This is a genomic window from Candidatus Zixiibacteriota bacterium (assembly GCA_036480375.1).
In the GTDB taxonomy this organism is placed as follows: Bacteria; Zixibacteria; MSB-5A5; order GN15; family JAAZOE01; genus JAZGGI01.
Genome location: JAZGGI010000027.1, coordinates 1 through 57,671, shown reverse-complemented (window position 1 = coordinate 57,671; position 57,671 = coordinate 1). Strand labels below are relative to the sequence as shown.

Annotated in this window: 50 protein-coding genes (1 of these 50 running past the window's edge); 26 read left to right on the top strand and 24 right to left on the bottom strand. The window is 44.1% G+C overall.

The genetic code is table 11. The features are described from left to right. Both V3V99_08285 and V3V99_08280 read right to left on the bottom strand, forming a co-directional pair. Positions 1 to 377 carry the 5' end (the start) of a YCF48-related protein gene (locus V3V99_08285; GenBank protein ID MEE9442653.1) on the bottom strand. The gene continues 868 nt to the left of window position 1, outside the view, so 377 of the gene's 1,245 nt are visible here — the first part of the coding sequence; its start codon is at positions 375 to 377; its stop codon lies beyond the left edge, outside the window. Positions 378 to 780: 403 nt separating this feature from the next. Beyond that, on the bottom strand, positions 781 to 1,803 hold the full coding sequence (locus V3V99_08280; protein ID MEE9442652.1) for a phospholipase D-like domain-containing protein: 1,023 nt from the start codon (positions 1,801 to 1,803) through the stop codon (positions 781 to 783). Between the two features lie 226 nt (positions 1,804 to 2,029). On the opposite strand from V3V99_08280, the gene V3V99_08275 reads away from it, so the two are divergent. From V3V99_08275 to V3V99_08225, 11 genes are all read left to right on the top strand, one after another. Next, positions 2,030 to 4,147, top strand: coding sequence for an ankyrin repeat domain-containing protein (locus tag V3V99_08275; protein MEE9442651.1), 2,118 nt, complete (start codon positions 2,030 to 2,032; stop codon positions 4,145 to 4,147). Positions 4,148 to 4,202: 55 nt separating this feature from the next. Beyond that, positions 4,203 to 5,147 (top strand): DMT family transporter, encoded by a 945-nt coding sequence (locus V3V99_08270; protein ID MEE9442650.1) that lies wholly within the window; start codon positions 4,203 to 4,205, stop codon positions 5,145 to 5,147. 561 nt (positions 5,148 to 5,708) lie between these two features. Further along, positions 5,709 to 6,584 (top strand): hypothetical protein, encoded by an 876-nt coding sequence (locus V3V99_08265; GenBank protein ID MEE9442649.1) that lies wholly within the window; start codon positions 5,709 to 5,711, stop codon positions 6,582 to 6,584. Between the two features lie 50 nt (positions 6,585 to 6,634). After that, complete coding sequence (kdsA, locus tag V3V99_08260; GenBank protein ID MEE9442648.1) at positions 6,635 to 7,432, top strand: 3-deoxy-8-phosphooctulonate synthase; 798 nt, start codon at positions 6,635 to 6,637, stop codon at positions 7,430 to 7,432. After that, entirely contained in the window at positions 7,433 to 7,984 is a 552-nt protein-coding gene (locus V3V99_08255) for an HAD hydrolase family protein (protein ID MEE9442647.1), read from the top strand. It begins immediately after the preceding gene. Then, positions 7,981 to 8,940, top strand: coding sequence for a KpsF/GutQ family sugar-phosphate isomerase (locus V3V99_08250; GenBank protein MEE9442646.1), 960 nt, complete (start codon positions 7,981 to 7,983; stop codon positions 8,938 to 8,940). The genes V3V99_08255 and V3V99_08250 overlap by 4 nt, the downstream gene beginning before the upstream one ends. Positions 8,941 to 8,957: 17 nt before the next feature. Then, complete coding sequence (locus V3V99_08245; GenBank protein ID MEE9442645.1) at positions 8,958 to 9,887, top strand: lysophospholipid acyltransferase family protein; 930 nt, start codon at positions 8,958 to 8,960, stop codon at positions 9,885 to 9,887. A gap of 16 nt (positions 9,888 to 9,903) precedes the next feature. Continuing rightward, entirely contained in the window at positions 9,904 to 10,638 is a 735-nt protein-coding gene (locus V3V99_08240; protein ID MEE9442644.1) for a prephenate dehydrogenase/arogenate dehydrogenase family protein, read from the top strand. A 311-nt stretch (positions 10,639 to 10,949) separates the two neighbouring features. After that, a complete protein-coding gene (locus V3V99_08235; GenBank protein ID MEE9442643.1) occupies positions 10,950 to 11,957 on the top strand; it encodes a hypothetical protein in 1,008 nt (335 codons plus the stop codon). Positions 11,958 to 11,963: 6 nt separating this feature from the next. Then, the gene (locus tag V3V99_08230; protein MEE9442642.1) at positions 11,964 to 13,106 is read left to right on the top strand and encodes a hypothetical protein; all 1,143 of its coding nucleotides are present in this window, start codon (positions 11,964 to 11,966) and stop codon (positions 13,104 to 13,106) included. A 144-nt stretch (positions 13,107 to 13,250) separates the two neighbouring features. Continuing rightward, positions 13,251 to 14,006, top strand: a complete 756-nt coding sequence (locus V3V99_08225; protein MEE9442641.1) for a hypothetical protein — start codon at positions 13,251 to 13,253, stop codon at positions 14,004 to 14,006. A 56-nt stretch (positions 14,007 to 14,062) separates the two neighbouring features. Here V3V99_08225 and V3V99_08220 read toward each other — a convergent pair whose 3' ends face one another. After that, on the bottom strand, positions 14,063 to 14,449 hold the full coding sequence (locus V3V99_08220; GenBank protein ID MEE9442640.1) for a hypothetical protein: 387 nt from the start codon (positions 14,447 to 14,449) through the stop codon (positions 14,063 to 14,065). Between the two features lie 331 nt (positions 14,450 to 14,780). Between V3V99_08220 and V3V99_08215 the strand changes: the two genes are divergently transcribed. The 5 genes from V3V99_08215 (at position 14,781) to V3V99_08195 (ending at position 18,988) form a co-directional block, all read left to right on the top strand. Beyond that, entirely contained in the window at positions 14,781 to 15,278 is a 498-nt protein-coding gene (locus V3V99_08215; protein ID MEE9442639.1) for a chemotaxis protein CheW, read from the top strand. A 137-nt stretch (positions 15,279 to 15,415) separates the two neighbouring features. Further along, entirely contained in the window at positions 15,416 to 16,408 is a 993-nt protein-coding gene (locus V3V99_08210; GenBank protein ID MEE9442638.1) for an SDR family NAD(P)-dependent oxidoreductase, read from the top strand. Beyond that, positions 16,408 to 17,142, top strand: a complete 735-nt coding sequence (locus V3V99_08205) for a nucleotidyltransferase family protein (protein MEE9442637.1) — start codon at positions 16,408 to 16,410, stop codon at positions 17,140 to 17,142. The genes V3V99_08210 and V3V99_08205 overlap by 1 nt, the downstream gene beginning before the upstream one ends. Before the next feature lie 41 nt (positions 17,143 to 17,183). Further along, a complete protein-coding gene (locus V3V99_08200; GenBank protein ID MEE9442636.1) occupies positions 17,184 to 18,152 on the top strand; it encodes an SDR family oxidoreductase in 969 nt (322 codons plus the stop codon). A 65-nt stretch (positions 18,153 to 18,217) separates the two neighbouring features. After that, a complete protein-coding gene (locus tag V3V99_08195; GenBank protein ID MEE9442635.1) occupies positions 18,218 to 18,988 on the top strand; it encodes a class I SAM-dependent methyltransferase in 771 nt (256 codons plus the stop codon). Here the strand turns inward: V3V99_08195 and V3V99_08190 are convergent, their stop codons facing one another. Beyond that, positions 18,989 to 21,841 carry a dockerin type I repeat-containing protein gene (locus tag V3V99_08190; GenBank protein MEE9442634.1) on the bottom strand — a complete coding sequence of 951 codons (2,853 nt, stop codon included), beginning with the start codon at positions 21,839 to 21,841 and terminating at the stop codon, positions 18,989 to 18,991. Between the two features lie 328 nt (positions 21,842 to 22,169). Further along, positions 22,170 to 22,538: a DUF6249 domain-containing protein gene (locus tag V3V99_08185; GenBank protein ID MEE9442633.1), complete on the bottom strand. Its 369-nt coding sequence runs from the start codon at positions 22,536 to 22,538 to the stop codon at positions 22,170 to 22,172. 131 nt (positions 22,539 to 22,669) lie between these two features. On the opposite strand from V3V99_08185, the gene V3V99_08180 reads away from it, so the two are divergent. Together V3V99_08180 and V3V99_08175 are read left to right on the top strand one after the other, a co-directional pair. Further along, positions 22,670 to 23,236: a sigma-70 family RNA polymerase sigma factor gene (locus V3V99_08180; protein ID MEE9442632.1), complete on the top strand. Its 567-nt coding sequence runs from the start codon at positions 22,670 to 22,672 to the stop codon at positions 23,234 to 23,236. Further along, on the top strand, positions 23,233 to 23,772 hold the full coding sequence (locus V3V99_08175) for a hypothetical protein (GenBank protein MEE9442631.1): 540 nt from the start codon (positions 23,233 to 23,235) through the stop codon (positions 23,770 to 23,772). Before V3V99_08180 ends, V3V99_08175 begins: the two co-directional genes overlap by 4 nt. Before the next feature lie 62 nt (positions 23,773 to 23,834). On the opposite strand, the gene V3V99_08170 is transcribed toward V3V99_08175, so the two are convergent. From V3V99_08170 to V3V99_08155, 4 genes are read right to left on the bottom strand one after another with little or no spacing between them, the layout of a single operon-like run. Then, on the bottom strand, positions 23,835 to 26,972 hold the full coding sequence (locus V3V99_08170) for an efflux RND transporter permease subunit (GenBank protein ID MEE9442630.1): 3,138 nt from the start codon (positions 26,970 to 26,972) through the stop codon (positions 23,835 to 23,837). Beyond that, positions 26,969 to 28,009: an efflux RND transporter periplasmic adaptor subunit gene (locus tag V3V99_08165; GenBank protein ID MEE9442629.1), complete on the bottom strand. Its 1,041-nt coding sequence runs from the start codon at positions 28,007 to 28,009 to the stop codon at positions 26,969 to 26,971. The genes V3V99_08170 and V3V99_08165 overlap by 4 nt, the downstream gene beginning before the upstream one ends. Beyond that, the gene (locus tag V3V99_08160) at positions 28,003 to 29,352 is read right to left on the bottom strand and encodes a TolC family protein (GenBank protein MEE9442628.1); all 1,350 of its coding nucleotides are present in this window, start codon (positions 29,350 to 29,352) and stop codon (positions 28,003 to 28,005) included. The genes V3V99_08165 and V3V99_08160 overlap by 7 nt, the downstream gene beginning before the upstream one ends. Beyond that, a complete protein-coding gene (locus V3V99_08155; GenBank protein ID MEE9442627.1) occupies positions 29,349 to 29,978 on the bottom strand; it encodes a TetR/AcrR family transcriptional regulator in 630 nt (209 codons plus the stop codon). Before V3V99_08155 ends, V3V99_08160 begins: the two co-directional genes overlap by 4 nt. A gap of 226 nt (positions 29,979 to 30,204) precedes the next feature. Between V3V99_08155 and V3V99_08150 the strand changes: the two genes are divergently transcribed. From V3V99_08150 to V3V99_08140, 3 genes are all read left to right on the top strand, one after another. Next, entirely contained in the window at positions 30,205 to 31,542 is a 1,338-nt protein-coding gene (locus V3V99_08150) for a replication-associated recombination protein A (GenBank protein ID MEE9442626.1), read from the top strand. A 4-nt stretch (positions 31,543 to 31,546) separates the two neighbouring features. Then, positions 31,547 to 32,767 (top strand): ATP-binding protein, encoded by a 1,221-nt coding sequence (locus V3V99_08145; GenBank protein ID MEE9442625.1) that lies wholly within the window; start codon positions 31,547 to 31,549, stop codon positions 32,765 to 32,767. A 613-nt stretch (positions 32,768 to 33,380) separates the two neighbouring features. Next, the gene (locus V3V99_08140; protein MEE9442624.1) at positions 33,381 to 33,620 is read left to right on the top strand and encodes a hypothetical protein; all 240 of its coding nucleotides are present in this window, start codon (positions 33,381 to 33,383) and stop codon (positions 33,618 to 33,620) included. Between the two features lie 62 nt (positions 33,621 to 33,682). On the opposite strand, the gene V3V99_08135 is transcribed toward V3V99_08140, so the two are convergent. Genes V3V99_08135 through gatC form a run of 3 tightly spaced genes read right to left on the bottom strand, consistent with a single transcriptional unit; the run spans position 33,683 to position 36,393 of the window. Continuing rightward, the gene (locus tag V3V99_08135) at positions 33,683 to 35,344 is read right to left on the bottom strand and encodes a CTP synthase (protein MEE9442623.1); all 1,662 of its coding nucleotides are present in this window, start codon (positions 35,342 to 35,344) and stop codon (positions 33,683 to 33,685) included. Between the two features lie 13 nt (positions 35,345 to 35,357). After that, positions 35,358 to 36,107: a 3-deoxy-manno-octulosonate cytidylyltransferase gene (gene kdsB / locus V3V99_08130; protein MEE9442622.1), complete on the bottom strand. Its 750-nt coding sequence runs from the start codon at positions 36,105 to 36,107 to the stop codon at positions 35,358 to 35,360. Between the two features lies 1 nt (position 36,108). Continuing rightward, positions 36,109 to 36,393, bottom strand: a complete 285-nt coding sequence (gatC, locus tag V3V99_08125) for an Asp-tRNA(Asn)/Glu-tRNA(Gln) amidotransferase subunit GatC (protein ID MEE9442621.1) — start codon at positions 36,391 to 36,393, stop codon at positions 36,109 to 36,111. A gap of 394 nt (positions 36,394 to 36,787) precedes the next feature. Between gatC and V3V99_08120 the strand changes: the two genes are divergently transcribed. Genes V3V99_08120 through V3V99_08110 form a run of 3 tightly spaced genes read left to right on the top strand, consistent with a single transcriptional unit; the run spans position 36,788 to position 39,466 of the window. Beyond that, a complete protein-coding gene (locus V3V99_08120) occupies positions 36,788 to 37,522 on the top strand; it encodes an ATP-binding protein (GenBank protein ID MEE9442620.1) in 735 nt (244 codons plus the stop codon). A gap of 2 nt (positions 37,523 to 37,524) precedes the next feature. Further along, a complete protein-coding gene (locus V3V99_08115) occupies positions 37,525 to 38,883 on the top strand; it encodes a sigma-54 dependent transcriptional regulator (protein ID MEE9442619.1) in 1,359 nt (452 codons plus the stop codon). 25 nt (positions 38,884 to 38,908) lie between these two features. Next, on the top strand, positions 38,909 to 39,466 hold the full coding sequence (locus V3V99_08110) for a hypothetical protein (GenBank protein MEE9442618.1): 558 nt from the start codon (positions 38,909 to 38,911) through the stop codon (positions 39,464 to 39,466). Positions 39,467 to 39,475: 9 nt separating this feature from the next. On the opposite strand, the gene mltG is transcribed toward V3V99_08110, so the two are convergent. The 10 genes from mltG to V3V99_08060 form a co-directional block, all read right to left on the bottom strand. After that, the gene (gene mltG / locus V3V99_08105; GenBank protein MEE9442617.1) at positions 39,476 to 40,486 is read right to left on the bottom strand and encodes an endolytic transglycosylase MltG; all 1,011 of its coding nucleotides are present in this window, start codon (positions 40,484 to 40,486) and stop codon (positions 39,476 to 39,478) included. A 137-nt stretch (positions 40,487 to 40,623) separates the two neighbouring features. Then, positions 40,624 to 41,046, bottom strand: coding sequence for a Holliday junction resolvase RuvX (gene ruvX, locus V3V99_08100; GenBank protein ID MEE9442616.1), 423 nt, complete (start codon positions 41,044 to 41,046; stop codon positions 40,624 to 40,626). Positions 41,047 to 41,177: 131 nt separating this feature from the next. Continuing rightward, positions 41,178 to 43,811, bottom strand: coding sequence for a FlgD immunoglobulin-like domain containing protein (locus tag V3V99_08095; GenBank protein ID MEE9442615.1), 2,634 nt, complete (start codon positions 43,809 to 43,811; stop codon positions 41,178 to 41,180). A 399-nt stretch (positions 43,812 to 44,210) separates the two neighbouring features. After that, the gene (locus tag V3V99_08090) at positions 44,211 to 45,557 is read right to left on the bottom strand and encodes a hypothetical protein (protein MEE9442614.1); all 1,347 of its coding nucleotides are present in this window, start codon (positions 45,555 to 45,557) and stop codon (positions 44,211 to 44,213) included. A 3-nt stretch (positions 45,558 to 45,560) separates the two neighbouring features. Further along, positions 45,561 to 46,607 carry a hypothetical protein gene (locus V3V99_08085; GenBank protein ID MEE9442613.1) on the bottom strand — a complete coding sequence of 349 codons (1,047 nt, stop codon included), beginning with the start codon at positions 46,605 to 46,607 and terminating at the stop codon, positions 45,561 to 45,563. A gap of 174 nt (positions 46,608 to 46,781) precedes the next feature. Next, a complete protein-coding gene (locus V3V99_08080; protein MEE9442612.1) occupies positions 46,782 to 48,110 on the bottom strand; it encodes a sigma-54 dependent transcriptional regulator in 1,329 nt (442 codons plus the stop codon). Beyond that, entirely contained in the window at positions 48,111 to 49,382 is a 1,272-nt protein-coding gene (locus V3V99_08075) for a HAMP domain-containing sensor histidine kinase (GenBank protein MEE9442611.1), read from the bottom strand. It lies immediately after the preceding gene. A gap of 89 nt (positions 49,383 to 49,471) precedes the next feature. After that, complete coding sequence (locus tag V3V99_08070) at positions 49,472 to 49,981, bottom strand: DUF6599 family protein (protein MEE9442610.1); 510 nt, start codon at positions 49,979 to 49,981, stop codon at positions 49,472 to 49,474. A 5-nt stretch (positions 49,982 to 49,986) separates the two neighbouring features. Next, positions 49,987 to 50,937, bottom strand: a complete 951-nt coding sequence (locus tag V3V99_08065) for a DUF362 domain-containing protein (GenBank protein MEE9442609.1) — start codon at positions 50,935 to 50,937, stop codon at positions 49,987 to 49,989. A gap of 107 nt (positions 50,938 to 51,044) precedes the next feature. Next, on the bottom strand, positions 51,045 to 51,296 hold the full coding sequence (locus tag V3V99_08060) for a hypothetical protein (GenBank protein MEE9442608.1): 252 nt from the start codon (positions 51,294 to 51,296) through the stop codon (positions 51,045 to 51,047). 572 nt (positions 51,297 to 51,868) lie between these two features. Here V3V99_08060 and V3V99_08055 point away from each other — a divergent pair. Continuing rightward, on the top strand, positions 51,869 to 52,045 hold the full coding sequence (locus tag V3V99_08055; GenBank protein MEE9442607.1) for a hypothetical protein: 177 nt from the start codon (positions 51,869 to 51,871) through the stop codon (positions 52,043 to 52,045). Between the two features lie 5 nt (positions 52,046 to 52,050). Continuing rightward, positions 52,051 to 53,607 carry a hypothetical protein gene (locus V3V99_08050; GenBank protein ID MEE9442606.1) on the top strand — a complete coding sequence of 519 codons (1,557 nt, stop codon included), beginning with the start codon at positions 52,051 to 52,053 and terminating at the stop codon, positions 53,605 to 53,607. A 458-nt stretch (positions 53,608 to 54,065) separates the two neighbouring features. On the opposite strand, the gene V3V99_08045 is transcribed toward V3V99_08050, so the two are convergent. Next, positions 54,066 to 56,615, bottom strand: coding sequence for a hypothetical protein (locus V3V99_08045; protein ID MEE9442605.1), 2,550 nt, complete (start codon positions 56,613 to 56,615; stop codon positions 54,066 to 54,068). 24 nt (positions 56,616 to 56,639) lie between these two features. After that, a partial coding sequence (locus tag V3V99_08040; GenBank protein ID MEE9442604.1) for a dockerin type I repeat-containing protein occupies positions 56,640 to 57,671 on the bottom strand: 1,032 nt, incomplete at its 5' end.

Genomic DNA, 57,671 nt, shown 5'->3' with positions numbered 1-57,671 from the left:
TTTGTGCCGCCATCGGTTGTCCGTAATATAATGCCATCCCATCCAACTGCAAAGCCGTTGTTGGTATCGGTGAAACTTACGCCATGCAAAGATTTTGTCGTGCCGCTTGTCTGTTCCGTCCAGGTAGCGCCGCCGTCAATTGTTCGTAATATAGTGCCAGAATACCCAACCGCAGTGCCGTTGTTGGCATCGGTGAAACTGATGTCATTAAGATTATTCCCTTGTGGAAGGGGATTTTGCCAAAACCACCCCGTTTGCCCTTCTCCGGGATTGACCGGACCAGTCGGGCCGGAATCTGAACAGCCGAATTGTAATGATAGAAATAATAATGAAAGAATGAACAACAACGATTGATGAAGTTTTGAACGCTCAAGCATTTTCTTATCCCCGAGAGAATTGTTGATATAAGCCAATATAAATAAATATAACACCAAAACTGCCAAACGTCAATAAGATGCAAGTGCTTAATCGAATAGTAATTCCCGATCGGGCGTGCACTTGTGATTAGATTACTTTTCGTTTCATTAGCCGAATTGGCGTCTTTGATTAATCCGGACAATGCTGAACAACAAAACATAGATCATTTTGTGATTTTTACAACAATTTTCAATACAAAAAAACGCCTATCTTAATGCAAGATAAGCGCTTATAAAAACTGGCGGGGATCTTTATACGAATATCGCAACTTTCTACAATTTGAGAAGACCAATGTTGTTATTCAAAATGAGGCTTTTTTTTATTCTAAGGGCCGGGCAACATGAAATTCAGACAGATGGTTATTCAATTTAATAATTTCGCGATGGCGTTCAATATTTGCATTTCCCAGCGGCGCATGCGGCCGGATAGGTTATTTACCTTTCCCTCATAGGGGAGGCTATTGGAATTATCAACTTCAATGACTTTTTCTTTAAATTCCTGAATAACATCTACATCGGTTATAACCGCGATAATTTCCTGCTCAAAATAATAACTGAAACAATCAAAGTTGCATGAACCAACGATTAAATATTCATCATCAATCAGCATCGCCTTCATGTGCGTCATGCGGTTTTGATACATCCGCAAATCAAATCCCGACCGGGCCGATTCCCACTCGATATACTTGCGCAGCATTTTCTTATTGTTTTGAGCGGGAGAAACAATCGTTACGTCAACACCCCGACGGGAGGCATCGGCCAGCTTATCGGAAAACGGAAAACATAAATAGGGGCTCTGAACATAAATTGAATTATGAGCATTATCAATCATTTCCATAATCGGCTCAAATGATGTTTTATTGCCAACGCCGTCAAAGCTGAAAATTTCCATATTGTCAAATTGCGCCCGTCCACCATAATGCATACTGCCCCAGGACATTAAAAAATCATTTTTCAAAAAATCAACAATGTCTCTATTCTCAACTCTCAGCATCAAATCATGCCACGCGAAATTATGCTCACTGAAATTCATCCCCCCGATGTATGCGATCTCTTCATCGATAATTATTATTTTCTTGTGGTTGCGTGCGGGGATATGTATCATCAGCGGCCCGAACGGATTTACAAACCTGACTCCGGTACCTCGTTCTCGCAATTCATTTATCATCCTTGCCGTTTCTTTTTTTTCCTTTCGTAACTCGGCATCAAATATATTTTTTGGTGAATATAGAAATTTATCGCTGAGAATATATCGGGTATAATAATCGACGATGACTCGTTTATCGGCCGCCTGGGAACTGTTGAGCGCCTTGGCTAATTGCCACCCGACAGAATCACCCTCAAAAGAGAGAGTCTGAACATAAACCGCGTTCCGGGCTGATGCGATTTCTTCGCGAAATCTGCCCCAGAAGTTTTCTGAATCTATGAGTAGTTCCAGCTTGACCCCGCATATAAGTTGCTCTTTGGCAGCAAACTAATAAATTCGATTGTGGCAGGCAACCATTCAGACCAAAAAATTATCTAAACAAATTAAGGACAGGTACGTCTATAAGAATATCAATTTCAGGGCTACCAAGTATTGTAGGATTAAGAATAAATTTCAAAAAGGAGGTATGATGCAAAAAGTACAGGTACTTATTGTCATTATATTTGTAATCACCGCGACTCCGACACTCGGAAATGACCTCACAACCGCTATTGATTCCGGCTATGTCGATCAAGTTACAGAAATATTAAGACAAGCCCCGGAAAGATTAAATCAGAAAAACGAATCCGGATTGACCCCACTTAATCAGGCGTCTTATGAGGGGCATATCGAAATCGTAAAACTTCTACTCGATCTGGGGGCCGATGTCGCCATCGGTGACAACGAAAATAGCCAGCCGATTCACAATGCGGCCGTGGCCGGTCATACGGATGTAATAGAACTTCTGTCTTCTCGGGGCGCGGATATAAACGCTCAGGACGATAATGGCAATACTCCATTATTATTCGCGTTGATGTTTCGCCATCAGGAAACAGCCCAATATTTAATAGGGGCTGGGGCTGATATCAATATATCAAATAATGACAATGTTAGCCCCTTACACTATTCTGCCCTTCGAGAACAGCTTGAGTTATTAAAAATTATCATATCTCGGGGCGCGAATTTGAATCAAAAGTCACGGAGCGGTAGAACTGCTTTGAGTTTTGCGGCCGGTTCCAATTACCTGGAAATTGTTGAGTACCTCTTGAAATTGGGAGCCGATACCGAAATACCCGAGGATTACGGCCGCACTCCATTATTGTGGGTAGCTCGCGAAACGGGTAACGCCGATATGGCTGCGCTACTCATAAGGTACGGAGCCAATGTAAATGCTCGCGACAGGGGCGATGATACACCCCTGGTGTTGGCGGCATGGCGGGGATTCAGCGGAATTGTTAATTTGCTTTTAGATAATGGCGCCATAGTTGAAACATCCGGTAATAACAGCCAAGAATTGCTCAATTATTCTATCGAGAAAGGTCTGGACAGATTATTCACACAATTAGCCAAAAGTGATGTTGATTTACATATCAAAAGTAGAATAGGAGGGTCCTTGTTGCATTCTGCCGCTCAGGGCGGATCGGTCAATATTATAAATACATTCCTTGAGCAGGGATTTGATATTACAGATTCCGATATTTATGGCTGGACTCCTCTGCATTATGCCGCCTGGAAAGGCCGTACTCAGGGCGCCCAACTATTAATTGAAAATGGCGCCGATATGAATGCCCGTACCTTAAGCGGTCTTTCACCGTATAACCTGGCAGATAGCAAAAACCGCGAAGGAGTAAAGAGTCTATTGATTTTAAGAGGAGCCGATCAAAATCCTCAGAAATTTCCGAAATTAACCGATCCGTATTTTGGTCAAACCCCACCGGGAATTAAACCAGAATTATTCGCGCCAGATATTGTTTCTACTAATCGTCACGGGCATAGCGCCGTGGCCTTTTCCCCCGACGGAACGAAAGCCTACTGGAGTTCTTATTTTTTTCCGGTTGATTCAGGTTATGCCGAAGGCGCAATTGTATATTCCAGAATAGAGAACGGCCAGTGGACGATTCCCGAATTTCCGGAGTTTACACAAGGACTCGAAACCAACGACGATGTCCCTGTCTTTTCTCAAGACGGATCCAGGTTATACTTTTTATCTCGTCGGCCTCTGACGCCGGATGGACAGCGCACCAAGAAAAATGTCTGGATTGTTGATAAGAATGAATCCGGATGGGGCGAACCGTACCTTGCTCCGGGAGAATTGAACAATCTTAACATTCACTGGCAATTTACTTTTTCGAATTCAGGGACTATTTATATCCAGGGCGAGCGGGACGATAGTCACGGCCTGACTGATATATACAAATCAGAATTTGTCAACGGTGAATTTCAAACTCCCACAAATGTTGGTTCCATAATAAATACCCCTTCCACCGAAACATGCCCCTATATCGCTTCCGATGAAAGCTTTTTATTGTTTGCCTCCGGCGGGCACGATAACGACGATGATAACAATCAGATCTATATATACATTAGTTTCAAGACCGATGAAGATCAATGGAGCCAACCGATTTCCACCGGTCTGGAAGGCCTATGTCCTCTAATCTCTCCTGATGAAAAATATCTCTTCTATAATGGTCGAGTGAATGGCATCGGGGGTATATACTGGGTTGAGGCGTCAATATTAGAGGAATTGAAACCAGATGATCTGTGATGTGATTTTAATATAGCAATCTCAAAAACCGGAAAACTATTTTCCGGTTTTTTTATTGGATGCCAAAAAGCTTGCCATTGTATTTCGCCGTCATTCGATATATCTTCGCGGGATGGCCGATTACCGAAAAATATCTTTGCCGATTTTTACCTCGCTGACCTTTGCGGGAAGTTTTATCGCCGGTAAATATGCCATTTACGAATTGCCGCCCCTGACAATCACATTGATTCGATACATAATTGCCTTTTTGTTTCTCTCTCTCTTCATTTTCAAATATAAAACCACATCTCTAAAAGTATCCGCACGAGACCATATCCTGATGGCCATTCTGGGGCTGACCGGCGTCATCGGGTATCATTTCTTTTTCTATATTGCCCTGCGTTATACGGCAATTGCCAACACCGCCATCATTAACGCCTTCGGTCCGGTAGTTATCGGCATCGCCGCCGCCGTATTTCTCAAAGAGAGACTGCGTTTATCCAATTACATCGGCATATTGATTTCGCTTGCGGGCGTGATGTTGCTTATAACAAAAGGACATCTTTCAATCCTGACCGGGATGGATTTCAATAGAGGCGATCTATTGATGTTTTGCGCTGTTCTAAGTTGGACAGTTTATGCTCTCATCACCAAAAAATTGATTCAAAGATACTCCGGATTCGCGATAACTTTTTATTCGGCGATGTGGGGTGTGATTATTCTTTTGCCTCTTTCTTTATTCGAAAACGCCTATCAACAGGTATTGACATTATCGGCGACAGCAATCTATTCGATTTTGTATATGGGTATTGTCGCCTCGGCTATTGGGTACCTTTTATATAATCTCAGCATCGAGCAAATCGGCCCTACCCGCACCTCGTCGTTTGTCTATAGTTTGGTTCCGATTTTTGTCTCGTTTCTGGCTTTGGTATTCTTCGACGAACCGATTACCCTTGTAACCATCTCCAGCACTGTTTTAATCATCCTCGGCCTGCGGTTCATGTTGAAGGAGAAAACATAGACGAACCGAAAAATGGGTTTGTTTCCTCAGATTAACGTTTTGGGTCATATCAAATCGGTGGTGATTACGACAGGCGAAGGCCTGTTTTCGGCTGTCGCGTAATTTATCTGAACTTTTGCCGAGAAGTTAATCATTTATTTTATTCTACCTTAGTGTTTTTATTGTCATACCCGCGCAGGCGGGTATCCAGATGGTTTGAACTTTCTCTGGATTCCCGACTCGTTTCGCCCTTCAAGGGGCTTCACTCTCGGGAATGACAGGCGAAGGCCTGTTCTCGGTTGTCGCGTAGATGATCGGAGTTTTTTGGCATAAATCCTCTTTTGATAAAATCTGTTAATTACTTTCATCTTTGAGGAGAATTTCAGATTTAATGGCAAACAGACAAGATAATTGCTGACGCTCCCAGCGGGAACCCACCCGAACCAGGCAAAGACCGGTTCGGGCGGGCAACCGGTCGATTGGGCCACCGGATGTATAAAAATGTGATTGACAAATGTCATCCGATCTATTTTACATTAATCTATGATTATTATTTCAATTGATACAAATGCTCTATCTTCAATGACTAAGAATGATAGTGAATATCAAATTATATTGGGTAAAATCAGAAAACTTCATGATGAAAAAATATTATGCTTACATTTTATACCTGTTGTCTTTTTTGAAACAATAAAAGGAATAAATTCCGTTAAAGCTTTTGAGAAAATGCAAATTAATGTCAGGCGAGCATCTGAATTATGCAATAAGCATATATTTCCTGATACGGCAATACATTTGAGAAATACAGCACACTTATCATCAATTAATGAAACACAGGAAAAAGGGAAAAATTGGCTACAAATATTTAGGAGACTAAGTATTTGCACAAATTATGCGAACTTCAAAAAACAATTTGAGGCTTTACAAAATGAAATAGCTTTCAAATTAAAGGAGAACCACCGCTTTTCAATAAATTACATCGAGAATCGACTTAAGAATATTGATCATTTGGCAAAGAAAGAACAACATTCAATTATCAAATCACGAATATTTATGAATTGTATGAGAAAAACCTTTTTACTTGAGGGGATTAAGCACTTTGGTTTAGAGTCTTTGAAAGATAATTATTCTATAGATCAAATTGAAACCAAATTGCGGGGTCTTACTTATTTTAAGTATTCCTGCGCCAATCTATTCAAGAAGTATCTGAGACCGGATAGGCGAAAAAGGCCAAGAGAAAGTGATTATTGCGATATCGTGCAAACGGTTTATCTAGATCTATGTGATTATATCGTCACTTCGGACAAGAGCTTTGCCGACACGGTCAACAATTCTGGGTGCGAATATTTAGAAGATAGAGTTATTCTATATGAGGATTTTAAGAATGAATTAGATAATTTTAGTCTGCAAAAGAAAGCACTATCTTCAAGCAATATCGAAATTCCACCATTTGAATAAGGGGCTTTCCCGCTTGCCCATCGGAGACAATACTTATATATTTCCCATCTATGGATGAAATGATTAATAAAATTGGAATCGGGGAAATTTTTTTTCTCATTGCCGGGAATTGTGTCGTCGAAGACGAAAAGACGACATTCGAGACGGCCGAATATCTCAAAAATCTATGCGAAAAGCTCAAGCTTCCGTTAATATATAAATCATCATACCGCAAAGCCAACCGCACATCGGGTAAGTCGTTTGCCTCAATCGGTGACGACGAAGCGATAGCCATTCTCGAAAAAGTCCGGACGAAGTTCGACCTCCCTGTTTTGACCGATATTCATGAAACGAACGAGATTGAACTGGCCAAAAACATCGATGTCCTTCAGATTCCGGCCTTTTTGTGCCGTCAGACTGAACTTATCCGGGCGGCGGCCGCGACCGGCAAATGGGTCAATATAAAAAAGGGGCAGTTTCTCTCGCCGGAAAATATGAAAGAAGCCGCCGAAAAGGGAGTTGGGGAAAACGGTAAAAAAATCATGCTGACCGAACGTGGAACGACTTTCGGTTACAACAACCTCGTCGTCGATTTTCGGTCGATTGAAATTATGAGAAGTTTCGGGTATCCGGTCGTTTATGACGCCACTCACTCGGTGCAGCGTCCCGGCGGGATGGGAACTTATTCGGGAGGCGACAAGCAGTTTATTGTCACCCTTGCCCGGGCCGCCGCCGCAGTTGGAATCGATGGTCTGTTTGTCGAAACTCACCCCGAACCGTCGCGGGCCAAATCGGACGCGGCCACGCAATTGCCCCTCGACCAGATGCCCCGATTATTGAAACAGATTCTGGAGATTATTGGAAAATAGATGCCGACCAAAAAGAAATACCTGGCCAAACGGCAATTGATGGAGCGTTTCAAGAAGGTCAAGGCCCTCATTCTCGACGTTGACGGCGTTTTGACCGACGATCATATTTATATGGGTCCCGACGGCTTTGAACTCAAGAAATTCCATATCGGCGATGGGCTGTCGATGGTTCTGGCGATGCGCTCGGGACTCGAGATAATGATTATGTCCAACCGCCCCTCTCCGGCTACGACTTCGCGCATGAAAGATTTAAAAATCAAACACGTCATTCAGGCTCATGGTGACAAAGCTCGCATCGTCGGAGAATATTTGAAAAAGAAAAAGCTTGGTTTTGATCTCAAACAAACAGTATTTATCGGTAACGATATTATGGACGTGACCCTGGCCCAGGCCGCCGGAATTGGAATTGCGGTAGCGTCGGCTCATGACAACCTTATTGCCGTCGCCGACTACATTACCAAAAACAACGGCGGGCAGGGAGCCGTGAGGGAAATTATCGAACTGTATTTCAAGGCGATCGGTAAAAAACCGGTTGATTATTTTACGAAATGATTCTCAAAACCGCCAAAGATGTTATTACCAAGGAATCTCAAGCCATCGCCGGCCTAGTTGAGCGGTTGGATGAAAATTTCGAACGGGCAGTCAAAGCCATTCTCGAAACATCCGGACGGGTGATCGTGACCGGCATGGGCAAATCGGGAATAATCGGTAAGAAAATCGCGGCGACGTTTTCATCGACCGGTACTCCGGCTATATTTCTCCATCCGGCCGAGGCCATCCACGGCGACTTGGGGATCGTTACCAAACAGGATATCGTTATCGCCATATCCAAATCGGGCGGTACGGAAGAGTTGCATCATATTATCCCGGCCTTCAAAAGGCTGGGTATTAAAATTATCGTCCTGACCGGCGAGACCGATTCGCCTCTGGCTCAGAGGGCCGATATTGTTATCGATTGCTCGGTACCCAACGAAGCCTGTTCCAACAATCTTGTTCCGACCTCATCGGCCACCGCGGCGGGAGTCATGGGGGATGCCTTGGCGGTCGTACTTCTCGAACAGCGAGGATTCACTCAGGATGATTTTGCGCAGCTTCATCCCGGGGGATCGCTGGGACGGAGGCTTCTGCTCCGGGTTTCCGATTTGATGCATACCGGCGACAAAATCCCAATGGTCAAAAAATCGGCAACCGTGCAGGAAACGCTCATTGCGATGTCGCAGGGGATGCTCGGCACAGCCGTGATTGTCGATGACGACGGTAAGCTGGCGGGTATCTTCACCGACGGCGATCTGCGTCGCATATCGGAAAAAGGCAATGGCTTTATGGAAATGGCGATTTCACAAATGATGTCCGAAAATCCCAAAACGATTTCGGCTGACGCCCTTCTCGATACGGTCCTGGCGATGTGCGAAAAATACAAAATCACGGCCCTGGTTGCGGTCGATGACGATAACCGGCCGGTTGGAATAATACATCTGCATGATATCCTGCAATCGAAACTGGTGTGAGGTTTCGGTGATTTCCCGTGGCGAATAAACTCAAAAACAATATTGTTTTTTTCAGCGCCCGTATTCTTTTTTGGCTGATAAATTTTCTCCCGCGATTTATAACTCTTTTCCTCGGCGAACTGCTGGGGATGATCGCGTATTGTCTCATCAAAAAAGAACGGCATAAAACACTTCTCAATCTGGATCGAGCATACGGGAATAGCTTAAGCTATCACCGAAAAAAAGAAATCGCCCGGTTATGTTTTCAGACGTTCGGGCGGGCCGCTCTTGAAGATATGCGCATGCGCCGGTATTATCAAACCCAGATGCGGCCCAATATCGAAATCGTCGGGGAAGAGAATCTCAAGAAAGCATATCAGAAAGGAAAAGGCATCGTCGCATTTACCGGGCATATCGGCAATTTCGAGCTTCTTGCCGCCTGGGTGGCGCAGTCAGGTTATAAAGCGGCTGTCATCGGGAGGGAATTATACGATAAACGTCTCGATGAGATGTTGATCGCCAACCGCACGGCCATGGATATCGTAAATATCCGCACTGACGACTCGCCTCGCGATATTTTAAGGTTTCTCAAAGACAATTACGCCATCGGCTTTCTTATTGACACCGATTCGTTTCGCGTCGGCGGGGAGCTGACTCCGTTTTTTGGACGTCTGGCCAAAACTCCCATCGGCCCGACTCAACTGGGCCTTGTATCGGGAGCCGCCTTTTTGCCGATATTCTGTTTGTCGTTCCCGAGAGGCAAATACAAAATCGTCATCGGCGAAGAATTAACAATCGAATCGCGCGAACGGACCCGGGAAAATATTTATAAAATTACCGGCCGCATGACAAAAGAGATCGAGAAAATTATCCGCCGCCACCCTGACCAATGGATCTGGATGCACAACCGCTGGCACACCCGCCCAGAAGTGAATGATCTTGAGTTTTTGAGGTCGCTGAAAGGCTAGCAATAAAGGATTGAACATGAAGAGTAAGTTAATCATTATTGGATTCGGAAAGATGGGGAAGCATTACGCGAAGTTGTTTAGTAATGCTTTTGAAGTTGGTGTTATATCTACATGTAATATTAGAGAAGAAGTTGAACAAACCGGCGCCAGGCTAATCGACAATTTTGAAACTGCCATTAGTTCCGCTGACTATCTATTGCTTTCTGTGCCGATTAACGCCCTTGGCAATGTAATTACAAAAATCAATAAATACGTTCGACCGGATACTATCGCAATTGATGTTTGTTCGGCGCGGGTCGCGGCTGAAAAAGAACTTTCCCGCCTCAAGTGTAAACATTTTGGTCTTCATGGAGATATTGTAATAGGTACTCCCGATGAGAAAATTATTGATTTTTTATCACGTGGCAATAATGAATTTATCTATATGTCTCCTGAAGAGCATGACAAGCACAATTCAATTTACGGTCTCGTGCATTTTATTGGGCTGGCTTTAGATGATTTCTTAACTGAAGAAAATAAATCAGCGTTGGCTAAATCTCCGGCTGGTATGTTTATCCTTAACCTTGTCGCGCATATCAAAGATAATTCCCCCGCAACTTATTGGGAAACGCAAATGCTTAATATGATCACCGGAGAAAAAAGAAAAGAATTTATAAAGGCACTTCAGAATTATGATAAGTTACTCGGAGAAGGAAAATCGCCATTTGAATTCTTCGTCAATGACTGCGTAACTACAAATGATAATGAATAATGGTTATTGAGTTTCTGGAGCCGCTGAAAAATCCGCTGTATGGCAGGTCGGATTCCGATTATGCGTCATTCGTAGGGCTGGAGCCCGACGGGTTCCAGCCAAAAGGTATTTTTGTTTTGGAAAAATTAGCGGACAAACCTAAAATTCATTCTCCAAATTATATTGAATATTGCCCGTCCCAATGAGTATATCTTATAGCATAAAGAAGGCTTGAAAAACCTGATTACTATATGCTATATTAATCTCAGCGGGGCTCATGCGCGTTTATGATTTTTATTGACAGCTAAACCTTAAACAGGTAGTTACATATTATGGATTACGGAAAAATAATAGCGACCGGATTCAAGCAGGCCTGGAAATACAAATCTCTCTGGATCTTCGGTTTGTTTGTTTCCGGAGGCGGCAGCGGATATTTCAATTTGTCCGACAAATTTGAACGCGGTGATATCGGCAATTGGGGACGCTGGGACCGTTTCGGCGATTTTGATTTAAGGAATTTCGATTTTGATAATCCTCTCTTTATTCTGGCTCTCGCCGGAATTGTTCTTCTTCTCGTACTCGTTTTCTGGGTATTGGGAACGATATCAATCGGAGGATTAATCGGAGCCGCCCGTGATATCAAAAGTAATATGGAATACCGGTTTTCGAACGCCCTCTCAACCGGACTTAAAAAATTCTTCCCTCTCTTCGGCTTATCGCTTCTGGCTCTGATAATCGGAGGCGCTTTTGTATTTATACTTATAATGATTGGGGTCGGCACGTTTATAATTCATGTCGGATTGGGACTTTTATCTCTCGCTATATTAATCCCCCTGCTCATCGTCGGTATTTTTATAATCGGAGTCACGGCGGCCCTCACCGAACGGATGATTGTCATCGAAAACAAACAGGTCTTCGACTCAATCGGCGACAGCTTCGCCCTCTGGAAATCCCATCTGGGACCATCGATTCTCTACGCCCTCATCTATCTGGGAATATCCATCGCTATCGGCATAACCGCCATGATTATTGTAATTTTCATGGTTCTTCCATTTATTGCCGTCGGATTTGTCAACTGGCTTTTGGCAGTCCTGATAGGCGTCCCGACGGTGCTTATAATACTCCTCGTAATAAGCGGCTTTACCGGGTCGGCCACGCATCTTATGACTACCGAATGGTATTATCAACTCAAAGGATTATCCCAGGCGGTCGCGGCTATTCAGGTAAACGCGCCTGCTCCGCCACAGACTTCATCGACTCCGCCACCACCTTCCACGGACGATAATCCGCCTCCGCCACCCCCACCGCCGGAAACGACGCCACCACCTGAGAATGGATAATTAACCATGCGGGATAATTCCTTCGTTAAGATTATTTTATTAATATTGGCCGTCTGTCTTGCGCCGTCAACTCTATCGGTATTGGCGCAGACAACCGACCTCCCCGACGTGGAAATGGTCATCGATAATTTTGATTACATGATTTCTCTTTTCCCCGATGATTATGACAGCCGCAGGCACGCCGTTCGGGCTTGCTCAACGATTACTCCCGTAGCCGAATCATTAAAAGTATTCTGGGAGGAACAGGGCGATATTGTTCTATATTATCTTTCTTATTATGCCGGAATCAACTGGGTTGAGCCGGAGTTCAAAATATATCTCGTCAAATATTATCCCGATTACGCTAACCATAACCCAATGACGATACCGTTAGCTGGTAAAAAAGACGGCGATCGTATAATCGCTCTGCCCCGGGGCTTGTCTCATTACTTGACTCTGTTCCGGCAACTGGCTAAAAGACTGTTAGACCAGGCGTCTTTGCCGGGAAGCGGCAATTATTATATTGCCGGCCATCCGTTATTGCGTAAAACGCCTCGAAGATTTGACAATATGGCCAATCTTTTGGCCCTGAGAACTCTTTCCGATTTTACCAACGTCGATACTTTGATGGCTGTTTTCAAATCGGCTCATTGGAAAAAACGAGAACCGGGGCAGGAAGTGTTTTTCAATTATTTCTGGGATAACTGGCATCTTTCAGAGGATTCAACCTTAGCCAGTTATATAGCCAATGAACCTTACGGTTCCCGCCTTGTCGCCCTGACCCGTCCGCCCGTTACCCGGCCCCGGGAATCCGGATGGGGCGACCATCAGCTTCAGGCTCCTCCCGGCGGGCAATTGGGCTTTTCGGTTGCCCGGGACCGTTCCGGGTTTTTCAGAGTCGTCGAAATTGATAGCTTTAAGCTGGCGTTTGTATCCGGTCTGAGAACCGATGATTTAATCAGAAATATCGACGGAACCGCGCCCCGTAATATCAAAGCGCTATTCACCTTGATTTTAAACAAGCTTCCCGACGGAGCTCATGTCAATATCGTCAGAAACGATGAGCCGGAATCGGTAATCATCCACCTATGGTCTGATTTGCCCGATGACCTGGAACTGTACTATGAAAGGCAACAGTCGGAAATTTACGATTCCACCGATCAGGAATAACCAATAATTCTCAATTTCGATTAATCGTGCATAGAGTCCCTCCATCATAAATTTTCCCTCGATGAATTTGTTTTAATCCCTCCATGATTATAAAAAAAACCCGCTTTTGTCCGATAATCTTTATAGCTAACAGCAGGAGATAGAATGAATCAGGAAAAGGTTTCAATAGCGTTAGTCGAGCGGAAAAAATTCGACGATCAAAAAGCCCACACCGTCGCGCCCAATATCTGGTGGGTTGGCCATTTTGATAAGGCAACCAACCGCTCGCATAATCCTTATCTATTAATGGACGGTCGGGAGGGAGTGCTGATTAATCCCGGCTCGCGCGCGGAACAAAGTCACAGGATAATCAAAAGTAAAGTTACTTCGGTGATAAACCCCGAATTAATTCAGCATATCGTGTTGCTCCATAATGATCCGAGCCGGTGCGCCGCGACTCCTTTATTCGAGGGGATATGCGATTCCAACGTTCGAATCTACGCGCCTTCCCGAACGGTAGATTCCATTCGTCATTACGGATGCAGGCATCCCGTTATCGGCCTTGATGGCGGAGACAGCATCATCTTGAAATCGGGAAGAAACCTGACCTACTATGAAACGCCGAACCTGGAATGCGCCGGTTCAGGATTTCTGCATGACGCTGAAAGTGGCACAATATTTTCCGGCAACCTGTTTTATATCCCCGGTGACGAATGGAATCTTTATGCCGGTTCTGAAAGCCGGGAAGGAATAACACCCGCGCCCACTCAGGGAATCTGTTCAAAAAAAGCGTTTCATCAGGCTCTTAATAAAATTGAAAGATTATCCCCGGAACGGATCTGCCCTCATCAGGGACCTATTCTTGAAGAGGATATTGACAAGTATATCGCCTTCGCCCGAGAGATTGAATTCAATAATTGATATAAAGTGATTTTGCCAAAACCCCGCCTCGGGCGAGTTTTTTTCTGTTTTCCAAATTAAGACCCGCCGAACAAAGACAATCTAACCCCGACCTGATTGACCGGAGGTTTATAGAATGTTCCATATATTCGCTGATAGTTCAATGAGATTGATTTATAAACCGGCTTAACAATGGAAAGCTCAATATAATAGTCCCTGTCATTTGTAAAATCGAGTTCCCAGTTAAAATCACCGGTAAATTCAAATATGAAATTCGTCCCGAGATTAAATTCATTTATCGAAATAATCTGCAGCGTCGTCCCGCGATTTTTGCCGTTATCGTCAAAATTCCTGAAATAAGATATTTCATTCGTGTAAGGAATTATATTTTCCGATACCGCCAAAGATGTTAAAGCAAATGAGAAAATAAGCGCCCCGATTAGAATACATTTTGTAAATTTCATCTCCGAAAGCCATCCTTTCTTAAAAAAAAACCATACGAATAATTGAATTGCCAAGATAGCCCATAACTTTGAAAAATCAAGAGGTTGACTCTAATTAGATGGTTCAAGTCTCTGACTATCAGAGGTCTTTATAATACCCTGTCTTATGGGAAGTTATGCATCCTGCCCGGGGATTTTCCCCGGTTGAAAATCTTATAATGATGAATATACTGGATAAAAAAACCCATGTGCAAATATTGTACATTCGATTCATGGAAAGTAAAAATCTACCGATTAATTATATATCGAAGGGCCAAATAAGGACAATAAAATAGAGGGTTTGGAGAGGATTATGACAGAAACCAAGATTAACAATGTTGCGACCGAAGAACTGTTGCAACTCGTCAGTTTTAAAATTGGATCTGAAGAATATGGTATCGATATTCTCAAGGTCCAGGAAATCAACCGTATGCCTGATATAACCAAGGTTCCTCAGGCGCCGCACTATGTTGACGGGGTAATAAATCTCCGCGGCAAAGTGATTCCGATTATCAATACTCGCCGGAAATTCAATCTGGAGGAGAAGGAGGAGGATAAGGACACCCGTATCGTTGTCGTTGATATTAACGGTGAGGTTATTGGACTCGTCGTTGACTCGGTCAATGAAGTCTTGCGCATACCGGGTTCAATTGTCGAGCCGCCGCCGAATGTAACAATTGATTCCGGAGCCAACTATATCACCGGCGTGGCGCGTCTCGATGACCGCCTGCTCATCCTTCTCGATCTTGGCAAATTGGTCGGAGATACTACTGCTATGATGAATGAAATGCCGGAAGAAGCAATGGCATAAGCAGGAAAACATTCAAAATTGAAAAGCTCGATTTTAATCGGGCTTTTTTTATTGTCATTTTTGGATAAGACCCTTTTCTTAAAAACAATTAGGCATATTGGCTTTTGGCCGATAAAATAACAAACAGGGATGTTTGTATGCAAAATACCAGGGACAAAAAAATTCTGGTTACCGGCGCGGGCGGATTTATCGGGTCTCATGTCACTGAACTTCTTCTCAACGCGGGTGCCAAAGTAACCGCCTTTGTTCGCTATACATCAACCGGACAGGCCGGATTTCTCGACGAAATCAATATACCCGAGAAACGACGCCTTAATATTGTCCCGGGCGATATTCGCAGTTATGAAGACGTAAAGCGGGCGGTTGGCAAAAATGACATCATTATCCACCTCGCCGCCCAGATTGCCATACCTTATTCTTATATTTCTCCCGGTGATTTTCTCAATGTCAATACCGTCGGAACCATAAACATCCTCAACGCTGCCAGGGAAAAGAATATCAAAAGAATAGTTCAGCTTTCGACGTCAGAAGTTTATGGATCGGCCCAGTATCTGCCGATTGATGAAAATCATCCCCAGGTTGCTCAATCCCCTTATGCCGCCTCCAAAATCGCCTCCGATAAATTGGCCGAATCCTTTCATCGCTCATACAATCTCCCGGTCGTCATCGCCCGGCCGTTTAATACTTATGGCCCCCGGCAATCGGCCCGAGCCGTTATCCCGACTATCATCATTCAGGCTCTGCGCGGAAAAACCATATCCCTGGGAAATATACATACTCGCCGGGATCTTAATTTTGTCGGCGATACCGCGGCGGCTCTAATAAAAATAGCCCTCTCTTCCAAAAGCAACGGTGAACAATTCAATATTTGCTCTGGCAAGGATTATTCGATTGAAGAAATTGTCAAACAAGTTGGAAATTTACTGGGGAATAAACTGATTATTAAAACCGATAAACGCCGCGTCAGACCCAAAAAATCCGACATTGACCGGCTTCTTGGCGACAGAAAACGGGCAGTAGAAACTTTTGGGCTCGCGAAAATAATCGATATATCAAAAGGGCTCGAAAAAACCATTGAGTATTTCAATGCCCGTATCGACAAAACTAAAAAAGAGGATTATCAACTCTAATGAAAGCGGTCATTCTCGCAGGCGGCAAAGGCTCACGCCTGGAACCTTTCACCTACGTCTTTCCCAAACCATTGATGCCGATCGGCAGCTACCCGATTCTGGAAATTGTGCTTTCGCAATTATCCCAGGCCGGAATCGACGAGGCTATTTTGACCGTCGGTCACGAAGCATCCAAGCTTATCAAAATGGTTACCGCCGCGGGTGATTTCGATCTGCGCATCAGGTATTCGGAAGAAAAAAAACCTCTCGGTACAGCCGGACCGCTAAAACTTATCAAAAATCTCGGCAAAGATTTTCTGGTTTTGAACGGCGATATATTGACTGATATCGATTTCAAAAGATTTATCGACTATCACAAAAATAATAAGGCCATCGCGACCGTCGCGTCATACCAAAGAAAATTGCCGATTGATTTCGGGGTCATCGAAACCGCCGGCGATAAAATCACAGCTTACCGGGAAAAACCGAATGTCGAGTATCTTGTTTCTATGGGGATCTATGCCTTTAAGAGAGAAATACTCAAATATATCCCAACCAATCAAAAATTTGATTTCCCGCAACTGGTCAATAAACTGCTAAAATTGAAAATTAATCCCGCCGTTTACCATCATAAGGGCGAGTGGCTTGATATTGGGCGGCCGGATGATTATACCAAGGCAATCAAGCTATTCTTCAAAAATAGCAAACGTTTCACCGGAAAAAACGTTAAAACCTTTAATCGCCGTAACCGATAAACTAAACAAACGATAACAGGACGCTTATTACAGGGTAGGATATGAACTATTTAATCACCGGCGGAGCCGGATTCATCGGCAGCAATCTCGCTTTTGAACTTGTCAAACGAGGCGATTCCGTCCGCGTACTGGACAATTTTTCGTCAGGCAACCTCGACAACATTGAACCGTTGCTCGATAAAATCAAAGTTATCGAAGGTGATATTCGGGATTTCTGGACGGTCGAAGAGGCGATGAATGATATCGATTACGTTTTGCACCACGCCGCCCTGCCCTCGGTCGCCCGTTCCGTTCAAAATCCTTTGACCGCCAACGCCGTCAATATTGGCGGGACTTTAAATATCCTGGAATCGGCCCGGCAGGCCAATGTCAAAAGAGTTATCTTTGCCTGTTCATCGGCTATCTACGGCGATTCGGAAGAGCTTCCCAAAATTGAAACGATGAAACCCGATCCCTTGTCTCCGTATGCCGTCAATAAATTAACCGGCGAGGAATATTGCAAAATTTATTATCAGCTCTATGGACTGGAGACGGTTTCGCTGCGTTATTTCAACGTTTTCGGACCGCGTCAGGATCCGGCCAGCCAATATTCGGCGGCTATTCCTATTTTCATCAAAGCGATTTTACACGGCAAACCGCCGGTGATATTCGGCGATGGTGAACAGTCCCGTGATTTTGTTTATATCGAGAATGTCGTCAACGCCAACCTGAAAGCCTGTACCGCCCCCAATGCTCCGGGCCAATGTTTCAATATCGCCAGCGGCCAACGTATTACACTAAATAACCTTTTGAAATTAATCTCCGGTGTTTTAAATATCGATATCAATCCCAAATACGTCGATCCCCGCCCCGGAGATATTCTTCACAGCGGAGCCGATATCCAGGCGGCCATAAGCGGGTTGGGATACTCCGTCGATTTTGATTTAAGGATCGGTTTGAAGGAAACCATTAAATGGTTCTCCGATATCTTTTCGGAAACTACCCCGGTCGGCGGCATAAGCATTGACTAATTGTTAGCTGCGCCGATTAATCCGTCATAGCCTCAATTTCTTATTTCTTCTATTATCATTTTCTCATGAATCAATTCATAAATTATCACGTATATAACAACTGGAGCGGCGCCGAGGAGCCAAAAATGAAGGAAATTGATTATCCCTTTTCCCAAATCGCCGGCGGGAAGATTCTGGATGTCGCCACCGGCGAGGGCGGGTTTATAGAATTACTAACCGACAGATTACCGGCCTTTGATGAAATAATCGGCATCGATATTGTTGAATCTAAATTCAATAAGACCAGGGAAAAATACGAAGGCAAAAATATCTCATTTGCCCAAATGGATGGGGCCAAACTGACCTTTGATGATGATAGTTTTGACACGGTTGCCATTTGCAATTCCCTCCATCATCTGGGCAACATCAATGAAACGCTGAATGAAATGATGCGAATCCTCCGGCCGGGGGGAACCTTTATAGTTGCCGAAATGATTCGCGACAATCAAAGCCAGCTCCAGTTAAACCATGTTGATTTGCATCATTGGTGGGCCAAAATAAATCGGCTGGAGGGCATCACTCATAACCAAACCATGACAAAAAATGAGATTATCAGTTATGTCGAAATCCTGAGTCTTTCTTCGCTTGATTTCTACGATTACGTCGATCCCGATACCGACCCCCAGGACAAAGATACGATCCAATATATCAATAATGTCATTGACGAATATTTGGAAAAGTTAAACGGTCAGTCGGATCATAAAACCCTCATAGATGAGGGTAATACTCTCCGCAATCGCATAAATAAAATCGGTATTGCCTGGGCCACTCAGCTTGTCATAATAGGTAGAAAATAATCAATTCTGGCAGCACTTCAAAAGAGCACCGTCACGGAATATGAAATTTATTATCATAATTGCATCGGCTAATACTATTTCTCCATCGCAATCAACATCAGCATGCGCTTCATCAGAAGGCGGCGATCCGCCTCGAAACAGATAATGCAATAGCGTGACGGCATCGGCTACGTCAGTCCGGTTGTCGCCATTGGCATCGCCGCAAAGAACATCAATCCCCATATCCATAAGAGCCCGGTGCAAAACCGCCACGGCCGTCTCACCATCCATCAAAGTCAGAGGAAAATTCAACAGGACAAACTGATAATCATCGCCCAAATAGCGAATACCATTAACTGCGCCATGATGAACCGTATCGGCGTCGGATGATATGTATGAATATATCGGCTCGGCTTCTTCGGTAGGAATCAAATACCCGGTCATCGGGATATAACCGCTGATTGGCAATTGCGACGCCGTCAGCTTGGCGGTATCGGCCAAAATGTCTTCATAATCCGAATGAAGCGACGCACATCCCATCAAATCCCCGTAGAAATACGCTCCATCGAATACAAGAGCGTTGGTAACAAGACCGTCAAGTTTTAAGTATTGTTTGAAGAAGTCATTATCATCGAATGTCCAGGTAATGGTTTCATCCGAAGGAGATCTGAAAATCGAACTAATAATAATCGCTTTGCCGCCGCCGTCAAAATATGTCCGCAGGTCGTCAAATGCCCTGGGATCAATCAGGTTCCATCTCGATTCGGAATCAAATATAAGAATATTGTAGTCGGCGAATTCGTTGATGGTGTGATAAAATCGGTCGTACATTTCCATCCGCGACGGCAGCCGGGATAAGGCGTTATTATAAAGCGTTTCCAGATAAGAAGTGTAGAACGGACCGGTCTGAGAATGAGACCAGCCATTAAAATCACACAATAATATTCCCTCGTTCATCGCCATCGGAATTGCATATAAGATATCGCTTAACAACGACTCCAACCCGAGCTCGTTTTTCACCGCTACCGAATAGTAATATCTGTCTCCGGATACGACATTGTAATCTCTATATGAATGTTCTGAGGTCAAATCATAAGGATATAACGAATCTCCACGCTCTCCGCGATAAACAACAAATTCCACATTGGCCGAATCAACCGAAGGCGTCCATGATAGTACCGGAACAGCATCAATCACGGAAATTGAGAATTCTTTTACCGGATGAGGGCGAGCCGGAGTCAAGCTCACCGGCAGAGACAACCCCGATTCCCGATGACGCCGGTCGCTCAAACTTACCGCCCAATCGTATTCATTTGTTGAATATGGGACGTCAAATCGACAGATAGTATCCATCATTAAATAGCTATTGAATTTTTGCCATTCACCATTATAGGTTTTATCGCGAGAATAAAGATTGTATCCGGCCAAATCTGGCCTTATGCTCGCATTCCAGGTTAGATCAACGTAATCATCGTCATAATCGACAATCTTCATCCCCTGTGGCGGTCCCGGGGTCGGTTTCTTCAAACCGGATTTATATACTTGCTCCGCCCGGCGATGATGCAAAATCAATTCCGAAAAATCCAAACTCTTTTCAAATGGAATTGGATCATACATTTCGTAAAAATTGGCAAAATCATCAGGATTGGCATGCACGTTATCGGCCGCCACCAGAGCCACGGCAAACGTCACCGAATCTCCCGGAGGCAAATCAAACGGCCCGAACGATAATAAAAACCTCGTATCACATCCATCCGCTACATCAATTGCGGTTTCAACAGGTGGATTCCTCCAGCCATTCGTGGTATCAAATAGATTCGTTTCCAACTGATTATAATCGATTTCTGGATATGACAAATCGTCATATTTGCGTTGGTCCAATCTCCAATAGGATGATGCGGAAGGACTTGGCCAATAATTACCCAGTTGACGAGGGCCAAAAATTCCATCATCAGGGTTACCACTACTGCACCACCAGTTGAAATTAATCCGCTCCACATCAAAACTTGCTTCAAGTAATCTGACGGAAATTGCTCCGCGCGGAGATCTGTAATCCCAGACAAGTTCACCGCCCGATCTAATCGGATCACCATCATTATCCATAATATAGGCAATTAATGATTTCTGACTGGGAACATTATCGTTTAAGCCAACCTCCAACGTTCCGGCACAATCATCCATATAACCGGATTGATTGAATGAAATATGATTCACATCTGCATCCAAAAATATCCCTGCCCAGCCGTCTGTTATATTTTTATCCTGAATATTGGTAATAGTATATTCCATTATCACAAAATCATCATAAAGCGGATCGCTCCAGCTATAAGTCCGGTGCACAACTTCAAGTCCCAGAGGTCTATGATAAAAAGTTGGCCCTTCGCTACCATAAAATGTATCAACTACGGTTGAAATAAATTCATCATCGGCATAATTACCGGTGCGATATGTATTTCCGCGTATATAATCTTCAGGAAAAAGTTCTCTATCCCCAATCCATCCATCATCACCAACTGTGACAAATGAATCACTATCTGCAACGCCGCCAATCCACAAAGATCCGACATAGGCATACTTCAGATCACTCCCCTTCGGATATGTCAGCGGCTTCAGTAATTCCCCGGTTTCAGGATCTACCGAATTCCCCGCTCCATTTAAACCAATATTGGTCTCGTATATCGTTGTATAAAATTTCCCAGCATCATGAACGGCGACCTTTCGCGGATCTCCGGGCAATATAGTCTGATCATTTAAGGAAACCTTATCCTCAGAATTCTTTGAATATCCCCCTTCATCGGCGGCTAACAAAAACCCAGCCATCAGCATAACAATAGCCGCCAAAAATAGTCTTACCGTAAACTGATATTTCCCCATAGCAATACCCCTCAGGTTAATTTATATTAATAAATATAACATACTTTCCCTTATCGCAAAGTCTTTTTTTCTCGGAATATGAATTTTCACAGCCTAAAGTGAGAGGTGGCCGTGTTTGATATAGACGAATTAACTATGGTTTATGTTTAATGCCAAATAAAAATCACAAACGATACGGCAACGATAAACGGCAGACATTTGGATATGAGACTTTTGAGATTGATATTTTTGCCGGTTGTTTGTGAATAAAAAATGCCCGGGGAACTGGGGATTCCCTGGGCGAGGCAAAAGTATATATAGCGTAAACAGGTTTTTTACTAATTCGTGCTTATTCTGTCTTTTGCTCCGGATGTGATTCCAGATGCTTTTTTCTGAGCGAACTGGCCACAAAGTAGTAAATCAAGAGTCCGGCCCCGGCGGCTATCAGCATCATGCCGAAAATAAATTCGGTTTCAACATATCCCGGGAAAGCCTGAATCACCAAAAGGCTGATACCGACCAAAACGAAAACCAATCCCCATTTTAACGAAGTAGGAGCATATCTCTCGTGGCCGTTGAAATTCAAAAACTTAACCTTCTCATCAACCATCCCTCGATTGATTAGCTTTGATTTCAAAAGATAGTCGAGCCAGAGTTTTATCATATATGCGACAACTCCGAATACTACCGGTACTATTATTATTTCAGGATTCTGCATTGTTTTCTCCTTTACATTTAATTTTGCTTTCTACACCATCAGACCGATATCTCCCGCAATTGTTGCAATTTTTTATCTTCATATTTTCTGCAACTTTTGCTTTCTTATTCTGTCAAATAGGGTGACGATATATGATTGATTTAAAAAAGTTGGTTGACAGCATCTTGGCCGGAAATAAAGCGGCCTTCCGCGATTTGATAAATCAAACCCAACGCCTTGTCAGTCATATAGTTTATCGAATGATAAAACGGGAGTCGGATCAGGAAGATATTTGTCAGGAGGTTTTTATTAAAGTGTACCAGAATCTCGGAAATTTCCGGTTTGATTGCAAGCTCTCAACCTGGATCGCGAGAATAGCATATACGACCTGCCTTAACTTCCTGGAAAAAAAGAAACTTCCGTTTTATGAAGATTTGGGAGACGAAAATAAATCGTTTGAACCGGCCGATGGCGAAACAAAAAGACCTGATTATCAGTTTGCGCAAAAGGATATTTCCGCTATATTAAGACAGGAGATTGATAATATCCCGCCGGTTTATCGGACGATCGTAACTTTATATCATATTGATGAGATGAGTTACGCCGAAATCGCCGATATAATGAAAATGCCGGAAGGAACCGTAAAAAGTTATCTTTTTCGAGCCCGGCGGATGTTAAAAGACAGATTACTGGCCAAATATAATCGGGAGGAACTGTGAACCGAGATCATTTGACAGAAGAACGAATTCAGGAATTCCTCGATCGCAATTTAATTTTGGATGATGAAACCGCCTTCCATCTGAATACCTGCCCAAAATGTCGGCAGGCGTTAACCGATTATAAGGCTGTTATCTCCGGTCTATCGGAAGAGCCTGAAATTCAGCTCTCTCCTGATTTTGTCGATGCCGTTATTGGGAAAATACCTGAATTAAATCAAATTGAGACCAAAGAAAACTCAAAGTTTTTCATATTCCAGGAGAAATTTATCGCCGCAGCCTTTGCCCTCATTGTAATTAGTGCCGCGATTTATTTTATCAATTTTGAACATATTTTCTCCGGCTTAATAAACTCATTCTCGGCTCCAGAAAGCAATTATGGAGCATCCTTTACCTGGCTGGAAAACAAACTTTCCGAATTTGGCAAACTGCCCCTGATGGTCTTATTTACGGCAATGACAATCGGACTTATCGCCGGAATCGATAACTTTATTAGTCATCACAGAAAACAAACCGGACTGCGAATATTCAGCGTCTGATTTTTGGAAAAAATAATATAGAAGAAAAGGCGATCCGTAAACGACTCGCCTTTTTTTATATCTTAAACTTCGACCTTTATATCTTCCGGAATTTCTACCTTATCCCACTTGTAACTTTGGAATAACTGCCTGAAATTTCCATGTGCCAAATCATCAATAAAAGTATAAACCACGGGAATCACTATCAAAGTCAGAACCGTCGATGAAATCATACCACCAATTACCGCCCGTGCAATCGGAGCCCGGAACTCGGCGCCCGAGCCGATCGCCAGAGCCAGAGGCAGCACGCCGCCGATTGTTGACAGAGCCGTCATCATAATTGGCCGAAAACGAATCTGACCGGCTTTAAGCAAAGCGACATTCCGCTTTTCGCCCCGCTCGCGCCTCTGCTTGGTAAAATCAATAAGCAAAATAGCGTTTTTGGTCACCAGCCCCATCAACAGCACAATTCCAATCAGCGACATTATCGAAAAGGCGGTATTAAATATCCACAGGCTAATCATGGCTCCCACAATCGCCAATGGTTGCGAAACCATAATCGACAACGGATCGGAAAAACTGTTATACTGACTCGCCAGCACCAGATAAATAAAGATTACCGCCAGAATCAGGGCCATTCCGATTTCCGAAAATGATTCCTCCATAAATTCGGCCTCACCTACGGCTCCAATACTATACCCGGGATCCAGCGCCATCGAATTAATTACCGGCTGGATATCGGCCCGAATATTACCCGTTGGACGCCCCGATGATCCGCCTGAAACTCGAACTTCGCGAACCCGGTCATATCGTTTGATTTCTGACGGCCCGGTTGCTGTCTTAATTTCAGCTATTTGCCCCAGAGGAACGCTGAACCGATCCCGTTCCGGTATTTCCTTGGTTGACGGTACTGCCAGAAGCGACAGATTATTCTTATCCTGACGATACTTCTCGGCCACCTGCAACCGGATATCGTACTCCTCGTCGCCGTCTTTGAATCGGCTAACCTTATCGCCGTCGATAAATGTCCTCATCGTCATGGCTACATCGGCGACGCTGATACCCAGGTCAGAGATCAAATCACGATTCAATTCAATCTGAAGCTCCGGCTTGCCGCTTTCTTCGGATGATTTCAAATCAACCAGTCCGGGAGTATGCTTAATCTTTTCCATTAGTTCTTCGGCGTATTCATTCAACTTATCCCGATCCGGCCCGCGAATCGAATACATAATCGGTTGCTCCTGACCGCCTGGGTCTGAAGTTCCCAACGCCGCGGTAAAGAAAAATCCGGGATAGTCTTTCAGTTTTTCGCGGATAATCCCGGCAATCTCCTGAGCATGCAATTCCCGCTCCGATTGATCGACCAACCTCATGGTGATCGAACCGTAATAAACCGGATTGGACCCGGCCCCGATTGAAGTCAGAATACTCGAAACTTCATCAAACTCCATCAGCATCTGTTCCACCGGTTCGATATCTTTGATAGTCGCCTGCAGATTATTGCCCGGTCTCCCCTGGAACGTTACCGAAACGAGCCCTTCGTCCGCCTGCGGCATAAATTCCGAACCAATAACAAACATCGCCATAAATATACTAAACGCGAAAGCCACTCCCGCCATAAGTAAAACCAGCCAGCGGTAAGAAATCGACCAGCGCAAAGCCGGGCGATACCATTTCTTTTCCAATCTGTCAAAAAGTCGGTTCCAACCCCGGAGTCGTTTATAAATTTTTGATTTCATAACCTCAACCTGGGGTTTCAAATAGATCGATGACATCATCGGCGTCAGGGTAAAAGCGATAAACAAACTAACCAGAATCGCGAACGCAACCGTCATTCCAAACGAATAGAAAAATTGCCCGACAATCCCGCTCATAAACGCCACCGGTAGAAACACGACCATAATCGAAAACGTCGTTGCCGAAACCGCCAGGCCAATCTCACCGGTTGCTTCCCCGGCCGCTTTCATCGGTTTTTTACCCATCTCCATGTGCCGATAGATATTTTCTATTACCACGATAGCGTCATCGATGAGCAGTCCGACAGCAAGCGACAAGCCCAGAAGCGTCATAAAATTGATGGTGAAACCAAGCATCCGCATCAGCGTAAAGGTTGCGATAATCGACGTCGGGATCGCGATCCCGCTGATTATCGTAGCGCGGAAATTCGAGAGGAACAAAAAGATAACCAGAATCGCCAGCGAACCGCCATACACAATATTTATCAGAACATCATCAATCGATTCTTCGATAAAAACCGAATCATCCCGAGCGAGAACGATAGTCATTCCAGCCGGCAAATCCTTTTCAATCTCTTTAACTTCTTCTTTGATCTCACGAGCCACCTCAACCGTGTTGGCTCCCGATTGACGACGAATATCAAGACCGACCAAAGGCCGTCCATTAAGTCGTGAAGTGGATGTCGGCTCGACTTCGGTGTCAATCACGTCGGCCACCTCTTCCAATCGCACCAATCGGCCATTCAGTGTAAGCACAACCAAATCCCGAATTTCCTGCACTGAATTAAACCGACCCATCGTCCGTACGACCCAATCGCGATCTCCGTCAACCATCCGGCCGGCGGGCAACTCCATATTTGCCTGCTGAAGCTTAAAAGCTATATCCGAGGGAGTCAAGTCCAGCGCTCGCAGCCGATCCGGTTTCAAGCGGACCTGAATTTCACGAACCGCACCTCCGACAATACTCGCTTCGCCAACTCCCGACACATTCTCCACCCGCGGACGAATATTATCATCGACATAATCAGTCAAATCCCGGAGAGGTTGCGATCCCGAAATGGCCAGAGAAATAATCGGCTGAGCTTCGGGATCGAATCTTTGAATCAGCGGCTCTTCAATATCATCCGGCAAATCGGGCCGAATATTGGTAATTTTATCTCGCACGTCCGCCGCCGCGTCCAGCTCATCGGTTTCCAATGTGAACTGAATCACTGTCAGCGAATATCCCTCATACGAGGTCGATTCAATATGTTTAACTCCCCCGATAGTGTTACAGGCATCCTCAACTTTCTTGGTAATATCCAGCTCGACCGCTTCCGCGCTGGCCCCCGGATAAACAACCGATATAACAACAAACGGGAAATTCACGTCGGGAAACAGGTCCACCGACAGGGCCATGTACGACGTCACCCCCAGAACCATCAGGGCCAGCGTCATCATGGTCGCGAAGACCGGACGCTTAATCGATATATCAGCAAGTATCATTGCGTCGCCTCCTGAACCTTTGCTCCCGGAGTCAGCATTTTATGTCCCAAAACCACCACCCGATCATCCGGTTGAATCTGACCCTCAATCGCGCTGTAGCTTTCTCCACCGGCCAACACCAAAACCGAAATTAATCGCGCGGTATCCGAATAGACCGCATAAACTGAGACTTCCCCACTCCTATATAAGATAGCATCATTGGGAACCAGTAAAGCATTGGATAGGATCTCAATTTCGACCTCAGCAATCACATAAACGCCCGGCGCGAATCCTTTTATCGGCTCGTCAAAACGGCATTCAACCTCAAAACTCCTCGTTTCCCAATCGGCCGCGTCAGCCACGCTGATAACCGTTCCGGTCATTGCGGTCATATTATCCTGAGATGAGCTGACTATTACTTTCTGTCCGGTCTTTATTATGCCTACCTGAATCGTCGGCACGTCGAGAATGAGCCGCAACGCCGAAACATTAGCGATTTCTATAAGCGGCAATCCCTGCGCCACTTCATTTCCAGCTCGTACCGGAATATCAACGACAACGCCGTCAAACGGAGCCTTGATTTCAATCGCCTGCCGAGCAGACTCGAAATTGGCTTTGGCAACTTTATATTCAGTCTCGGCCGCGTCCCGCTGCGATTCGGAAATGGCTCCGGCCGCGAATAGCCGTTCCATCTTGTTAAACTGCTTTTCGGCATTAAGGTAAACCGCTTCCGCCTGATTGTATTGCGATTGTACACCGCCGCGGTCGAGCTTCACCAGCATATCGCCTTTTCTAACCGCCTGTCCGGTTCTGACCGGAATATCAATAACCGTGCCGATCACTTTAGATAGTATCCTGGCTTGCCGATCACCTTTCAAAGTCCCCCCGACTTTTATTGTCCGGGAAAAATCATCGACAGTCGCCTTTTCGGTCACGACCATGACCGGAGGAGCCTCGGCAATCTCATTTGTTTCCTGCTCCAGACATCCCGCTACAATTACCAATGCCGTCAAAATAAACGCTATCTTCAAAAATCTCATTTTTCTATCCTTTACCATTGTGTCCCCCAGTCCCTTCCAACAGCCCGCCGCAATGCGCTAACCGCAACGGCCAGATCATGCAAAGCCGCGACCCGGTTCACCCGGGCCATTGTCAAAGCGACCTGTGAATCCAAAAGTTCAAGCTGTGTTCCGATTCCGTTTTCAAAACGAACTTCTCCGATGGAAAGTCCCCGTTCGGCCTGTTCCACGGTTTCGCCCAACGCTTCCACTCGTTGCCGGGCCTCATTTACTTTCCCGACCGCGTCGCGGACTTCCAGTTGAATCTGGCGTGTTAACTGACTGTTGGTCAGCCGGCTCTGATTATAATCAACCTTGGCCTGCTGAACTTTGCCGCCCGTTTCAAATCCGGAAAATATCGGCCAGCTCAGCACTACCTCCACATTCCACGACCGGTACCATGAATCCCCGGCAATCGATGTCTTACCGATAGCATCCTTAAAACTATCCCATTGCAGCCGGCTGTTGATGCCAATATCCGGTTTATAACCGCTCTTCGCGATCGATATCAACTTCTTGTTTATATTCATCATTTCCCGGCTTTGAGATATTTCGGGACGATTGGCAATCGCTTCGGATATCAAATCATCCATCTTCAACTCAGGAATCGAAATTTCCTCAATTGTCGAGCCTAATTCAATTCTCGTTTCCGGTTCGAGAGCCAAAATATTTTTCAGATAGTTCATCGCCAGATCAGCGTCGTTCTCCGCCCGGATTCTATCCGGCTGCGTGTTGGCCGCCTGTACCTGAGCCCTCAAAAGTTCATACTCCGATGTCTGCCCCTCATTATATAATTTTTCCACGACCTCCAGATTGGCCTGCGCCACCAGCTCGGCATCACGAAAAACCTGCGCCGCTTCGTTGGCAGCCACCGCATCCAAATAAGCTTTATCGGCTTCGGTCGCGACATCATGACCGGCCACCCGAATCGATTCATCGGTATAGGCAAAACCGTATTTGGCGATTTTTATTGCCGTACCGACTTTTCCCGCCGCGTACAACGGCTGATATAAGCTGAACCCAAACGAGTAATTATGCGGCGTCCCAAATTTGAGATTAAACGTTTCCAACTTGCCGGTATCTTTATTTTCCATCGTCAACACCGAAGACTGCAAATCAATATTGCGCAGATATGAACCGTCAAATGTTATCCGTGGAAACGCCCCCGAACGAGCCTCAACATACTGGCCCTGTATCCTCTCGCGTTCAAGTAAAGCCGACTTATACTGCTCATTTCTTTCCAGAGCCAGCTTGACCGCTTTCTCACGAGATAGCGTAATCGTTTCCGCATTGATAATCGGCGCACATATTATAAGCGCCATTAACACTCCAACTATTTTCATGCATCCCTCTCTATATTTAGCCCCCGGCTGATAAGCCGAGTGTAGTTTTCAATTTCACTTTTCAATCTGTTTTCATATTCTTCCCGAACATGAATCAAAAACAGGTAACGAGATACGGCAATTATCATAACCGCAGCAGAAAGCCTGTCATCATAAGGTATGTCTTTTCCCTCATCCAAATCTCCAAACGCATCCGCGATTTTTTGCGTCGCCGCTTCGATTCTCCGATGCCAGTCAATAATAACCTCTGAGCAATCGCCATCGGAACTACACATGCCTGAAGTCAATATCATCCGCACCAGGTAATGATGTTCAAACAACGTCCCGATAAAATTGGTAAACAGATTCCCGATAAGACTCTCTATGCTTTTGCTTTTCCCAATCGCTTCTTCAAAACATAGCAAAAAATGTTCATGCCCGTGATCCATCAGCGAATCAAACAGGTCCTGTTTATCCTTGAAGTAATTGTAAAGAGTGCCTTTCGACAGTTCTGCCTCGATCGCGATTTCATCCAGGGTCGCCTCGCCAAAATTCTTCCGAGAGAAAACCCGCGCCGCCGCTTCAAGTATCGAATGCTTCCGCGCTTCTTTTTCTCTCTCTTTCCTCTTCGCTGTCGGCTTTTCCATTTCCTACCTCTCAGTCAACAAATGACCCCTCAGTCATATTTTGAATATACGGTATATTTTAAAAAGGGTTCACACTTTTTTTATTTTTTGGATGAAACTTAAAAAGCCCTAACAGGTTGGTATATAAGTTCTTAACTTTTGTCAAGAAATTTTGCCGAACAATTGATTGAAAAATGTGATGCCGATCTCTGTCCCAATAACGTCCAAATGCTTATATTATTTTGGTATGGATTTTTTCAATTCAGACAAAAAACAGCCGCCGGACGCAGTTTCCGAAACTCGGCCACTGGCCAACCGGATGCGCCCCTCGACTCTCGATGAATTCTACGGCCAGGAAAAAATTATCGCTCCCGGCACTCCATTGCGCCGAGCTATCGAAGAAGGCCGTTCCGGCTCGATGATTTTCTGGGGTCCCCCGGGAAGCGGCAAAACCACTCTGGCCTTTCTGATAGCCAATTCATGTCCCGGAGATTTTCTGCCGTACTCCGCCGTCATATCATCTATCCGCGAACTCAAAGACGTCATCGCCCGCGCTCGCAAACGCAAAAAAATGTACGGCACTTCAACCCATCTTTTCATCGATGAAATTCACCGCTTCAACAAAGCTCAGCAGGATGCCTTTTTGCCTTATGTTGAAGACGGCTCGATTACTTTGATTGGGGCTACTACCGAAAACCCATCCTTCGAAATCATCACTCCGTTGTTATCGCGCGTTCGAGTTTACGTTTTGGAAAGGCTCACATCCGATCATATCAAAACGATTATCATGCGAGCTCTCAAGGACAGCGAAAAAGGGCTGGGCCAGCGAAAATTATCCATCGAACAAAAAGGCCTCGACTACCTGTCCGGACAATCCGACGGCGATGCTCGCCGGGCGCTGTCTATTCTCGAAGCCGCCGCCGGAGATATCAGTAACGGCGAAGAAATCAGATACGATCTTCTCAAAAAAATTATCGGCCAGCGCAACATCATCTACGACAAATCGGCCGAAGAACATTTCAATCTGATCTCCGCCATGCACAAATCAATCCGCGGCGGCGATATCGACGCCGCGCTCTATTGGCTGGCCCGGATGCTCAAAGGCGGCGAGCAGCCTCTCTATATCTTAAGACGCCTCGTCCGTTTCGCATCCGAAGACGTTGGCCTGGCCGATCCATTCGCCCTGACGTTGTGTATGTCGGCTACCGAATCGTTTCGTTTCCTCGGCTCGCCCGAAGGCGAACTGGCTATCGCGCAGGCCGTCATCTATCTCGCATCGGCTCCAAAATCGGTTTCGGCCTACAAAGCCTTCGGAGCTGTCATGGATGAAGTCGAAAAATCCGAAAACCTCCCCGTCCCGATGCACATCCGCAACGCCCCGACGCGACTGATGAAAGACGTCGGCTACGGCAAGGGATACATTTATCCTCCCGACAGCGACACCCCGTTCGTTGACCAGACGTTTTTACCCGATAATATCGCCAACAGAAAATTCTACTTCCCCACCGAAAAAGGCCGCGAACGCAAAATCGCCACCTACCTCCACGCCTTCAGGAAGTATCGGGAGGAGAAAAAGAAAGGATGATGATATGATACTAAGGGGAAAAAATATTAAAGATTTTGAGTTGTCCGATTTTCAAGAATTGGTGACCGATAAAACCGAAGAATCCATAACGCTTGAATTTAAACAAGAAATGTACAAAAAAAATGATAAAGGGAAAAAGGAATTATTAAAGGACATCTCGGCAATGGCAAATGCCTACGGTGGAATTATTATCATTGGAATTAGCGATGAAGATCATAGGGCAAAAGAATTAATCGGTGTTGAAAATGCCAAAGATTTTGAATCAGACATCAATAAGTGCGCAAAGGATAGTATAAAACATCCTATTAATCACTTGGAAACTTTTATAACTCCGTTTGACGATAATAAATCTTTCATCACGATTATAGTTCCGAATAGTTCGAACAAACCATTCATGGTACAACATGGAAACCATTGGCGATTTTGGAAGCGAGTTGGAACTGATAATCTACCAATGTCCGTTCAGGAGATAAAGGACATGGTTCTTTTTGAAGAATACAAAGTGGACAAGGTCACAAGATTTTGGGAAAAGCGAAAGGCAGAACTTATCGAGCATAATACACCCCGGCCCCATTTAGTTCTTTCAATGATACCAAATAGATTTGCACGGCCGGAATTAGAATTTACCAGGGACTTCATGAACAGTATTTCCAATAGTTCTGTTTTCGCTGAAATAAGCCTTTATCCAGAAATTGGTTTATTTGAACATTTTCTTAATGGTATTCGTGCTTACAGCTCTATTGGCAAATCTCAACAATCTGCCCGAGTGACATACAGTATTTTCGAAAATGGATATATTGAATTATTCGGCAGTTGCACTGGCAATCCTGATGGAATCTGCTGGGATATTAAAGGTAATAATTATGTATATCGACCGGAAGTATTGGCGAAATTACTAGTTCTAGGAGGTTGCCTACTAAAAACCATAATAAACAAATTTTACGATCAATTGGGGACGGAATACGAAATTGTCCTTTGGACTACATCTACCAGGAATTTAGCTTTTTATGAAACTTTCCTTAATCGTCAAATCGATAAAATTTTTAAGGAAACTGAATTTTCTATTAGCCATACAGTAAAGGATACTAATTTAAAATCAACGCAAATTATCTATCCAATATTTAGAAAATTCATCAATTATTTAGGTACTGGAAGAATAATCTTTGGAAAAGAGGGCTTATTTGAAAGTGGTGGTCAGGATTTGTTAAGAAATATATCTCTGTAAAATTTTCCCCTCTTGAGAGGGGTGGACTCCGACGACGTTAGTCGGAGGAGGACGGGGTGTGTTCAATTATCCACTGACTGAGTATTCCACAGCTTAGTATCATGGAGTAATTGAGCCTATCCAATACAATTAATCGCCATTTATATACCAATAATTCCGTATATGATATACCAGTTTGGTTGTGAACTGGACGCAGCTACGAGTTTTAAAATTTTGTATGGGAAGTTTTGGGCCGGACTTAAATTTCTAAGTTCTAAAATAAATAGGTACTGCAAAAAGGAGACGGGTGGCCCATTGTCCCGCTTTTGCGGGACGGTGGGTTCCCGCATGGAGCATTTACAATTATTCAACCAATCCGATGTATTTTCAGAATTCATCCACATATGTAAGATGGAGTATATTGCAACTATACAATCGCCTGTAAGAGTTCGTCGCCACAGGCGACGCTTGCTTTCAAGGCGGCTCGCGAGCTGTGCCGCCCCTGCATCTGCCCTGAATCACCATCGATTTGATATGACCAAAAACGTTATTCTGAGGAAACAAACCCATTTTAGAAGTTGCTCACTGTTCCGTCGGTTCCTTAGCGAAGCGGCGAACCGACGGTAGGTCAACTATGCGACAGCAGAAAACAGGCCTTCGCCTGAAAAAGGACAAAACGAACCCAATTCTCCGCAATCCAAAACAAAACAATAAATTACAAGGAATTTCCATAAATAAAAATGTGGATAACTCTGGATTCCCGACTCGCTTCACCTCTGACAGGGATTCACTTTCGGGAATGACAGGCAACAGCCTGTTTTTGGCTGTCGCATGGCTTAACGGATATTCTGCTGATGGTTATTATTTTCTATGATCTGCATAAAAAAAACCGCCACGAAATGCGACGGTTTTTTTGTCTATAATAATGAGGGGAATTTACGCGACTGAATTTTCAGGCTTTAATTCCATCCGTTTTTTTTTATCGTGATTGTATTTGACCGAAGCGGCGACAAAATCGCGGAACAAAGGATGCGCCTTGGTGGGGCGGGATTTCAATTCCGGATGGAACTGCACCGCCACAAACCAGGCATGGTCGGGAACCTCAACGATCTCGACCAGCTTACCGTCGGGCGAGATTCCGGCCAGTTTCATTCCCGCACCGGTCAACATATCCCTGTATTCATTATTGAGCTCGTAGCGGTGGCGATGGCGATCCGAGATTTTGGTTTCACCATAAGCCTTATGCGTCCTGCTTCCTTCTACTACATCGGCAGGATAAGCGCCCAGTCTCATCGTGCCACCCATTTCGGTAATCTCTTCCTGGTCGGCCATGAGATGAATGACGGGATATTTCAGATCGCGATAAAATTCATAACTATGGGCATCCTGCAAACCGCATACGTTGCGGGCGTACTCGATAACGGCGCAGTGCATTCCCAGACAAATGCCCAGAAACGGAATATTATTTTCACGAACATATCGGATCGATTCGATTTTGCCTTCCACGCCGCGCTCGCCGAATCCTCCGGGGATTAGAAGACCGTCAACATCGGACATGAATTTGGCCGCTCCACCGTGCTTGATATCTTCCGAGGAAACCCAGATCAAATCAACGCGGGTATCGTTTTCAGCTCCGGCGTGGGCAAAAGCCTCGATGATTGATTTATAAGCGTCTTTCAGATAAACATATTTACCGCATATAGCTATTTTTATACGGTTGGTCGGATTTTTGATTTTATTGACAAATTCTTCCCATTCGGTCATATCCGCCGGAGGAGCTTCGATATCGAGTTGCCTCAGTACCAAATCGGAGAACTTATGTGATTCAAGAAGCAGCGGGACTTCATATATCGTTGAGGCATCGATCGCCTCAATAACATTGCTGCTCGGAACCGAACAAAACAAGCCGATCTTTTTGCGAATATCATCCCCGAGCGGTTTTGAAGTTCGGCACAGCAGCAAATGTGGTTGAATCCCGATTTCCCGGAGGGCTTTGACCGAATGCTGGGTCGGTTTGGTTTTCAATTCACCGGCCGTTTCAATGTAAGGAACCATGGTAAGATGGATAAACATGGTCTCGTGTTCGTCGCCTTCAAGTCCAATCTGCCGGATGGCTTCCATGAACGGCAATGATTCAATATCGCCCACGGTCCCGCCGATTTCGGCTATCACCACGTCAACCTTGCCGTTGATTTTTTCCAGCTTCTTTATCGACGCTTTTAATTCATTGGTAACATGTGGAATAACCTGAACGGTCGCGCCCAGGTAATCGCCGCGGCGTTCCCGGGCGATAATGGCCTGATAAATTTGTCCGGAAGTAACGTTATTGTCACTCGTCATTGATTGGTTGACGAAGCGTTCGTAATGACCGAGATCGAGGTCAGTTTCCGATCCGTCATCAAGGACGTAAACTTCGCCGTGCTGAAAGGGATTCATGGTACCCGGATCGACGTTCAAATAAGGATCAAGTTTTAAGATATTGACCGAAAGGCCGCGCTTTTTTAACATGAGCCCCAGCGATGCCGAGGCGATGCCTTTGCCCAAAGATGACACCACCCCTCCGGTAATAAAAACGTATTTTGTTTTTCGTTCAGACAATTTTTCGCTCCATTTATTTTATCAATTTGTCAATTATTTTCAACGTCTGTTTGCTGTCCACCTGTAAAATACGAGGCCTGATTTTGAATAGCTTTATTCGCCCGCCGTTTTCGAGTATGCGCAGTTGCTCCAATGACTCGGCCGCCTCTGATTTTGCCCGCGGCCATTTTTTGTAATCCATCAAAGCCTGTTTCCTGAAAAAATATACGCCGATATGCTCCAGATATGGATAAATTCCGGTCGGATTTTTTCGCCCGGCGCCTTTGACCAAAGGAATAGGATGGCGGCTAAACCATCCGGTATGACCGTCGGCGGTCTCGATAACCTTGACGACATTTATGTTATTTAATTTTTTTCGAGAATCTTTTCCCTCGATTTTTTGCGCGAGAGTGGCGAATTGAATTTTCTTGTCGGCCGCCATAGCTTTGATAACGCTATCAATATTACTTGCCGTTAGTCCGATATTATCCGCTTGAATATTAACGACAATATCGGTTCGCATGTTTTTTACCGCTTCAACCGTTCTTTCGGTGCCGTTGCGGGGATTTTTAGAAGTCATAATAACCGCCCCGCCGAAAGCATTAACGGCCGCTCCGATTTCGGTCGAGTCGGTGGCGACAAAAAGTTGATTTATATATTTTGATTTCCTCGCCGCCTTCCATACATAAAAAATTAGCGGCTTTCCTTTCAAGGGATAAAGCACCTTTCGAGAAAACCGCTTGCTTGCCAAACGGGCGGGGATAATGGCCGTAACGTGTGCCATGCTATATTACCCGGGGTACCATAAAATAATTGTCCTTTTGGGCCGGTGCGTTTTTTAAAGCCTCTTCGACCGTGAGTGATGAAGTAGTTTTATCCCCACGAAGAGGCCGATATGCGGCGGCTGATGTGTCTTCAATATCGATATTTTCAGTATTCACCGAGGCAATCTTTTCGAAATAATCCAAAATTTGACTTAGCTCGTGCGAGTATTTTTCTATTTCTGAAGGAGTAAGTTTTAGCCTCGACAGCGTCGCTATTGGTGAAATCTGTTCCTTAAGTATCGGCATAGGCTTAATTATTAAATTTGTGTTGGGGTGTCAAGAAAAAAACAAATCGGCCTCGCTTTTTAAACAGTAAAATACTCTTTATTTCAACCTGCAACCAAATATTCAAATTGAAGCAACGATGAAACTCCGTAAATTTCTGAAACACGGGATAGACAGCGGTCAATATAAATTATAAAAAATCTGAAAATCACTCTCACTCACAAAAAATAAAACGCTCAAGGCGTTAAAATTGATAGGCTTACGAGCACGCTTCAAAGAGCAACCGAGTTTTCAAATTGAGATAGGTAATCGTCTTCGTTTAATAATTCCTGAAACAAGGGTTAATAATTTTTAGAGTCAACCGATACCACAGTTATGTGTTGCATCGTGAAACATTTAACGAGATAGGGATATCGTGATAAAAACAGAGATAGGGACATCAGAGAAAAAGACTAATTCATCAGCTCCGGAATCATCGGCGAGATTGGCGGAGCGGTTAACGCACAAGATTCGTAATCCTTTAAGCATCATCACTACCGCCGCCAGCCAACTTGATTTTTCGGTTGGGCGAGTGATCACTGAGGATGATTTGTATTTCAACCGGGTAATTTTGGACGCTGCGGAAAATCTTGATGAGATATTAGCAAGGTATATGCTCTATGCCGCCCCGAGCCCACCGAACAAAATCGAAAACGATATTAATGAAATTTGTCTCAGGGAATTTCAAAGTGTTACATCTTCTTTGGAGGATAAAGTCAATAATATAATGATGAGATATCGGAATTTGACTCCCTTGCCGATGATTTGTTGCGACGGGGAGATGATCAAGCTGATATTCAGAGAAATTTTACTTAATTCCATACAGGAATTAAAAGGCGAAGAAGACGGCGAAATAATTGCCTCGACAGATTTCGACGGCGACGCCGCGATTATTCGGATCGAAGATAACGGTAATGGAGTTTTTAATGAGCAATATGCGGAGATTTTACTTCCGTTTATAACGCACCGTTCCGGCGGAACGGGGCTGGGCCTGGCGGCCGCCAAAAGCTTGATTGATTTGCACGCAGGCTCGATAGAAATTTCTCCTAAATCAGACGGGGGAACAATTGTATCTGTTCGAATACTCAAATCAGACAATGGGGAGTATTAGATATGCCTTCGATATTAATAGTTGAGGATGAAACCGGCATGAGGGAAATGCTGGCGCGGTTGTTTGAGAAAAATAGTTTTGCGGTGACCGCGGTTGAGGATGAAACCGGGGCAGGTCGATTACTTGAATCACAGATTTTTGATTTGGTTTTAACTGATTTACGTTTGGGGAAGGGATCCGGTCTTGATATTTTAGTGCTTAGCAAAAAGTTACATCCCGAAACAGAAGTAATTATTATGACCGCTTACGGCTCGGTGGAAACAGCGGTTCAGGCAATTCAAAATGGCGCTTCGGATTATATCACCAAGCCGTTTAAAAATGAGGAACTGGTCTTCAAGGCAAATAAGGCCTTGGAAAGGCTGGATTTGCGTCATACTGTTCGGTATTTGCAGCAGGAAGTGGCTCATCAGTTTGGTTTTGATAATATAATTGGCAATTCAAAGGCCATAAATGATCTCAAACAGGTTATCAGCCGGATTTCGACAACCAATATTGCCGTTTTGATAACCGGCGCGTCAGGCACGGGTAAAGAGCTTATCGCTAAAGTCATTCATCATCATAGCGACAGGCGTAAGGGCGCCTTCGTGCCGATCAATTGCTCCGCCATTCCTGAAAATTTGCTGGAATCAGAATTATTTGGCCACGTTAAAGGCGCGTTTACTTCGGCGATCGCGAATAAAAAGGGTCTCTTTGCCGATGCGCATAACGGGACTCTTTTTCTTGATGAGGTCGGTGATTTACCTGGGCCGATTCAGGCCAAACTTCTCCGCGTTCTGCAGGAAAAAGAAATCAGGCCGGTCGGCGGCAATACGATGTCCAAGGTTGATGTTCGGGTAATCGCCGCAACCAACGCTAATCTTGATAAAATGGTTCGCGAGGGCAGGTTCCGCGATGATTTGTACTATCGGCTCAATGTAATGCCTCTTCATGTTTCTCCTCTACGGGACCGTCCCGAGGATATTCCGGCTCTCACGGAATACTTTTTGAGGAAAATCCCAAAAGAGTATGATAGATCTCCAATAACCCTATCGGCCGATGGGTTGGAACTATTACTCAAACATAAATGGCCGGGCAATGTCCGGGAATTGGAGAACACATTAAAACGAGCAGTCGCTCTTTCCGGTGGCGATCAGATCAGGTATGAAGATATAATCTTTATCTCACCGCGGGAAACGGAGCTGACTCGTCGGCCGTCACCGCCAGATAAACCGCGGTCTCTGGCCGAGACTCAAAAATTGCAAATCCTGAAATCGTTGGAAGAGAATAACTGGAATTATTCTCTGACCGCGAGCCAGCTTGGAATTGGGAGAACAACGCTCTGGCGTAAAATTAAAAAATTCAATCTAATGCAGCCTGTATAATGCGGATTGGATCTGGGGGTAGAAAATGGGGTACTTTTTTGAAGACGAGTATAGCCTGGAAGATATTTTGAGAAGCTCAAGAATGACAATTAACGTGACGGATTTTCTCAATCCGGCGGCCAACAAAAAAATCAGAGATTTATTGCAAAACCTTTTGGGTAGAATGGGGAGGTTTTTCAATATTGAGAGAGGGGCACTTTCATTTTTGGATGCCCAAAATGAAAAGATGCACATTTCCCACATGTTGAAAAACGGTCATATCAATACCGGAGTAACTCTGGTCATAAAGAATAAGAGTTCGATTATGTATCAGACTCTTGACCATGGTTTTCCGGTCGCAGATAATTTCCCGGAGCATATTTCCAGCAGTACTATTGAAAAGAAGATTCTCACGTCGGACGCTACCCGCTCGGTTCTAATGATTCCTTTAATCACCGATTCCGTTCGAATCGGAGTTCTGAGCCTTTCCTCGAGGGATGAGTGCGCCTTCGGTACTTATCTTGAAGGCGTGGGGAAGGGTTTTGTCGATGACTTTGCCGATCGGCTTTATCAAATGTTTACCGCGGGAAAAATTGCCGTTTGAGCGATTAACCTATCGAGACTGTTTTTTAATTCGCCGAATGTCCCGCAGGTGTCCCTGGTAGGTCTTATTAAAAACATGGCGACCGTTGCCATCGGCTACAAAATAATAAAAGTCAGTTGAATCAGGATATAGAATCGCCATAATGGCATTCATTCCCGGTGAACAAATGGGTGTCGGGGGCAGACCTTTATGCATATAGGTATTATAGGTCGATGAAAACTGATAATCTTTTATCATCAAATCTCGATCCAATCCGCCCATGCCGTAAATTACGGTCGGATCGGCCTGTAATTTCATATCAATTTCAAGACGATTTCTATAGACCGATGCGATAACCGGAAATTCATCGGCATGACTGCCTTCAGATTCAACAATTGAAGCCATCGTCAGAATGTCATCGAGATTATAACCCAGCTCCCATCCTCTCTCCAGCAGTTCATCGTTCATGCGCTGAAAGAGATGAGCGGCCATAGTTTCTATTGCTTCGTGAGCGGTAACACCCCATTGAAAACGATATGTTTCCGGGAAAAGATATCCTTCTGCGAATCCGGCATTGATTCCGAGATTTGATAAATAGGCCGAATCTCGAACCAGGCTGTCAAATCTCTCGGGGTTAGTACCGCATTTTTGGTGTATCAGGGCACTTATCTGTTTTAAAGAATAACCTTCCGGTATAGTTACGCTCAGAACAGCGATGTCGCCTTTCCAGAGTTTGCGCATGATTTCGAAATTCGATATCCGTTTCTTGAAATCATAGCGACCGGGGATAATATGCCGGTCGAGGCCGATTATTATACCGGCTTTTGAGAAGAACCAGGGAGAGTTAACTATTTCACGATCATGAAGTTTGACAACAACATTGTGGAACCGGTCACCCGGCTCAACCAGAATTGAGGCGGGATAAATATCATGCCTGATAAAAAGCCACCATCCGGTCACGATTACCATAAGGGAAAAAAGGATAAAGGTAATCCATAAATATTTTTTGAAATTCCTAATCATGATGACGTAATTTTTCAACTCCCCTGAATATTAAAGATATCGGCCAGAGAATTATCAGCATTAGACTCCAGAATAAGTAATTAATCCATGCCCGGATCGTTTTTCGATATCGAGCCGGTAGTATTGATTGTGATTCTGAATTCATATTATAAAACCTAAATGTTTCGCCTATCCAAATATGATTGCAAAATTATGGCCGCCGAAATCCGGTCGATTTTTCCTTTATTTCCCTTAATCTTTTTACCATGAGAATGGAGAACCTGTTCCGCCTGCTTTGAGCTCAGCCGTTCATCCTCAAAATAGACGGGCTGCTTTATTTCTTTTTTAAGTTCAGTGGCGAATAGCTCAGTTTCCCGGGAAAGATCCGATGGTTGTCCGGAAAGATTTAGAGGCAGGCCTATAACGATATCATTAATTTCGTTTTCATCAATAAGGTTTTTTACCTGCTCGACAGCGTTTTTCATCCCGCTAACGATAAGCGTATCCAGGGGCTGGGCAATGAGTCCCTGCGGATCAGATATAGCGACCCCAATACGCCGGCTTCCGTAATCCAGTCCCAAAAATCTGTTAGATTCCATATTGAGAGTGTAGTTAAACGGGGATTAGTTGTCAATTGTATATCTATGGCCGTGAAATTGATTATAAAAACAAACCCCGCGCAAAAGGCGCGGGGTTTTAGATAAAGCTGTGTTTTCAGACAAAGCTTAAGTTACTTCAGAAGTATCATGCTCCTGGTGGCTGAGTAATCAGCGGCTTTCACCTTATAGAGATAAATACCCGAAGCAACGCTGCTGCCGGAAGTATCCTTACCATCCCACACTATTTCAACTACTCCAGCTTCACTTGAGCCGGTGTAGGTACGCACACTCTGGCCGGCAATGTTGTAGATCTCTAAAGTAAATTCAGAGGCCACAGGTAGAGCCAGCATGATTGTTGTAGTAGGGTTAAATGGGTTAGGATAGTTCTGAGCCAGTGCGAAAGAGGACGGGAGGACATGAATGGATGAAGCCATGGTACTTCCATTAAAGTCAGCGGCTTCGACTTCTCTGAGGTCGATTGTGCCGTTGGCTGGAATGGTCAACAATTCGCCGGAGCTGATAGCTTCGGGATCGTCGATGTTGTAAACCAGGATGCGGAGTTCGCCATTGTCAACATCGTAAGCGATATCCATGTTGACACCATCGGCCAGAATCGGTTGCCCGATTTCACCCGTGACGTTAAAGACAAACAAGGCCGCACCGGCATCGTTGGTAGTCTCGATACCGACATTCATGTTTCCGCCGACCATCTGCGTCTTCACGGTGAAGGACGCATTCGGATCCGGCTTCTGATACGGAAGCGCATCACCCTGGATAACGCGGACGAGGTAAACCAGGTCAGCGACGGTCAGGGTAGCGCCGTCAGCATTAGCGTCGGACGCAGCGATCGAACCCTCGACATGAGTACTAAAAGCGGACAAGCCGCTGATGAAGTAATTGGTAAACATGACCGCGTCAGCGATTTCGTAGGCGATACCATTCATGTTAACGTCACCGCGATCATCGATAAGAGAATCGCAGATAATGTCAACGCCGCCGTTTTTGAAATCGATGGCACGAAGAGGATATTCTTTCGTCTGTTCTTCGTCCTGAGTCAAGCAGGCGTCATCGGTTCCGAGCGCGTTCGGAAAACCGCCATGAGCGGAAATGATGTCGCCTTCAAGATTATAAACTACGTCTTCGAGGAAGAGCGTGTCACCAAATTTGGAGGAAATGGCGTTGTCGGCACAATCCATCCAGAAGAAGGTGACCGGGACATATTGACAATCGTAGTTATGATCATTGATGACGTAGAATTTCAACACCGCCAGCTCATTGCCTGAGGCCGAGCTGAAGCACGTCGGGTGAAACGGACCGTTATTGGTTTCGGCCATTGCTACGATCCGGACAGCGCCGGAAGGACAGCCGTTACCACAGTTGCCGTCATAACCGTGACGATAGGTGAAGTATTCCCATCCACAGGTTTCCAGAAGAGCGCCGGCTTGGGCGTCAACCAGACTGAGAACGGATTGATCATACGCAATCAAGAAATCAAAACCACCCATCTCCATTGATTCGTAAGAATCATCAAGAGTAACGGTGAGATCGGTGTAATGGCCAAGATAAACATCGTGGCTCTTCTCGATAGTGACGCGGAACTTCGGCTCAACATGTACATTGAAACAACATACCGCTGAGTTCGGTATTGGGCAATCTTGAGTGCTCGGAGCAAGATCCGAAACCTTGACACAGATTTCAAAATCGCCAATAAAATCGTTGGTTTCAGAAGTAGCCCAGGTCACAGCGCCGGTGGTCGGATTGACTACCGGTTCTGAGGAAACTGGACCGTCATAACTTTCAAGTGTATAAACCAACGCCGAAGGTCCCATATCGGGATCAGTGGCCGCGACTGTCGCCATTGCGGTCTGACCCCAAAGAATATTGATGGTCTCGTCTGGACATTCAGTAATTTCTGGAGGATTATTGTTAACGGTAATATCAAACTCACAGAAATCTTCGCCGCCATAGCTGTCATTCACCTTAATCTTGACATGGTGACAACCGATGTCTACAGATGTGGCCGTGAACGAGTAAACTCCATTGGCGGAGTTGACCGAACCCGGGCCTTCCATTAGAGTAAAGGCGAGAGCGTCGCAATCGCAATCCAGGTCAGGATCATCGACGGTAAACGCGATTGTAACCTGGTTTGTGCCCCAACTACCGGATTTCCAGAAAATATCAAAATCGGATTCCGGGCAATTGGTGAATTGCGGATCGGTATTGACAACATTGACTGCACCACTGGTAACGGGATCTGGGTAGATCGCGGTACCTTCGCCATCCAAAAACATGGTGACTTTATCGTCACCATTACAGTTGTAGGCGCCTGGGTCGATAGAGGCCGAGCCAAGTAGACATTCGGAAACAAATTCAAGTTCCAATGTAGCAACCTGGCCGGAACCGATTACCAAATCTGCACCTTCAACTTTTACGGCGCCGAGACGGAATAATCCGCCACCAAGATCGCCGATTGGATAACGCTGATCAAGGACTTCCGGAAGTCCCATTCGGTTATCAAAAACTACACCCGTCACGACAAGGTCAACACCGCCTGAGGTGGAGACAATCTGTCCGACAATATCTATAGCAAACAGGTCAATGTCATTGTCCACTGAAACAGGGACATAAACTTTAGAGCCTGCTGGCTGCGGGCATACATCTAAGATACCGAATGTTACCGTATTCTGAGCATTTGCATAGGAAGCCAAAGTCAGAAGCAGAAACGAGGCCAGCAATGATAAAATAAGTAGCTTGTTTTGCTTCATTACACTGCTCCTTTAAATTTGTCCATTACGGCGTCGCAAAACATAAGACACCATAAGGAATTAAGGAACCTTTTCAAGAGTTTAAACCTCTGTTACATAATGGGATTAAAATCAACAACGAATACCCGTCAAACGAAGATGTCGAGTCTAAATGATGCATAGGTAAACGTCTAATGAACATACCTCAAGAGTAAACTGAGTTTAAATCTCAGCAAAAAGTTTTTGTAAGAGCGTATATGTAACTTGGAGTACTTTAAGTAAGTACGATAAAGCTACTCAAGGTGCGCTTGAAGCATAGGAAAGGTGCGACAAAACACAACTAATCCCTAGACAACAAAAAAGTAATACATTTTCGAGATTTGTCAAGCGCTTTTTGGCACTAAGGTGGTGCAGAATCGCTTAAAACCTGGATTTTACTGAGGCGGAGAGCAAATAAAGAGTCATGTTGTCCTCTTTAATTTTATGGCGCTCAAAATTGATATCGGCATTTAAATTAATCGATATATTTTTGGTAATGGATATATCTGCTATCATAGAACCGGAAATCAGGGAGTAAGAGCTTAGAACAAGAAGATCTTCCGGGTAGTATCGCCTTCCCAATGAAATCCCGGAATTGAGAAAGACGCTATTCAGGTTCATAAAATTTGCCAGAATGCCGGCTTCCCAATGAGAATAATCCTCGTTATCAAGACCAGGAATGGAGTTGTACTCTTCGGTTAAGCCTTCGACATAACGCTCAAAGACTAATTCAGGGCCGATACTCCAATTGCCGATTTTACGAATAAGTCTGACTTCGGGTCGAATCCGGTAATGATTTCGATAGACGATATCGGGGGATTTATAACTGTAATTGCTAAATTGGAGAATTAATCCGATTTCATATTTTTCGCCTAAATTCCGATTGGCAAGTGCGGATAATTCAAAAGCGGTAAAATCCTCTCTATTATTAAATTGTGCATAATCCTTGAGTTCAAGATTGGATTCGAGGATAAAAGAGCCGCGATACCCGAAATTGCTGAAGCCAATTCGGAATGAATATTGATTATAAGCCGCGAGACTGGAATCGGGAACATCACGATGATTGAAAGTAACCGACCAGTCAATTACTCGGGAGAATTCACTTAACTTAATTTCGCCAAGTAACTCAGCTCCGCTGATGCTGTAATCTTTATTCTGGAAAGCGTTTACGATTCCGGATTGGTCGACCAAAAATTCCGTTCCGGAATTCAATTTCTCAAAAGAAACATATTCGAATTTCGGCCTGATGCCGATTGAAATATGAGACGTTATGGGGCATATACCCCTCAGGTTTGTCTGAATAAATCGATATCCCCGATCGTAATATGAATCGTCTTCAAAAGAGGATTTATTTTCAAATTTGGCGTAAAGACGCAAGCCCTTGTTCATATTTCCCATTTGATAGAATGATTCGGCCCTTGAAATCCACCGTTTTCGAGATAGCTCAATATCTGTGATCAAATTGAATCTATTGGAGGGGGATTTGCGGCGGTACCGCAGGTTGGTTTTAAAAATGACCTCATCGAATTTTTCCTGAGTCAATGTCCAGTTTTCCAATAAGTCGATGTGGGTGGTGTCGATGATGGAACTGTAATATTCCTGGGAAATAAGCTGATATTCGAGCCCGCTGGAAAACGATAATCCGGAGGGATCCCGTAAATCGTTTCCCCAAATGCGGCTAATCAGAATTAGCCATATAATAAATATCCCGCCCGGATATTTTGTCAAAGATTAGTCTCCCAGAAGTTTGGAAACCCTTGTCAACAGCAGGCGGGCCGCCTGAATATGTGATGCCGCCGCTTCAAATCGATTATTTTGAAAACCTATTCTGGCGTTGTCTAAATGCTCGAGGGCGTTTTCAAATAAATCTCGGATTTGCCGGTTGTTAGATAGTTGAACTCTTTCCCTGAGGCGGTCACTCATATTTTGAATATTCTCAAGAGCCCGTTTAATGCGTGCCGGATCGCGCAATCGTTCGGCAAACTTTCTAAGCATATCAACCGCATCACCCATGACTATTTCGGCGCGACGGTGATTTTCGTTGGCAAAAAAGTCGTCGGCTCGTTCACGTAATTGTTCCGCGGCACGGAGACGTTCCTGCACTTCCGCATTTTCCGATAATTCACTGGAATTAATCCTGTCAGTCAGTCGGAAATAATTATCCGTCTGAGCCAGGTAGCGATTTTCCAATCGGTTTCTATTGTTAATATGCCGGGCTAAATCCTCGAGAGCTTTTTCGACCTGAATTGTCATCTGGAGAGAGGGCTTCAGTCGCCGATTGCGGAACAATTCCGTCGCTCGGCGTTGTTTTTCTCGGGTAGAGTCAAGTAATTTAGATATCTGATCCGGGGCATTGGGGCCGATTTGTTCCTCCAGGCGACGCATTTTTTCTTCGGTTTTTTCCAGTTTACGCCTTACAAAATTCTCGTTTTCACCGGCTTGTCGGGTAATTGCAATAGCCCTTTGGGCTCGTTCTCGAGCTTCAAGCGTACGGCGGCCGGATTGCATTCCCATAGACTCATCAGTTAAGTCAAATGCCCGTTCCGATATCTGACGGGCGTTTTCCTGAAGTCTGATAGCGGCTTGCAAAATCAAACGGGCCCGTTCGGAGCCACTTTCCTGAACCACTTCCCGGGCGCGATTTATAATTTCATCAGTCCTTTCCAGAGCATACTGAAGCCGCTGTTGTTGATCCGTTCCATAAATCTGGGCTGAAGCAACCCCGGAAATCGCTAAAAGTCCCAGAGTGACTATGATTATCTTTGACAAATATTTCATAAGCATATGTCCTTTTCTCTCTGCCACTTTAGGACTCAATTTTCATGCCGACCGGCAATCGCTCAGATTTTTTAATAAATCTGTTATATATCAACAATTTATCGACCGTTTCCAATTTTCCGTCATTTATATCATGTACCAGTCCGGTCAATTATGTACCGATGCGGACAAAAATCAGGGTTGTATATCATGTATTTTCATTCGCGAATAAAGCCTTCGACGGGTAATGCTCAAAAGCTTCGCCGCCTCCGTTTTGTTTCCCTTGGTTTTTTCCAAAGCATCCATAATCAATTCTTTTTCATTCTCACTTAATGAAACGCCCGCTTTTTTTAAATTCTTATCCTCAATTAAATCATCATCATCTATGCCGATACAGCCGATATCAATAGGATTTTCGCCGGCCAGAATTATTGCCCTCTCCAATATATTTTTTAACTCTCTGATATTGCCCGGCCAGCCATAACTCCTGAGCAACTCCAATATTTCTATATCGAGATCAGGAAATGGGAAATTTCTTTTCTCCAGGAAATATTTCGATAAAGGCGGAATATCTTCAAGGCGTTCCCGTAAAGCCGGCATGGCAATCGGGAAGACATTGATCCGGAAATACAAATCTTCCCTGAAGGTTCCTTCCTTGATCATTTTCTTTAAATCTCTATTAGTAGCGGCGATCAACCGAACATCGACGTTAATGACATCCACTCCGCCAACCCTGACCAGTTTTCTTTCTTCGAGCACCCGAAGTAGTTTGGCCTGGAGGGCCGGTGACATTTCCCCAATTTCATCAAGCAAGAGACTTCCCCCGTCGGCCAGTTCAAATCGCCCCGGTTTGCGCGAAACGGCCCCGGTGAAAGCTCCTTTTTCATGGCCGAATAGTTCGGACTCAAGTAAAGTCTCAGTTAATGCGGCGCAATTTACGGCGATAAACGGTTTATCTTTACGCGGTGAAAAATCATGAATCATACGGGCAGCTAACTCTTTGCCGGAACCCGACTCGCCGTTTATTAAAACCGTGGTATCGGTCACCGCCACTTTTTTCAACAAGTCAATCAGTTTTTGCGACGCATCCGATTGGCCTATAAATTTATTATAGGCGAGAGAATCAAAATCCGCTTCTCTGAGGTTTTTCAGATTTTCGGTTTTCCTCTGACGCAGTAATTTTGATATTTGAAGGCTTAGTTCATCGAGGGGAAACGGTTTTATCAGATAATCGGCGGCTCCCTTTTTTATGGCGTCAATCGCGTTTTTAATCTCGGCAAAAGCGGTCATCATGATAACGTGAGTATCCGGTTGATTATCGGTTACCCATTTTAGGATTTCCATGCCGTCCGGAGCGGGTAGTCTTATATCGGTCACGACGACTTCATAATTATGCTTTCTTAAATAATCCATGGCTTCCTTGCCGGACGCGGCGGTGTCCACATTCAGGCCGCTATCTGTAAGGTGTGAGGCGATGAGTTTTGTCATTTTCGGTTCGTCATCAATAACGAGAATCTTGTTCATTTATTTTGTTCTCCACGGTAATTTAACTTCAAAATTCATCGGGAATTCCGGGTCGTCAACAATATTGATTGTTCCCTGATGGTCATGAATTATCCGGCGACATAGATATAAGCCCAATCCCGATCCTTTGGTTTTGGTCGTGTAAAACGGTTCAAAGAGCTTTTCGCGATGTTTCTTCTTTATCCCCGGTCCGCTGTCCCGCACGCGAATAACCAGACTTGCATCAGACCGATAAATCTTTATAGAGACAGTCTTTTTATATCCTTCCCGGGTATGCTCGGCAGCCTGAAGAGCGTTCAAGAGCAAATTTAAGATCACCTGGCGGATACCGATTTTATCGGCTTCAATATCCGGTAAGCCTTCCTCAGAGCTGCAAACGAGTTCAATATTTTTCTCATCAAACTGGCCCCGGAGATCGGCGGTAATTTTTCGAGTCAGTTCGACTATATTTATTTTTTCCGTTAGGGTTTTTCTCTGACCGCGAGCAAATGACAAGTAACCGGTTACTATTTCATCGAGGCGGGATACTTCCTCGGTAATAAACGAGGCCTCTTCATCGGAATATTTCTTCTCCAGTCTTTCCCCGGCCGCCCCCAGGATCATCAGAGGATTTTTTATTTCATGGCTGACGACCGATACCATCCGGCCCAGAGCCGCCTGAGAACCGGCCATAAAAACTTTTTCCTCGGCGATTGCCAGTCGCCGATGATAGAATATAAAAAAGGCCAATAAAATAATCACGACCCCGCCCGATCCTCCGGCCAAAAGAAATAGATTATATCGCAATTCCGAAAGCAAATCAAAATAAGTCGCCCCGGCTTCGACTACCAATATCGCGCTGATATTATTGGCCGAATCGTAGAGCGGGGCGTAGGCTGATTTCAGATACGTCCCATCAACATTATAAAGCTCCGAAGCGGTCGTCTTTCCCGTTAACGCCGTCTGCAGGAATGCAAAGTTCAGTTGGGACAATAAATAACTTTCATCGGCCAGGATATCGTCTCTGGTTGAGATGAGGTAATTGAAGTCCCGGTCGATTATTGATACCTCCAGCAGGGAATCTATTTGAGCCAGCGAATCGAGATAAGTCAGTATCCTGGCATATATTTCAAAATCTTCAATTAGAAGCCGGTCGATATCGGTACCCGAAAAATACAACGATGCCGTCGAAGCGTTGCCGCTCAACCTTCGCGATAATTGTTCCTCGAAATAACTGCTCATTGATTGGTAATACCACCACCAGCCTAAATTGCCCGCGATTAATATCAGCATGGTAAAAGTTAAAGCCGCATAGGCTGTTTTTCGCCCGGAAATCATACAGGAATTAAGGACAATTAGTAGTTAATAGTCAAGAATCAATATTATTGTGAGTCAATCTGAATATTATCATTTATAAGTTTTGCCAATTCGATAATGCCGTCGATAATTTCCGGTTCATCACTGAACCCAATCAGAGTAATTAGATATCGTTCTTTGCGAAAATTCAAATAGTATTGATCTAAACGGGCCTCACCCCCGATCTCGATATTCGGTTCTTTATCGCCGACTTTATAATTATATATTCCGTTGGCAGCTTCACCATTGTTCATTTGAAATACTTCAACAGTGACTGCTCGACTCCCGTTAAAATCAAACTCCTGCGCATAGACGCGATCGAAGCCGTACTCATGATAAATTTCCGCCCCTCCGTTAATCAGTATGAAAAGATCCTCGCCGACAAACGTCCGGACAGTGTCTGCTGCAGTCCAGCCCGAAGGAAGATTATTTAAAGGTAATACTTTTATTGTATCATCCTGCGGCGGTTCACCGCATGCGAATAGAATGAGCAAACCTGCTATAATAAGAGCGATGCCTGAGCGCATAAATATCATAAAGTTTAGGCCGTGATTTCCTTGATATTGAGCGATTTCAAATCATCCGTACCGATTCCATGGTCAGCCGCCATTCCGATCATGATTACATCTTTCGGTTTTAAGCCAAGGTAGCGGACGCTGTAGGCATCCACCGCGACCGGATCGGTTCCGACCGTAATCGCGTCTTTGCGGCCAATTTCTCCCGGGCCGAAGGGTCCATTGGTAGTCAAAAATTCAATGGAATCGTTAACGCACAAATCAGGTTTTCTGACAAGATTCATGTCGGCAATACACTGGGATAGAAATTCGCAGTTAGCATACCATTCTTCTGTTTCAGTATCGGAGCCAAAATGACAGAATCTGTTGGTGGGATTGTGAGGGCAGGCGCCCATGAAATTCTTAAGTACGCCGGTATGCATAGTCCCGATATGATTCTTGGCGAGGCTTATATTTATAAAAGCGTCACATTCAAGGAGATCTTTTTGAACGTGTACTTCTTTTAAAGAAATACCTTTGGGGTTTTCGACTTTGATGAAGTTGTCGGCGATTTTCAACGATGAAATGATTTTATCATGTTCTTTGGCTCGGGAGCTATTGCTCCAATAGTTATCCGACAGGTCTTTTAGGAGCTTTAGTTCTCCGGCGCCGGCCTGGTGGCATAGGAATAAAACTGCCAACAATACGTCGGGATGTACATCCGTCCCCGGGTGGCCACGAACAGCGTTTACAAGTAATCCCACCTTTGCGCCTTCGGTTACAAACTGACCGATTCCCCCGATTTGCTCAATGGCAGTAAGAGTATTGTCAAAATAGTTTTTCCCGATTATACTGCAAATGTCCGATTTTTCATCGGCCCGGGCTTGATTGATTGCCCCGTCAATCAGTTGCGAAAAGGTTGCCCCCCCGATTGCGGTAGCTGCGCCTATTGCCGTACTCTTTTTTATGAATGACCTGCGGTTGATTTTCTTAGACATTTTTTGTCCTTTCTTAAAAATCACCAACATTTGAAATAGACATATGAATTATTCATACGCGCGATCCCGCCGGGGAGTTATTGCTTAAATATATGAATAGGGTAAGGTCAGGCAAAAATATGAACCGCGGCCGTAATTATCAGGCCGATTATTAATATCGGAATTGCCAATACAATTAATGTCGCTCCCAGACCGACGATAAGTCCGATAGCGCCGCCGATTAATCCCACCACAAGACCAAAAACTCCCGCGATTAATCCGACTACGGCGCCTATTATCCCGCCGATTACTTCAAATCCACCGGCGCCGAGAATAAAAAGGATTCCGAATGTAACCAGAATAACACCTAACACACGCATGACTAATGCCTCCCCTTTCCAACAGGACAATTAAGTATAACCTGTCAAGAAATTATTTACAATCTTTTTTACGAAAACGGCCAGGTTTAGTTGCGTGCTTGCTTTGTTCAGAAATCATAATAAAAAATACCTTCCCGTAAAGGACTGTTGAAAAGGTAATTAAAAGTCATTGCGAAGAGTCCGGCTTATGCCGGATGCGCCGCATGAAAACAGGCCTTCGCCTGTGCCGCGCAGGTGTCCACACCTTCACCGAAACAGTCTCAATAATTTATATACCCCTTCTTTTCAGCAATATTCGAATTGAGCACATTTTTTTGGGTATATAGTTTGGGTGTTAACAGTCTTATGAAAATGTGATATTATTTTTATTGACTTTTAAAGTTTAACGGCTATCTTTTGCCTATGGCAAAAGATAGCCGTTAACTTACACAAAAATGAGTAGTTTTTTTATGACTAAAAAAGCTTCTTTGATTTCCGATAATAAAACAGTGAACATTTTTAATTGATTTTCGTTGTTAAATACGAGATTGGCGGATTAAATAAAAATTGCTGAATTCTTTTAGGAGACTATTATGACACAGGAAAAAACCATCGAAATGGTGAATAAGAAAGTAATTGCCTTGATGAAATCTCCTGAATGGAAGAAGTCTCTCAAGAAAACAGATAAAAAAATTGTAGAGACTATTGAAAAATTGAAAAAAGAAGCTCAAGTTGACCCCAAGCTGTTAGATGAACCAGCCACATTATAATTCACATGAAAAAACCTTATGAGATTTATCCTTACACAATAGACAAATTAAAACAATTACTATCTATAAAATCAGGTGCATTACCTTCAACTGTTAATACAAAACTTCATTCCCTATATTTTAGGCATTATTTTTCCAACCTTAATGCCAAAACTATTGTTGTGGAAAATGACTATATTGACAGAGATTTCATGGAAGATTATGCTGGTTTTTATTCCCGTTGTTTTGACCAATATGAGAGATTATGTACCAGGTTACATTTTTTTAAGTTAGAATTTTCCCCACAATTTTTTGGCACGATTTTGATAAATCGAAGCAAAGAAAAAAAAGCATTAAATTTCAATGAATCATACCTTGGATTTATTGTGGTTAAAAAGCTACCAAAGACATTTATTGGAAGAACATGTTTAGTAACATATGGACCAAATAATGGACGAAGGCACTTTCCCATATTAAGGGAATATCCCGTCAGTTTATTCGGAATTAATTTAACAGTCAATAAAACACTTGCTTTTCAAGAGCAGGATCAAGGTGCTGCTGCCTGTGCAACAAGTGCCTTATGGTCGTTGTTTCAGGGTACTGGAAAGTTATTTCAACACCCAATTCCATCACCCGTAGAAATAACACAAATAGCGACCAAGTTTCCAGATGAAAATGCGCCCGGTTCTTTACCAAGCAGAGGATTGACCGGAAGGCAGGAAATTTTTGCTGTGCGCCAGCTTGGTTTGGAGGCTGATCACATAGACGCTCAACAATATGCAAATTTGCAGGGTGCAGTATATGCCTACTTGAAAGCGGGTATTCCACTTTTACTGAGAGTATCATTATTTGAGCAATCAAATTCATCTCCCCCTAAATATATTGCTAATCATGCCATGGCCGTAACCGGATTTAGTCTGGGAACAAAAGAATGCGTTCCATATGGACCGACTAAAATTCTTCTAAAATCTTCCCAAATAGATAAGCTATATGTCCACGATGATCAAGTTGGTCCGTTCGCACGAGTTGAACTTGACAATAAAATAATATCTTACGAGAATAGTAATTATAATTCCTTGTCAACATCGTTGGGTTTTGGCAGTATTAGAGCGGTCCCCCATTTTTTATTAATTCCATTATATCCAAAAATTAGGATTAGATACGACCATATAAGAAACATAATTCTTGGATTCGATATTTTCATTGGAAGTATTATAAAAACCTTAAAATTACCGTTTCCACAGCATTTTGAATGGGATATCTACTTGACCACCATCAATGATTTCAAATCTGAAATACGAAACGATACACATATCAATAATAAGGCAAAAAAAGAATTATTGCTTAAAAACATGCCCCGGTTCCTATGGTGTGTATTAATAAGAGATAAAGATAAGAAATTATTTGAATTTTTGTTTGATGCAACTGACATTGCTCAAGGGAAGTGTTTCGTTCATGGAGTTAGTCATGATGAAATCTTATTTGAGTTTTTAAAAGGACTTTCAAAAATAGCTGTAAATAATACTGAAGTTCAGGATAAGGAATTTTGGCACATCCTTGAATGGTTTTCAAAAATCAAATAATTAACAATTGCCAGGGTGGCCCACAGTCTTGCTGTGGGAAAAATCGCATAGACCATTCGCAAATTCACATCAAATCCATCGCAATTACTGAAAACAACTGCATTATTGAATGGAATGGTTTATGGTTGAGTGTTTGTGATCAATGGCAAAGGAACCTTTTACGAAAGTACTAAAAAGGACAAAACGAACCCAATTCGCTGTAACTTACACAGACACATTCATATACGAGGAATTTTCAAAAATGCGTTTGTGGATAACTTTTTATTTTTACATAAAATCAGTCATCGCGAGGAGTTCCGTGAAAATGGGAACGAAGTGGCGATCTGTTATTTGTAAATTATCACCTAACACACGCATAGCTAATGCCTCCCCTTTCCAACAGGATAATTAAGTATAACCTGTCAAGAAATTATTTACAATCTTTTTTACGAAAACGGTCAAGTTTAGTTGCGTGGTAGTTATTTCATAATGACGAGTTTTCCGGTTTGTTCGCCCATATCCGAGCGGACATGCCAGATATATATCCCGGTTGTGATGGCCTGGGTGTTGCGGCTGATAACATTCCACGTTTCTTCCTGTGAGCCGGGCCCGCCTTCAGGATGAAAATGCTTGATATATCTCACCAAATCGCCGTCAATCGTATAAATCCTGATCGAACAAATAGGCGGTAAATTGGCAAAATGAATTGCTCGCGACCGCTCGGATGATTTCTGACGATTGCGATTCTCATATCCCGCCCGGGCATAACCGCCATCGATCCGATATGGATTGGGAAACACCATCACATTCAAACCCTCGCGCGTAACCGCTTCCGAAGGAGGCAGAGCAAAATCGCGAACGGTATTGGCCGTCACCGATGATTCCATAACCCCCACACGAGGATTAAAATTGCCCTTATTGAAGGCCGTCACATTGAAATAATAAGCCCGCGATGGCTGCAAATTATCGATCGTGTATTCGTATTCGTAAAAACGAAGATAGCCGTCAGTAGTCGTATCATTGGCATCGTTACGGGAAGCATTCGGATAAACTTTGACAATCCCATTCGGATCGGATAAATCGGATTTGTTCCAGTTTTGTAATTCAAAATACATGTATATATCGGTGTGACCGTCATAAAAGGCATGATGCTCGTCAAAATATTTTTCCGGGTCAAAGTCCGCACCATAGAGGCTTAACAAACTGTCGCGAGTTATTCCGAGATAGATGCCGCGCCATTTCCCGGAATAATTATCAAATTCATACATCTTAAAATCATCCCGGTCATAGGTCTTGACCAGAACAAAATCGCTCTCCCTGCTAAACTCGCCGAAATATACTTTGTATCCTTCAAATCCTTTCTGCTGGGTCATAAAATCGATATATTCTTCCGAATCCTGACCATTCCATCGAACCGTTACTTTGCCATAGTCGGGAACCGTTTTGACAACCGGTGGAGGCGGGGGAGCGGCCGTGCGAAAATCGGGAACGCCATCGCCGGTATAATATCTCTTATAACAGCATTCACGAGTCGTGTCGGGAGGATGCTCGCCTACTTCATAGCAGGTGTCAACTCTATCGCAATTGCACTTCCAGATATATTCCCCGCCGTAACCGTCTCCATCGGTATCAATCCCTGGATTATCAAATGTGAATCTCGCCCAGGTAGCATTCTCAATAAGATTATTGAAATTTAAGGTGTTATAAAAATCATTGGGATAAAAGGCATTCATCTTAGTATAGAAGTCGTGGGGTCTGTCGTGAAACTCATCCCCGAAAACCAAAGCTGTGGTAAAATGGGTTGTCTCATTCGGTTCAAGATTTATCGGTCCTACTGATATTATCCCCTCTATCGCTGCGCCGTATGCTAAGTACCAAAGCCAGCCTGAACTTGGAGGCGGGAGAAACCCATCATATTGATGATCGAGGGCCATAAACATCTGATCATAATCGACTTCATGATGTGAAATCATATAATATTTATTGCGGTCACCAGTCGGGGCGCCTAATCCTCGGTGGAAAGCCTTAGAATAATTTCTCAATCGCGGGCCATAATTCCAACTCCAATATTCGCTATCTTGATACCAATTGAAACTAACGTTTAGTTCTGGTTTGGGTTTCCTCAAAAAACTAAAGCTGGCGGCGGCTCTTGGTGATTGATTCGTCCAGCGTGTATTGTGGAGGGGATCACCATCGTTATCGGTCCACCACATCAAATCTAATTGACCCGGAGGAAAACATGGCTCAGACCACAGATCGGAAATATTTTTGAAACCAATTATTTCATCATAGGCACTCTTTCCACTTTGCATCGCTCCTTTATCCCCCGCGAGGCAATAGGCCTTAAATCCAATATAGACTTCTTTAATTGGTTCGTCTCCAACATTGGTCATTTCATAATCAAAAATTATAAAGTCATCGGCGTAATTGTAACTCCAGACATAACTACTCTGAGTTATAGATAAATATAGCGGAATATGCGGTCGGTCATCATAGAAATCTTCTGGGCGGGCAGAAAAAGGCATCGCGTTTGATAGAGTATCGGTGTAAGTACAAATTATATCAAGATCGGAAACGGCATTCTTACTATAGTACGGTTCACTTTTTATATTCGATCTCTTCGTCATATAGCCAGTAGGCCAAAATTCAGTGGTCATAAAGGGTATCTCTGGCATATAAACGCCTGTCGTCGAGACTACCGTATCGTCGCCAATTATTCCTCCAACCCATAAATTGGTATGTGCCATATATTCAATATATGAATTTGCTGGATATTCACAGCTCCGGTGGTTCATCATCCTGTTTGCAGCGCCCAGAACTCCGAAGTTTGTCAAAGATAGTCTGATATTATTGCGGCAAAATACAAAATCCTCAAAATCAGGAAAACCAATAGCTGATTCAAAATTACCTTCGCTGCTGGTATTATTCTCCGCTATTACTGGATTAGTTGGAATTATAAGTATATATATGATGCCTAATCTTAAAAGCGTTACGCCCCCAAATGCAATAAGTCCAAAAGACTTTTTCATTTCCGGCCCTCATATATATATACTTTACTCACACCCCGCATACGGTGCCGGCCCTCCTTTGAATACATAGTTAACAATGTATACAGCGTCGCCGACATTAGTCCGGCCATCACAGTTTGTGTCACCGGCAATTAGAGGTTCGGGCGCAGGACCTCCCTTGAAGACATGATCTATTATAAAGACGGCATCGCCAACATCGACTCCACCGTCACCATTTGCATCACCACTCACATAAGGCTGACCGACTATCGTGACCGTCCCGTAGACTGTCTGAATATCTGATTCACCGGCAAACTGCCATGAAACTATATAACCAAAATTGCTGCTGTCACTGCTGCGACCGTATGATAATAGAAAATCCCCGGTTGAAATATCCGATTGCAAAACACTTCCTAAATAATCGGGATGTTCCATCAATATGCTCGTTGATAAGGGAATAATACCACCGTTAACTGTTACCGTACTCATATCAATATCCTCGACACTCTTTCCCGGAGCTAAATCACCCAATAGAGCCGTCGTTATATCAGCGTAATCATCTGAATTTATCTTCTCCGGTAAGATTGAAGTAGAACCCACAATCTCAGCCGTTAACAATTCCGATACGGCCGTCTGTATAACAGTCGCTGCGGTGGCCCGGTCAAAAAACGATAGCGGCATGCCAAAGAAGAAATACTGATAATCATCACCGAGAGATTTCCAAGCTATAGGCATTCCTTCGGTTTCAATATTATCCGTTCGTGAATCATAAGTATACAATACTTCTAAACCAGCGATATCCGGTATCAGATTAAAATAGGAAGGACAGGGAATACCCGAAACCTGGCTCCATGGATAAGAATGATCAACCGTCGCCAGGGAATCCCAAACCAGAGCCGGATAACCAGCCGCCTGGCTATGGCCCCCTATCAAATCGGAATAGAGTCCGTTGCCGTCAAACAGGTGGATATAATCAACCCTCGTATCTATATTATACCGCGATTGATAGTAATAGTCAGGGGAACTCTCAATAAAATGTATTGTGCTGTAATCCTCGGATTGAATAGTTATGTTGCC

What these genes read in the sequence shown, in the direction of transcription:
- V3V99_08145 (MEE9442625.1), top strand. Translation starts at nt 31,547, where the DNA reads ATGATACTAAGGGGAAAAAATATTAAAGATTTTGAGTTGTCCGATTTT.
- V3V99_08205 (MEE9442637.1), top strand. Translation starts at nt 16,408, where the DNA reads ATGAAAGCGGTCATTCTCGCAGGCGGCAAAGGCTCACGCCTGGAACCT.
- V3V99_08230 (MEE9442642.1), top strand. Translation starts at nt 11,964, where the DNA reads ATGCGGGATAATTCCTTCGTTAAGATTATTTTATTAATATTGGCCGTC.
- V3V99_08210 (MEE9442638.1), top strand. Translation starts at nt 15,416, where the DNA reads ATGCAAAATACCAGGGACAAAAAAATTCTGGTTACCGGCGCGGGCGGA.
- V3V99_08215 (MEE9442639.1), top strand. Translation starts at nt 14,781, where the DNA reads ATGACAGAAACCAAGATTAACAATGTTGCGACCGAAGAACTGTTGCAA.
- V3V99_08185 (MEE9442633.1), bottom strand. Translation starts at nt 22,538, where the DNA reads ATGCAGAATCCTGAAATAATAATAGTACCGGTAGTATTCGGAGTTGTC.
- ruvX (MEE9442616.1), bottom strand. Translation starts at nt 41,046, where the DNA reads ATGGAATCTAACAGATTTTTGGGACTGGATTACGGAAGCCGGCGTATT.
- V3V99_08275 (MEE9442651.1), top strand. Translation starts at nt 2,030, where the DNA reads ATGATGCAAAAAGTACAGGTACTTATTGTCATTATATTTGTAATCACC.
- kdsA (MEE9442648.1), top strand. Translation starts at nt 6,635, where the DNA reads ATGGATGAAATGATTAATAAAATTGGAATCGGGGAAATTTTTTTTCTC.
- V3V99_08045 (MEE9442605.1), bottom strand. Translation starts at nt 56,615, where the DNA reads ATGAAAAAGTCTTTTGGACTTATTGCATTTGGGGGCGTAACGCTTTTA.
- V3V99_08225 (MEE9442641.1), top strand. Translation starts at nt 13,251, where the DNA reads ATGAATCAGGAAAAGGTTTCAATAGCGTTAGTCGAGCGGAAAAAATTC.
- V3V99_08250 (MEE9442646.1), top strand. Translation starts at nt 7,981, where the DNA reads ATGATTCTCAAAACCGCCAAAGATGTTATTACCAAGGAATCTCAAGCC.
- V3V99_08160 (MEE9442628.1), bottom strand. Translation starts at nt 29,352, where the DNA reads ATGAAAATAGTTGGAGTGTTAATGGCGCTTATAATATGTGCGCCGATT.
- V3V99_08235 (MEE9442643.1), top strand. Translation starts at nt 10,950, where the DNA reads ATGGATTACGGAAAAATAATAGCGACCGGATTCAAGCAGGCCTGGAAA.
- kdsB (MEE9442622.1), bottom strand. Translation starts at nt 36,107, where the DNA reads ATGGCACACGTTACGGCCATTATCCCCGCCCGTTTGGCAAGCAAGCGG.
- V3V99_08195 (MEE9442635.1), top strand. Translation starts at nt 18,218, where the DNA reads ATGAATCAATTCATAAATTATCACGTATATAACAACTGGAGCGGCGCC.
- V3V99_08170 (MEE9442630.1), bottom strand. Translation starts at nt 26,972, where the DNA reads ATGATACTTGCTGATATATCGATTAAGCGTCCGGTCTTCGCGACCATG.
- V3V99_08055 (MEE9442607.1), top strand. Translation starts at nt 51,869, where the DNA reads ATGACACAGGAAAAAACCATCGAAATGGTGAATAAGAAAGTAATTGCC.
- V3V99_08085 (MEE9442613.1), bottom strand. Translation starts at nt 46,607, where the DNA reads ATGAAATATTTGTCAAAGATAATCATAGTCACTCTGGGACTTTTAGCG.
- V3V99_08060 (MEE9442608.1), bottom strand. Translation starts at nt 51,296, where the DNA reads ATGCGTGTGTTAGGTGTTATTCTGGTTACATTCGGAATCCTTTTTATT.
- V3V99_08155 (MEE9442627.1), bottom strand. Translation starts at nt 29,978, where the DNA reads ATGGAAAAGCCGACAGCGAAGAGGAAAGAGAGAGAAAAAGAAGCGCGG.
- V3V99_08200 (MEE9442636.1), top strand. Translation starts at nt 17,184, where the DNA reads ATGAACTATTTAATCACCGGCGGAGCCGGATTCATCGGCAGCAATCTC.
- V3V99_08065 (MEE9442609.1), bottom strand. Translation starts at nt 50,937, where the DNA reads ATGTCTAAGAAAATCAACCGCAGGTCATTCATAAAAAAGAGTACGGCA.
- V3V99_08140 (MEE9442624.1), top strand. Translation starts at nt 33,381, where the DNA reads ATGCGACAGCAGAAAACAGGCCTTCGCCTGAAAAAGGACAAAACGAAC.
- V3V99_08165 (MEE9442629.1), bottom strand. Translation starts at nt 28,009, where the DNA reads ATGGTAAAGGATAGAAAAATGAGATTTTTGAAGATAGCGTTTATTTTG.
- V3V99_08265 (MEE9442649.1), top strand. Translation starts at nt 5,709, where the DNA reads ATGACTAAGAATGATAGTGAATATCAAATTATATTGGGTAAAATCAGA.
- V3V99_08240 (MEE9442644.1), top strand. Translation starts at nt 9,904, where the DNA reads ATGAAGAGTAAGTTAATCATTATTGGATTCGGAAAGATGGGGAAGCAT.
- V3V99_08070 (MEE9442610.1), bottom strand. Translation starts at nt 49,981, where the DNA reads ATGATATTTATGCGCTCAGGCATCGCTCTTATTATAGCAGGTTTGCTC.
- V3V99_08095 (MEE9442615.1), bottom strand. Translation starts at nt 43,811, where the DNA reads ATGAAGCAAAACAAGCTACTTATTTTATCATTGCTGGCCTCGTTTCTG.
- V3V99_08115 (MEE9442619.1), top strand. Translation starts at nt 37,525, where the DNA reads ATGCCTTCGATATTAATAGTTGAGGATGAAACCGGCATGAGGGAAATG.
- V3V99_08255 (MEE9442647.1), top strand. Translation starts at nt 7,433, where the DNA reads ATGCCGACCAAAAAGAAATACCTGGCCAAACGGCAATTGATGGAGCGT.
- V3V99_08180 (MEE9442632.1), top strand. Translation starts at nt 22,670, where the DNA reads ATGATTGATTTAAAAAAGTTGGTTGACAGCATCTTGGCCGGAAATAAA.
- V3V99_08220 (MEE9442640.1), bottom strand. Translation starts at nt 14,449, where the DNA reads ATGAAATTTACAAAATGTATTCTAATCGGGGCGCTTATTTTCTCATTT.
- V3V99_08110 (MEE9442618.1), top strand. Translation starts at nt 38,909, where the DNA reads ATGGGGTACTTTTTTGAAGACGAGTATAGCCTGGAAGATATTTTGAGA.
- V3V99_08150 (MEE9442626.1), top strand. Translation starts at nt 30,205, where the DNA reads ATGGATTTTTTCAATTCAGACAAAAAACAGCCGCCGGACGCAGTTTCC.
- gatC (MEE9442621.1), bottom strand. Translation starts at nt 36,393, where the DNA reads ATGCCGATACTTAAGGAACAGATTTCACCAATAGCGACGCTGTCGAGG.
- V3V99_08080 (MEE9442612.1), bottom strand. Translation starts at nt 48,110, where the DNA reads ATGAACAAGATTCTCGTTATTGATGACGAACCGAAAATGACAAAACTC.
- V3V99_08190 (MEE9442634.1), bottom strand. Translation starts at nt 21,841, where the DNA reads ATGGGGAAATATCAGTTTACGGTAAGACTATTTTTGGCGGCTATTGTT.
- V3V99_08050 (MEE9442606.1), top strand. Translation starts at nt 52,051, where the DNA reads ATGAAAAAACCTTATGAGATTTATCCTTACACAATAGACAAATTAAAA.
- V3V99_08075 (MEE9442611.1), bottom strand. Translation starts at nt 49,382, where the DNA reads ATGCTGATATTAATCGCGGGCAATTTAGGCTGGTGGTGGTATTACCAA.